This window comes from Streptomyces griseomycini (genome assembly GCF_014203535.1).
Classification (GTDB): Bacteria; Actinomycetota; Actinomycetes; order Streptomycetales; family Streptomycetaceae; genus Streptomyces; species Streptomyces griseomycini.
Map to the genome: position 1 here is coordinate 1 of NZ_JACHJI010000008.1, position 57,671 is coordinate 57,671.

45 protein-coding genes and 1 pseudogene are annotated in these 57,671 nt (G+C 73.4%); 19 read left to right on the forward strand and 27 right to left on the reverse strand.

What is annotated here, in order from left to right; translation table 11 throughout:
- Positions 1-418 precede the first annotated feature (418 nt).
- Positions 419-868 (forward strand): PTS sugar transporter subunit IIA, encoded by a 450-nt coding sequence (locus FHS37_RS22495; protein WP_184824134.1) that lies wholly within the window; start codon positions 419-421, stop codon positions 866-868.
- A 77-nt stretch (positions 869-945) separates the two neighbouring features.
- The gene (gene ptsP, locus FHS37_RS22500) at positions 946-2,616 is read left to right on the forward strand and encodes a phosphoenolpyruvate--protein phosphotransferase (RefSeq protein WP_184824136.1); all 1,671 of its coding nucleotides are present in this window, start codon (positions 946-948) and stop codon (positions 2,614-2,616) included.
- Positions 2,617-2,694: 78 nt separating this feature from the next.
- Here ptsP and FHS37_RS22505 read toward each other — a convergent pair whose 3' ends face one another.
- A complete protein-coding gene (locus FHS37_RS22505) occupies positions 2,695-3,585 on the reverse strand; it encodes a DUF8829 domain-containing protein (RefSeq protein ID WP_184824138.1) in 891 nt (296 codons plus the stop codon).
- 83 nt (positions 3,586-3,668) lie between these two features.
- A complete protein-coding gene (locus FHS37_RS22510; protein ID WP_184824140.1) occupies positions 3,669-5,636 on the reverse strand; it encodes an acetoacetate--CoA ligase in 1,968 nt (655 codons plus the stop codon).
- A 212-nt stretch (positions 5,637-5,848) separates the two neighbouring features.
- Here FHS37_RS22510 and FHS37_RS22515 point away from each other — a divergent pair, with 212 nt between their 5' ends.
- On the forward strand, positions 5,849-8,227 hold the full coding sequence (locus FHS37_RS22515) for a glycoside hydrolase family 31 protein (protein ID WP_184824142.1): 2,379 nt from the start codon (positions 5,849-5,851) through the stop codon (positions 8,225-8,227).
- Here the strand turns inward: FHS37_RS22515 and FHS37_RS22520 are convergent.
- On the reverse strand, positions 8,218-8,754 hold the full coding sequence (locus FHS37_RS22520) for an NUDIX domain-containing protein (RefSeq protein ID WP_184824144.1): 537 nt from the start codon (positions 8,752-8,754) through the stop codon (positions 8,218-8,220). The genes FHS37_RS22515 and FHS37_RS22520 overlap by 10 nt on opposite strands.
- 46 nt (positions 8,755-8,800) lie before the next feature.
- Positions 8,801-9,610, reverse strand: a complete 810-nt coding sequence (locus FHS37_RS22525) for a M15 family metallopeptidase (RefSeq protein ID WP_184824146.1) — start codon at positions 9,608-9,610, stop codon at positions 8,801-8,803.
- A gap of 454 nt (positions 9,611-10,064) precedes the next feature.
- On the opposite strand from FHS37_RS22525, the gene FHS37_RS22530 reads away from it, so the two are divergent.
- Positions 10,065-10,790, forward strand: coding sequence for an MIP/aquaporin family protein (locus FHS37_RS22530; protein ID WP_184824148.1), 726 nt, complete (start codon positions 10,065-10,067; stop codon positions 10,788-10,790).
- Positions 10,791-10,824: 34 nt separating this feature from the next.
- A complete protein-coding gene (gene glpK / locus FHS37_RS22535) occupies positions 10,825-12,336 on the forward strand; it encodes a glycerol kinase GlpK (protein WP_184824150.1) in 1,512 nt (503 codons plus the stop codon).
- Positions 12,337-12,440: 104 nt separating this feature from the next.
- Here glpK and FHS37_RS22540 read toward each other — a convergent pair whose 3' ends face one another.
- The 5 genes from FHS37_RS22540 to FHS37_RS22560 are packed head-to-tail and all read right to left on the reverse strand — an operon-like array spanning position 12,441 to position 20,585.
- Positions 12,441-13,046, reverse strand: a complete 606-nt coding sequence (locus FHS37_RS22540) for a GTP-binding protein (protein WP_184824152.1) — start codon at positions 13,044-13,046, stop codon at positions 12,441-12,443.
- Positions 13,027-16,710 carry a hydantoinase B/oxoprolinase family protein gene (locus tag FHS37_RS22545; protein ID WP_184824154.1) on the reverse strand — a complete coding sequence of 1,228 codons (3,684 nt, stop codon included), beginning with the start codon at positions 16,708-16,710 and terminating at the stop codon, positions 13,027-13,029. Before FHS37_RS22545 ends, FHS37_RS22540 begins: the two co-directional genes overlap by 20 nt.
- A 24-nt stretch (positions 16,711-16,734) precedes the next feature.
- Positions 16,735-17,130, reverse strand: coding sequence for a DUF742 domain-containing protein (locus FHS37_RS22550; RefSeq protein ID WP_184824156.1), 396 nt, complete (start codon positions 17,128-17,130; stop codon positions 16,735-16,737).
- Between the two features lie 9 nt (positions 17,131-17,139).
- Positions 17,140-17,574, reverse strand: a complete 435-nt coding sequence (locus tag FHS37_RS22555) for a roadblock/LC7 domain-containing protein (protein WP_184824158.1) — start codon at positions 17,572-17,574, stop codon at positions 17,140-17,142.
- Complete coding sequence (locus FHS37_RS22560; protein ID WP_184824160.1) at positions 17,571-20,585, reverse strand: nitrate- and nitrite sensing domain-containing protein; 3,015 nt, start codon at positions 20,583-20,585, stop codon at positions 17,571-17,573. Before FHS37_RS22560 ends, FHS37_RS22555 begins: the two co-directional genes overlap by 4 nt.
- 417 nt (positions 20,586-21,002) lie before the next feature.
- Between FHS37_RS22560 and FHS37_RS22565 the strand changes: the two genes are divergently transcribed.
- Positions 21,003-21,470: a hypothetical protein gene (locus FHS37_RS22565; protein ID WP_184824161.1), complete on the forward strand. Its 468-nt coding sequence runs from the start codon at positions 21,003-21,005 to the stop codon at positions 21,468-21,470.
- A gap of 207 nt (positions 21,471-21,677) precedes the next feature.
- The gene (locus FHS37_RS22570) at positions 21,678-22,508 is read left to right on the forward strand and encodes an IclR family transcriptional regulator (RefSeq protein ID WP_184824163.1); all 831 of its coding nucleotides are present in this window, start codon (positions 21,678-21,680) and stop codon (positions 22,506-22,508) included.
- Positions 22,509-22,547: 39 nt separating this feature from the next.
- Here the strand turns inward: FHS37_RS22570 and FHS37_RS38890 are convergent, their stop codons facing one another.
- The 4 genes from FHS37_RS38890 to FHS37_RS22590 form a co-directional block, all read right to left on the reverse strand.
- Complete coding sequence (locus tag FHS37_RS38890; RefSeq protein WP_221500177.1) at positions 22,548-27,179, reverse strand: hypothetical protein; 4,632 nt, start codon at positions 27,177-27,179, stop codon at positions 22,548-22,550.
- Between the two features lie 35 nt (positions 27,180-27,214).
- Positions 27,215-28,096 carry a hypothetical protein gene (locus FHS37_RS22580; RefSeq protein WP_184824164.1) on the reverse strand — a complete coding sequence of 294 codons (882 nt, stop codon included), beginning with the start codon at positions 28,094-28,096 and terminating at the stop codon, positions 27,215-27,217.
- A 133-nt stretch (positions 28,097-28,229) separates the two neighbouring features.
- Positions 28,230-29,756 (reverse strand): hypothetical protein, encoded by a 1,527-nt coding sequence (locus tag FHS37_RS22585; RefSeq protein WP_184824167.1) that lies wholly within the window; start codon positions 29,754-29,756, stop codon positions 28,230-28,232.
- A 105-nt stretch (positions 29,757-29,861) separates the two neighbouring features.
- Positions 29,862-30,566 (reverse strand): GntR family transcriptional regulator, encoded by a 705-nt coding sequence (locus FHS37_RS22590; protein ID WP_184824169.1) that lies wholly within the window; start codon positions 30,564-30,566, stop codon positions 29,862-29,864.
- 127 nt (positions 30,567-30,693) lie between these two features.
- Between FHS37_RS22590 and FHS37_RS22595 the strand changes: the two genes are divergently transcribed.
- From FHS37_RS22595 to FHS37_RS22615, 5 genes are read left to right on the forward strand one after another with little or no spacing between them, the layout of a single operon-like run.
- A complete protein-coding gene (locus tag FHS37_RS22595; RefSeq protein ID WP_184824171.1) occupies positions 30,694-32,013 on the forward strand; it encodes an MFS transporter in 1,320 nt (439 codons plus the stop codon).
- Complete coding sequence (locus FHS37_RS22600; protein WP_184824173.1) at positions 32,010-32,855, forward strand: putative hydro-lyase; 846 nt, start codon at positions 32,010-32,012, stop codon at positions 32,853-32,855. The genes FHS37_RS22595 and FHS37_RS22600 overlap by 4 nt, the downstream gene beginning before the upstream one ends.
- Positions 32,856-32,892: 37 nt before the next feature.
- Complete coding sequence (locus tag FHS37_RS22605; RefSeq protein WP_184824175.1) at positions 32,893-33,651, forward strand: LamB/YcsF family protein; 759 nt, start codon at positions 32,893-32,895, stop codon at positions 33,649-33,651.
- Positions 33,648-34,277, forward strand: coding sequence for a 5-oxoprolinase subunit B family protein (locus FHS37_RS22610; RefSeq protein ID WP_184824176.1), 630 nt, complete (start codon positions 33,648-33,650; stop codon positions 34,275-34,277). The genes FHS37_RS22605 and FHS37_RS22610 overlap by 4 nt, the downstream gene beginning before the upstream one ends.
- The gene (locus tag FHS37_RS22615) at positions 34,274-35,143 is read left to right on the forward strand and encodes a 5-oxoprolinase subunit C family protein (protein WP_184824178.1); all 870 of its coding nucleotides are present in this window, start codon (positions 34,274-34,276) and stop codon (positions 35,141-35,143) included. Before FHS37_RS22610 ends, FHS37_RS22615 begins: the two co-directional genes overlap by 4 nt.
- 43 nt (positions 35,144-35,186) lie before the next feature.
- Here the strand turns inward: FHS37_RS22615 and FHS37_RS22620 are convergent.
- The 5 genes and pseudogenes from FHS37_RS22620 to FHS37_RS22640 all read right to left on the reverse strand — a co-directional run.
- A pseudogene (locus FHS37_RS22620) lies at positions 35,187-35,853 on the reverse strand (GDSL-type esterase/lipase family protein); the annotation flags it as partial.
- Positions 35,850-37,139 (reverse strand): glycosyltransferase, encoded by a 1,290-nt coding sequence (locus tag FHS37_RS22625; RefSeq protein ID WP_184824180.1) that lies wholly within the window; start codon positions 37,137-37,139, stop codon positions 35,850-35,852. The pseudogene FHS37_RS22620 and the gene FHS37_RS22625, both read right to left, overlap by 4 nt.
- On the reverse strand, positions 37,136-38,260 hold the full coding sequence (locus FHS37_RS22630; protein ID WP_184824182.1) for a glycosyltransferase family 4 protein: 1,125 nt from the start codon (positions 38,258-38,260) through the stop codon (positions 37,136-37,138). Before FHS37_RS22630 ends, FHS37_RS22625 begins: the two co-directional genes overlap by 4 nt.
- A 162-nt stretch (positions 38,261-38,422) precedes the next feature.
- The gene (locus FHS37_RS22635) at positions 38,423-39,841 is read right to left on the reverse strand and encodes a HEAT repeat domain-containing protein (RefSeq protein ID WP_184824184.1); all 1,419 of its coding nucleotides are present in this window, start codon (positions 39,839-39,841) and stop codon (positions 38,423-38,425) included.
- A 300-nt stretch (positions 39,842-40,141) separates the two neighbouring features.
- Entirely contained in the window at positions 40,142-40,534 is a 393-nt protein-coding gene (locus FHS37_RS22640; protein ID WP_184824186.1) for an ankyrin repeat domain-containing protein, read from the reverse strand.
- 321 nt (positions 40,535-40,855) lie between these two features.
- Here FHS37_RS22640 and FHS37_RS22645 point away from each other — a divergent pair, with 321 nt between their 5' ends.
- On the forward strand, positions 40,856-41,050 hold the full coding sequence (locus FHS37_RS22645) for a hypothetical protein (protein ID WP_184824188.1): 195 nt from the start codon (positions 40,856-40,858) through the stop codon (positions 41,048-41,050).
- A gap of 49 nt (positions 41,051-41,099) precedes the next feature.
- On the forward strand, positions 41,100-42,896 hold the full coding sequence (locus FHS37_RS22650) for a P-loop NTPase family protein (protein ID WP_184824190.1): 1,797 nt from the start codon (positions 41,100-41,102) through the stop codon (positions 42,894-42,896).
- A gap of 47 nt (positions 42,897-42,943) precedes the next feature.
- Here FHS37_RS22650 and FHS37_RS22655 read toward each other — a convergent pair whose 3' ends face one another.
- Positions 42,944-44,443: an SCO1417 family PLP biosynthesis transcription factor gene (locus FHS37_RS22655; RefSeq protein ID WP_184824192.1), complete on the reverse strand. Its 1,500-nt coding sequence runs from the start codon at positions 44,441-44,443 to the stop codon at positions 42,944-42,946.
- Positions 44,444-44,507: 64 nt separating this feature from the next.
- On the opposite strand from FHS37_RS22655, the gene yczE reads away from it, so the two are divergent.
- The 4 genes from yczE to FHS37_RS22675 all read left to right on the forward strand — a co-directional run bounded on the left by yczE (position 44,508) and on the right by FHS37_RS22675 (position 48,023).
- On the forward strand, positions 44,508-45,209 hold the full coding sequence (yczE, locus tag FHS37_RS22660) for a membrane protein YczE (protein WP_184824194.1): 702 nt from the start codon (positions 44,508-44,510) through the stop codon (positions 45,207-45,209).
- Complete coding sequence (locus FHS37_RS22665; RefSeq protein ID WP_184824196.1) at positions 45,206-45,973, forward strand: glycerophosphodiester phosphodiesterase family protein; 768 nt, start codon at positions 45,206-45,208, stop codon at positions 45,971-45,973. Before yczE ends, FHS37_RS22665 begins: the two co-directional genes overlap by 4 nt.
- Positions 45,974-46,023: 50 nt before the next feature.
- A complete protein-coding gene (locus FHS37_RS22670; protein ID WP_184824198.1) occupies positions 46,024-47,370 on the forward strand; it encodes an MFS transporter in 1,347 nt (448 codons plus the stop codon).
- A 278-nt stretch (positions 47,371-47,648) separates the two neighbouring features.
- A complete protein-coding gene (locus tag FHS37_RS22675) occupies positions 47,649-48,023 on the forward strand; it encodes an RNA polymerase-binding protein RbpA (RefSeq protein WP_099500427.1) in 375 nt (124 codons plus the stop codon).
- Positions 48,024-48,152: 129 nt separating this feature from the next.
- Here the strand turns inward: FHS37_RS22675 and fxsA are convergent, their stop codons facing one another.
- The 4 genes from fxsA to FHS37_RS22695 form a co-directional block, all read right to left on the reverse strand.
- Positions 48,153-48,734 (reverse strand): FxsA family membrane protein, encoded by a 582-nt coding sequence (fxsA, locus tag FHS37_RS22680; protein WP_184824200.1) that lies wholly within the window; start codon positions 48,732-48,734, stop codon positions 48,153-48,155.
- Between the two features lie 71 nt (positions 48,735-48,805).
- A complete protein-coding gene (locus FHS37_RS22685) occupies positions 48,806-49,612 on the reverse strand; it encodes a polyprenol monophosphomannose synthase (RefSeq protein ID WP_184824201.1) in 807 nt (268 codons plus the stop codon).
- A gap of 537 nt (positions 49,613-50,149) precedes the next feature.
- On the reverse strand, positions 50,150-51,754 hold the full coding sequence (locus FHS37_RS22690; protein WP_184824203.1) for an amidohydrolase: 1,605 nt from the start codon (positions 51,752-51,754) through the stop codon (positions 50,150-50,152).
- Between the two features lie 470 nt (positions 51,755-52,224).
- Entirely contained in the window at positions 52,225-52,665 is a 441-nt protein-coding gene (locus FHS37_RS22695) for an Lrp/AsnC family transcriptional regulator (RefSeq protein WP_030867874.1), read from the reverse strand.
- Positions 52,666-52,935: 270 nt separating this feature from the next.
- On the opposite strand from FHS37_RS22695, the gene FHS37_RS22700 reads away from it, so the two are divergent.
- On the forward strand, positions 52,936-53,370 hold the full coding sequence (locus FHS37_RS22700) for a hypothetical protein (protein WP_184824205.1): 435 nt from the start codon (positions 52,936-52,938) through the stop codon (positions 53,368-53,370).
- 389 nt (positions 53,371-53,759) lie between these two features.
- Here the strand turns inward: FHS37_RS22700 and FHS37_RS22705 are convergent, their stop codons facing one another.
- The 4 genes from FHS37_RS22705 to FHS37_RS22720 all read right to left on the reverse strand — a co-directional run bounded on the left by FHS37_RS22705 (position 53,760) and on the right by FHS37_RS22720 (position 57,541).
- Positions 53,760-54,932 (reverse strand): acyl-CoA dehydrogenase family protein, encoded by a 1,173-nt coding sequence (locus FHS37_RS22705; RefSeq protein WP_184824207.1) that lies wholly within the window; start codon positions 54,930-54,932, stop codon positions 53,760-53,762.
- 221 nt (positions 54,933-55,153) lie between these two features.
- Positions 55,154-55,810 (reverse strand): TetR/AcrR family transcriptional regulator, encoded by a 657-nt coding sequence (locus FHS37_RS22710; RefSeq protein WP_184824209.1) that lies wholly within the window; start codon positions 55,808-55,810, stop codon positions 55,154-55,156.
- A 69-nt stretch (positions 55,811-55,879) separates the two neighbouring features.
- Positions 55,880-56,020, reverse strand: coding sequence for an SCO1431 family membrane protein (locus FHS37_RS22715; RefSeq protein WP_184824211.1), 141 nt, complete (start codon positions 56,018-56,020; stop codon positions 55,880-55,882).
- 141 nt (positions 56,021-56,161) lie between these two features.
- The gene (locus FHS37_RS22720; RefSeq protein WP_184824213.1) at positions 56,162-57,541 is read right to left on the reverse strand and encodes a C39 family peptidase; all 1,380 of its coding nucleotides are present in this window, start codon (positions 57,539-57,541) and stop codon (positions 56,162-56,164) included.
- Positions 57,542-57,671 lie beyond the last annotated feature (130 nt).

Sequence of the window (57,671 nt, forward strand, 5' to 3'; positions counted from 1 at the left end):
GTTGACTTTTGGCACGCTGTTGAGTTCTCAAGGAACGGACGCTTCCTTCGTACTCACCCTCTCGGGCTTTCCTCCGGGCGCTTCCCTTCGGTGTTCTCAACTCTACCAGTGTTTTTCCGTCCCCCTGACCACCGTCCTGCAGACATGCAGGAGGAGATCCAAAGTTAGGATCTGAACGAGTTGAGTTGCTGCCGGGGCGGGGGCGCTCACCGCGCCGCTCGGTCCCCCAAGCAGGAGTACGACTCTACACGGGGTCGCGGACCGTACGCAAATCCATTAGGCTAGGTGGTCTAGACCTCTGATCTGGACCTGTCGCCCGGAACCGGTACGTCATATGACATACGCTGCTCAACAGTGCGCCGTCCGGCACGGAACAGTGACGACGCCCCTGTAGATCTCCACCCCTGGGAGGCTTCCCATGACCACCGTGACGTCCCCGCTTGCAGGACGGGCCATCGGACTGGCGTCCGTGCCCGACCCGGTCTTCTCCGGGGCCATGGTCGGCCCGGGTACAGCGATCGACCCCGTACGGGAGCCCTCCGAGGCCGTCTCCCCCGTGGATGGCGTCATCGTCTCTCTGCACCCGCACGCGTTCGTCGTCGTCGACGAGAGCGGGCACGGTGTGCTCACCCACCTCGGTATCGACACCGTGCAGCTCAACGGTGAAGGTTTCGAGCTGCTCGTCAACAAGGGCGACACCGTCACGCGCGGTCAGGGCATCGTGCGCTGGGACCCGGCTGCCGTCGAGGCCGCCGGGAAGTCCCCGGTGTGCCCGGTCGTGGCTCTCGAGGCCACGGCGGACGCTCTTTCCGAGCTTCGTGACGACGGCGATGTGAAGGTCGGCGACAGTCTCTTCCTCTGGAAGTGACACCGGTGCCGTCCTGGACGGCGAGTAGGACGACCAACGCGGCAGCGGGAGCCGCCGCACTATCGGAGACGGGTGAGATGGAGACAATGCTGCGAGGCGTCGGTGTGAGCCACGGTGTGGCGATCGGCGAGGTTCGACACATGGGGACGGCGGTGCTCGAGCCGCCGGCCAAGCAGATCCCGGCGGAGGAGGCGGAGCGCGAACAGGGGCGCGCCCGCAAGGCCGTGGAAGCCGTGGCCGCCGATCTGATGGCACGCGGCAATCTGGCGGGCGGCGAGGCCCAGGCGGTGCTCGAGGCTCAGGCCATGATGGCCCAGGACCCCGAGCTGATGACGGACGTGGAGCGGCGTATCGCCGTCGGCAGCACCGCTGAACGTGCCGTGTACGACGCGTTCGCCGCGTACCGCGAGCTGCTGGCGGGTGCCGGGGAGTATCTGGCGGGCCGTGTGGCCGACCTCGACGACGTGCGGAACCGCATCGTCGCGCGGCTGCTCGGGGTGCCGATGCCGGGTGTGCCGGACAGCGACGAGCCGTACGTTCTCGTGGCCCGGGATCTCGCTCCTGCGGACACGGCGCTGCTGGACCCGACTCTGGTGCTCGGTTTCGTGACCGAGGAGGGCGGGCCCACCAGCCACAGCGCGATCCTGGCGCGTGCGCTGGGTGTTCCTGCCGTGGTCGCCCTGCCGGGTGCCGGCGAACTCGTCGAGGGCACCGTGATAGCGGTCGACGGCAGCACCGGCGAGATCTTCGTGAACCCGAGCGAGGAAAAGAAGTCTCAGCTCGAGGCGGCGGCGGCCGAGCGCAGGGCGGCGCTGGCGGCGTCGACCGGCCCCGGCGCGACCGCCGACGGCCACAAGGTGCCGTTGCTGGCGAACATAGGCGGCCCGGCGGATGTGGCTGCCGCCGTCGAGGCGGGTGCGGAGGGCGTGGGTCTCTTCCGTACGGAGTTCCTCTTCCTGGACGACAACGAGAACGCTCCTTCCGAGGAGAAGCAGGTCACGGCGTACCGTCAGGTGCTCGAGGCGTTCCCCGAGGGCCGTGTGGTGGTGCGTGTGCTGGACGCGGGGGCGGACAAGCCGCTGGACTTCCTCACCCCGGCCGACGAGCCGAACCCGGCGCTGGGCGTGCGTGGTCTGCGCACGCTGCTCGACCACCCCGAGGTGCTCCGCACCCAGCTGACGGCACTGGCGAAGGCCGCGGAGGGACTGCCCGTCCACCTCGAGGTCATGGCCCCGATGGTCGCGGACCGGGCCGATGCCCGGGCTTTCGCGGACGCGTGCCGTGCGGCGGGGTTGCGGGCGAAGTTCGGTGCGATGGTCGAGATCCCTTCGGCCGCGCTGCGGGCGCGCTCGATCCTGCAGGAGGTGGAGTTCCTGTCGCTGGGTACCAACGACCTCGCGCAGTACACCTTCGCCGCCGACCGCCAGGTGGGCGCGGTCTCCCGGCTGCAGGATCCCTGGCAGCCCGCGCTGCTCGACCTGGTGGCGCTGTCCGCGGAAGCGGCGAAGGCCGAGGGAAAGAGCTGCGGTGTCTGCGGTGAGGCCGCGTCGGACCCGTTGCTCGCCTGTGTGCTGACCGGTCTGGGAGTCACCTCTCTCTCCATGGGTGCGGCGTCCATTCCTTATGTGCGGGCGGCGCTGGCGAAGTTCACGCTGGCGCAGTGTGAGCGGGCCGCCGCGGCGGCCCGGGCGGCGGACAGCGCCGAGGAGGCCCGCGACGCCGCGCAGGCGGTGCTCTCGGGCGAGTAGCCGGACAGGGCCGGTAGGTCGCCGGTTCTCCGGAGGGGCGCCCACCCGCGGTGGGGCGCCCCTCTTCGGCTCCGCGGTTCAGTGGGGGTGGGCCGGGCCCGGACCCTCTTCCCCGAGGTCGGGCGGCTCGCAGTAGTCGACGTCGGACTCCGGCGGGATGAGGTCTCCGGTTTCGGCGTCGGTGCAGTAGGCGTCGAAGACCTCTCCGGCGGTGAGGGGTTCGAGGCCGTAGGCGCGCAGGCGCCAGCCGTGGACACGGTCGCGGGTGCCGGGGGCGCTGATCCGCATGACCAGTCCGCCGGGGTTCTCGGTGGCGAGACCGACGGCCAGGACGGTGGTGAACTCGAGGGCTTCGGTCTCGTCCAGGTCCATGCGGCCGGCGATGTCGTCGGCGTGCAGGACCGCGATGAGGGTCTCGGGCGGTCCGGAGACGCTGCACACGAGGTGCCGGTCCCCGGGCGGAGCCGTGTCGAGGATGCGGGCGAGGAGATGGGAGGCGCGGGCGAAGGCGGCGCGGCCCAGGTCCTCGCCGCACGAGGCGCAGGGACCGAGGCGGGCGAGCAGCGCGGCCGCGTACTCCCAGGTCGCTTGGCGAACGGCCTCGTCGACGAGGGCGGGCAGCAGGTCGGCCAGGGGCTGGCCCTCGTAGAGGACCGTGGGTCCGGTGGCCGCGATCTCGGCCGTGAACCGTGTGCGGCTGGTCCGGTTGTCGGGGTCGATCCCCGTCTTCCTGCAGAACTCGGTGTACTCGTCGGGGTCGAAGAGGGCCAGGGTGGTGTGGCTTCCCTGCAGTGCGCGTGTCCTGAGGAGGGCCTCCACGTGTTCGAGGTAGGTGGCGTGGTCGTCGAAGGCGAAGCTCCGGTAGCGCCGCATGGCCCGGAAGTCGTGCTCGTCGGTCAGCAGGCCGATGGTGCCTGCGATTTCGCGGCGCAGTACGCGTCGCAGGGTTCGGTGGTCGGTGTGCCCCATGTGTCCCCCTCCGCACGGTCGATCAATGCTCACTCACAGTAACCGGCGGCACTGACAACGGCGTGCGGAGAGGGCTGTGACGGTCAGGCGCGCTTGCGGGCCAGGTCCTCGTAGAAGGTGAGCAGGTCGAGGTCGTCGATGGATCCCGGGTTGACCGCCTTCTCCAGGGGGGTGCCCTGGAGGAGCCTCTTGACCGGTACCTCGATGCGCTTTCCGGTGAGGGTGTGGGGGATGCCGGGCGCCTCGATGATCTCGTCGGGGACGTGGCGGGGCGACAGTTGCTCGCGGATGGTCTGCTTGATGCGGGCCAGCAGGTCGTCGTCGAGGACGGCTCCCGGTGCCAGGTGCACGAACAGGGGCATCCAGTAGCCGCCGTCGGGCTGTTCGATGCCGATGACGAGGGACTCCTTGATCTCCGGGAGTCGTTCGACGGCCTCGTAGATGTCGGCCGACCCCATGCGGACCCCCTGGCGGTTGAGCGTGGAGTCGGAGCGGCCGTGGATGACGACGGAGCCGCGGGAGGTGATCGTGATCCAGTCGCCGTGCCGCCATACGCCGGGATAGGTGTCGAAGTAGCTGTCGTGGTAGCGGCTGCCGTCGGGGTCGTTCCAGAAGTGGATGGGCATGGACGGCATGGGGTTGGTGACGACGAGTTCGCCGACCTCGTCGATGAGGGGGTTGCCGTTCGGGTCCCAGGACTGCAGGTCGGTGCCCAGGCCGGGTGCCTGCAGCTCGCCCACGTGGACGGGGAGGGTCGGTACGGCTCCGGCGAAGCAGGAGCACACGTCCGTGCCGCCGCTGACGGAGGCGATCCACAGGTCGTCGCGGACCTCGTCGTGCAGCCAGCGGAAGCCGTCGGGGGGCAGGGGGGATCCGGTGGTGGCGACGCACTGCACCGCCGAGAGGTCGAAGTCGCGCGCGGGGTGCACGCCGGCCTTGCGGCAGGCCATGACGTAGGCGGCGGAGGTGCCGTAGAGGGTGGCGCCGGTCCGTTCGGCGATCCGCCACTGGGCGCCCGTGTCCGGGTAGCCGGGGCTGCCGTCGTACAGGACGATCGTCGTTCCGGTCAGCAGGCCGGAGACGAGGAAGTTCCACATCATCCAGCCGGTCGAGGTGTACCAGAAGAAGCGGTCCTCCGGGCCCAGGTCGCAGTGCAGGCCGAGCTGCTTGAGGTGCTCGACGAGGATGCCGCCCTGGGACTGGACGATCGCCTTGGGCAGTCCGGTGGTACCGGAGGAGTAGAGCACCCACAGCGGGTGGTCGAAGGGCACCTGCTCGAAGACCGGTTCCGTGTCCGCGGAGGTGAGGGCCGCCCAGTCCAGTGCGCCCTCGGGGGCGTCGGTGCCGAGCAGGGGGACGTGCACGACGGCGCGCAGGGTGGGCAGTTCGCGGCGCAGTTCGGCGACGACGTCGCGGCGGTCGTGCTCCTTGCCGCCGTAGCGGTAACCGTCGACGGTGAACAGGACGACCGGTTCGACCTGCTGGAAGCGGTCGAGGACGCTGCGGGCGCCGAAATCGGGCGCGCAGGAGGTCCACACGCCGCCCACGGCCGCGGTGGCGAGGAGGGCGACGACGGCCTGCGGGATGTTCGGGAGGTAGCCGCTGACTCGGTCTCCGGGACGCACTCCCAGAGAGCGCAGCTCGGCCGCGAGGGAGCCGACCTGGCGGCGCAGCTCGGTCCAGGTGACGGGGCGCGGGTCATGGATCTCGTCGACGTGCAGGAGGGCCGGTTCGTCCGCGCGGGACGCGGCCGCGCGCAGCGCGTGCTCGGCGTAGTTCAGGGTCGCGCCGGGGAACCACTGGGCGCCCGGCATCGAGCGGTCGCCCAGCACGCGCGCGCAGGGGGTCGAGAAACGGACGTCGAACCACTCCGTGACCGCTTTCCAGAAGGTGTCCAGCTCGTCCACGGACCAGCGGTGCAGCGCCGCGTAGCCCCCTTCGGCGGGGGCGCCGTGGTGCTCGGCGGCCCACGCCTGGAACTGGGTGATCCGTGCCTGGGCGATACGTTCCGGATCCGGCTGCCAGAGCGGCTGGGGGTTCACGGTCGACATGGGGCGGCTCCCGGACTGTGCGCGTCGTGTGCGTCTCCGCGCACGTGCTGGGGTGTGCGCGTGACGCGGCTGACAGGGACGATGCCATGTGATCGACTCCTGCACCAGGGTGTCCCCCACATAGTCCCTGTCGTGAAGATGTGGTCCGATCACGGATGAACGGCAGTTGAACGACACGCACGGGGGGTGCGGTCGGTGGCAGGGTGAGCAGCATGGACGGTCGTGACCTGGTGCGTTCGGTGAAGTCGGTCGGTTCGATGGGGACGGCTCAGGGGTTGCGTACCGTACGGGCAGCGTGGCGCAGGCGGCGGGCCGACGCCACCGGGCTGCCGCCACGGGGGCCGGAGCGGGCACGGGTGCCCGGGACCGTGCGGGAGGTGGAGCCGGGACCCGGTGGCGGCACCGTCCGGTTCGGCCGCTCGGAGCTGCGGATCTTCGTCACGGTGAACGGGGCCGTCTTCTGGGGCTGGGACGGGACGGCTCCCGAGCCGTCCTACGCGCTGGCCGGCCGCTGTCCCGACCCGGATCCGCGGGCGGCGCTGGAGCCGGACAAGGACGGCGGCTGGCGGGTGGTGGCCGAGCGGGTGACCGTCGTCGTCTCACGGCACGGCGCGGTGGAGGTGCTCACCCCCGGGGGTGTGACGCTGCGGCGTGACCTGCCGCCGCGGTGGTGGGAGCCGGTGGGCGGTGGCACGGCGCGCTGGATGCAGCGGTCGGAGGTGTCTGCGGACGCCCGCTTCTTCGGGCTCGGGGGGCGTGCGGCGGGTCCCCGGCTGCGGGACGGCACGTACCGGCTGTGGAACACCGCCCCCGGTCGGCCCTTCGGGCCCGGCGACGATCCGCTGGGCATCACGATGCCGGTGCAGTTGGTGGTGGCCGACGCGGGCACGCATCTGGTCTTCCACGACAACTCGTGGGACGGCACCGTGACACTGCGGGAGGGGGAGGAGGGCGCCGGTTCCGGGCACGACCGGGCCGGGACGAGTGAGCTGCGGATGGACGGCGGCCCGCTGCGCTGCTGGGCGATGGTCGGTACTCCCGCGCGCGTGCTGCTCACCTGGGCGTCCCTCACCGGTGCGCCCGCGCTTCCGCCCGCGTGGGCGCTCGGCCACCACCTCGTGCGAGGGGGGTCCGGCGGCGAGGAGGAGGTGCGGAGGACCGTCACGGGTTACCAGGAGCACGGGCTGCCGGTCGACGCCGTGCACCTCGGCATCGACCGCTTCGACGGCCATCAGGTGTTCACCGTCGACCACGAGCGGTTTCCCGAGCCGACGGTCCTCGCCGACGAGCTGCGGCGCGACGGGATCCGGCTGGTGTCGGCCGTCGGTCCGGCGGTCGGGGCCGTGCCCGGCAGCACCGTGTACGACGAGGGGACGGCGCGGGACGCGTTCGTGCGGGACTCCTCCGGGGAGGTCGTGCGGGGAGTCGCGCGGCTCGGTGACGCGGTCTTTCCGGATTTCACGCACGCGCGCGTGCGTGAGTGGTGGGGCGGGCTGTACGCGGAGAGCCTGGCGCAGGGGTTCGCCGGTTTCTGGCACGACTCGAACGAGCCGACGTCGCTCGCGGCCTTCGGGGAGGCGACGCTCCCGCGCTCGGCCCGTCACGCTCTGGACGGACGGGCCGGTGACCATCGCGAGGCGCACAACGTGTACGCGCTGTGCATGGCCCGGGCCGCGTTCGAGGGAGTGCGGGACCTGGCACCCGGCGAGCGGCCGTTCGTGTTCTCGCGCTCCGGGTGGGCCGGTATGCAGCGTTACGGCGGGACGTGGCCGGGTGACGTGGCGGCGGGGTGGACCGGGTTGCGTGTGTGGCTGGCGCTGGTCCTGGGGCTGGGACTGTGCGGTGTTCCCTGCTCGGGGCCGGACGTCGGCGGCTTCGGCGGGGAGTCGTCGCCCGAGCTGTATCTGCGCCGGCTCCAACTGGGCGCCTACTTGCCGCTGCTTCGCACGCGCACCGGTCTGCGTACGGGGCCCGGGGAGCCGTGCGAGTTCGGCGCCGAGGTCCTGGAGCACGCGCGCGCTGCGCTCGTCGAACGCCGGCGGCTGCTGCCGTACTTCATGACGCTGGCGCACCTGGCCCGGCGCACCGGAGCACCCTACGTGCGGCCGCTGTGGTGGTCGGCTCCCGAGGAGCGCGCACTGCGCGACTGCGAGGACGCCTTCCTGCTGGGTGACTGCCTGCTGGTGGCGCCGGTACTCGATCCGGGCACGGACCGGCGGGCCGTCCGTCTGCCTGGGGGACGCTGGTACGACACGGCGACGGAACGGGCGTACGAGGGGCCGGCCCAGGTGCTGGTCGAGGCGCCCCTGGAGCGGATTCCGGTGTTCGCGCGCGCGGGTGCGGTTCTTCCCGTGCGGGGAGAGGACGGCGGGCCGGAGCTGGAGGTGTGGGCACCCGCACGGGGCCGGACCGGGGGCGGGCTGGTCGTACCGGACGCCGGCGACGGGTGGGAGGAGCCGGAGATCGAGCGTTACACCGTCCGCTGGGCGGGTCCGCGGCTCGTCGTCGAGCGGGAGGGTGAGGACGGCGCCGGCGCGCCGGCCCGTCCGGTGCGTGTCCGCGGGGCCGGGCCGGGCCGGGGTCAGATGTAGCGGCCCTCGAACCAGGCCCGCACGGCCAGGGTGTGCAGGGGGAAGGCGAGTTCCTCCGGGCGGCGCAGGAGGTGCCAGCCCTCCGTCTCGTCGGTGGCGGCGGAGGACGGCAGGCCCTCGGCGGGACGTTCCGGGAGGAGCCCGAACAGCAGCAGGTGCCCGTCGGGCGAGCTCATCGCGTCGGCGAGCCGCACGTCGTGGCTCGCCGCGTCGATGCCGGTCTCCTCCCTGAGCTCGCGGACGACTGCCCGGCGCCAGTCCTCACGGTCGTCGATGTAACCGCCGGGCAGAGCCGTGCCCCCGCGCGCCGGAGGGACGGCTCGGGTGATGACGACCAGGGCGGTGCCGTTCGTGTCGTACACGGGCTGGAGGGCCACCGCGACCGGCAGCGGGTTGCGGTAGGCCACGGTGCCGCAGGCCGGGCAGGTGCGGGGCCAGCCGGAAACGCCCTCTCCGAAGGGTGTGCCGCAGCTCGAACAGTGGGAGCCCGGCACGGAGCCGGGGACAGCGGTCTGGTTATCGGACACGCGCGGACTGTATCCGATCGCGGAGAGGGCGTCCCGGGGAGGTCGCTCAGTGGTGGCCGGTGAGCGACCTGCGGGACACCGGGAAATCGAAGTAGGTGTCCGGGTGGGGTTCGGGCGTGAAGGTGTAGTGCCACCACTCCTCGGCGAGGTTCACGAATCCGAGGCTTTCCAGGGTGTCCTTGAGCAGCAGCCGGTTGGCGCGTTGTTCGCCCTGGACGCGGGGGTCGAGGGTGTGGCTGAGGGTGTCGAAGCAGTCGTAACCGGTGCCCATGTCGACGGAGTTGTCGGGGAACCGCTCGTCCTCGGGGGCGAAGCAGGGTGCCAGGGGCTGTCCGGGGTGGTACGGCCGGGTCGGTCGTGCGGGGAGCTTCACCAGGGTGAGGTCCACCGTCGAGCCGCGGCTGTGTCCGGACTTCTCCGCGATGTAGCCGTCGGCGAACAGCCGGCTCTTGTCGACGTTCGGGTAGAACTCGGCCTTCATCGCCTGGTCGTCGAGGTCCTTGGCCCAGCGCACGAAGTGGTCCACGGCGCGCTGTGGGCGGTAGCAGTCGTACACCTTGAGGGAGTAGCCCTGGCGCAGCAGCTTCCGCTGGGCCGTGTGCAGGGCCCGGGCGGCGGGACGGGTGAGGATGCACAGGGGCTGCCGGTAGCCGTCGATGGGCTCACCCACGAAGTTGTGCGGGGTGAAGTACCGCATCTCCTGGAGGATCGTCGGGTCCACACTGCTCAGCGCCACGAAGTCCTTCGGCGCCTTGGGCTCGGTCTTCGCCCGGGCGGGGGCGGAGGCGGCGGTCGTGGTCAGCAGGGTGGCGACCGCGATGACCAGGCCGCGTACCGCGGTGGAGAGTCGTGTCATGTCTCCTGCATTTATCAGGAGTGGCTCCGCCGGGGAAGCGTCCCGTCCCTCTCCGGCTCCTCACGGCACGGCTCCTGCCACTCCGTCACCCCTTTGTGCCGGGAAGGGCCGTGAGGGGTGTGCGCACGCCTGTGCCGCCACGGAAGACGGTCCTCCGGCCGTATGGCCGACAACCGTTCCGGTCGGCGACCTTGACGCTCCTCGAGTGCCGGTGAACACTTCCGGTGTCAGCCGACATCGCTGCACATCTCGGTGTATTCCGGCACGCCGCCGCTGGGGTCCTCCCGCGACACGGCCCACTCCCCCACCGGCGATTCGGCTGCGACGGCACGCTCGTCACGGATGCCGGGCGGGGCGCGGTGTCTCCCTGCCTCCGGCTGAAGTCGCCGTGGGAAACGCACCCTGCACGTGAGGCCCGGGGCGGACCGTCCCGGACCGGGGCCTAGGAGCCGCCATGAGCAACGGAGACATTTTCGTCGGGGAGATCATCGGCACCGCGATCCTGATCCTGTTCGGCGCCGGTGTGGTCGCGGCCGTGGTGTTGAACTACTCGAAGGCGAAGGACGCCGGCTGGGTGGTCATCGCGTTGGGCTGGGGTTTCGGCGTGATGGCCGGGGCGTACACCGCGGCCCCGCTGTCCGGCGGGCACCTCAACCCGGCGGTCACCCTCGGGATCGCCATCGACACCGGGGAGTGGGACAAGGTCCACATCTACGTCGCCGGGCAGCTGGTCGGCGCGATGCTCGGCGCCCTTCTGTGCTGGCTGGTCTACTACGCGCAGTTCCGGGCCAACGCCGAGGAGGACATCGCCCAGCCGACGCTCGGCATCTTCTCCACGGCCCCGGCGATCCGCAATCCCGTCGCGAACCTCGTCACCGAGGTCATCGCGACCATGGGCCTGGTGCTGCCGATCCTGGCCTTCGGCCTCACGAAGGGGCTCGGCGAATCGGGCACCGCGATCCTCATCGTCTCCTTCCTGGTGGTCGGCATCGGCCTGTCGCTCGGCGGTCCCACGGGATACGCCATCAACCCCGCACGCGACCTGGGGCCGCGCATCGTGCACGCACTGCTGCCGATCCCCAACAAGGGGACCTCCGACTGGAGCTACGCGTGGGTTCCCGTCGTGGGGCCGCTCATCGGCGCGGCGCTGTCCGGGCTCGTCTTCAACGCAGCCTTCTGAACGAACCTCCGCACGAACCGACGAAGGGGACGTCATGACGGACAAGTTCGTCGCCGCGATCGATCAGGGCACCACGTCCAGCCGTTGCATCGTCTTCGACCGGGGCGGCGCGATCGTCGCCGTCGACCAGCGCGAGCACCGCCAGATCTTCCCGAAGCCCGGCTGGGTGGAGCACGACGCCACCGAGATCTGGTCCAAGGTGCAGGCCGTGGTCGCCGGCGCGATCGCCAAGGCCGGCCTGCGCGCCGACCAGCTCAGCGCCCTCGGCATCACCAACCAGCGCGAGACGACGGTCCTGTGGGACCGCGCCACGGGCAAGCCCGTGCACAACGCGATCGTGTGGCAGGACACGCGGACCGCCGCGCTGTGCGACCAGCTGGGCGGCACGGACGGGCAGGACCGTTTCCGCGAGCAGACCGGACTGCCGCTGGCCAGCTACTTCTCCGGTCCCAAGGCGGCCTGGCTGCTGGACAACGTGCCGGGGCTCCGGGCGCGCGCGGAGAACGGCGAGATCGCGTTCGGCACCATCGACTCCTGGCTGATCTGGAACCTCACCGGCGGTACCGACGGGGGCCGGCACGTCACCGACGTGACCAACGCCGGGCGGACGATGCTGATGAACCTGGAGACGCTCCAGTGGGACGCGTCCATCCTGTCCGCGATGAACGTGCCCGAGGCGGTCCTGCCGGAGATCAGGTCCTCCGCCGAGGTGTACGGCACCGCCGTGGGCCAGCTCTCGGGCGTACCGGTGGCCTCGGCGCTGGGCGACCAGCAGGCGGCCGTGTTCGGGCAGGCCTGCTACGGCGTGGGGACGGCGAAGAACACCTACGGCACGGGCAGCTTCCTGCTGCTCAACACCGGCAGTCGGCCGGTGCCGTCGAAGAGCGGGCTGCTGACGACGATGGGCTACAAGATCGGCGACGAGGCGCCCGTCTACTGCCTGGAGGGGTCGATCGCCGTCACGGGCGCGCTGGTGCAGTGGTTCCGCGACCAGCTCGGCATCATCGGCAGCGCGGACGAGATCGAGCCGCTGGCGGCGAGCGTGGACGACAACGGCGGGGCGTACGTCGTGCCCGCGTTCTCCGGGCTGTTCGCGCCGTACTGGCGTTCCGACGCGCGCGGTGTGGTCACGGGGCTCACCCGGTACGTGACGAAGGCTCACCTCGCGCGCGCGGTGCTCGAGGCGACGAGCTGGCAGACGCGCGAGGTCGTGGACGCCATGTACCAGGACTCGGGGGTCCGGATCACCACCCTGAAGGTCGACGGCGGCATGACGAGGAACAACCTGCTCATGCAGCACCAGGCGGACGTGCTCGGTGTTCCGGTGATCCGGCCCAGGGTCTCCGAGACCACCTGCCTGGGCGCCGCCTACGCGGCCGGTCTCGCCACGGGCGTGTGGAACGGCCTCGACGAGCTCAAGTCCCACTGGCAGAAGGACGCCGAGTGGACGCCGGGCATGGAGGCGTCGGTGCGGGACCGTGAGTACCGCAACTGGCGCAAGGCGGTGGAGAAGAGCTTCGGCTGGGCGGAGGACGGCGACGGCTGACCACGCGCGCGTGGAGCGTCGTTCCCCGGCCCGCGGCCCGTACTCCGGTCGGCGGGAGTACGGGCCGCGCCCGGAGCGGCGGGATCCGGGCCGTGCCCGTGGTCTCAGATGGTGACCGTCCGGCGGCGCTGCGCGGCCTGCGTCATGGCGTGCTGGACGACACCGACGAGGACATCCTTGACCGACTCGCGCTCCCGGGCGTCGCACATCAGCAGCGGTACGTGGTCGTCGAGATCGAGCGCCTGGCGGACGTCGTCGACCGGGTACCGGGCGGCGCCCTCGAAGCAGTTGACGCCGACGAGGAACGGTATGGAGCGCCGCTCGAAGTAGTCGATGGCCGCGAAGCAGTCCTCCAGGCGCCGGGTGTCGGCGAGGACGACCGCACCGAGGGCGCCCTCGGAGAGCTCGTCCCACATGAACCAGAACCGCTCCTGACCGGGCGTGCCGAAGAGGTACAGCACCAGGTCCTCGCGCAGCGTGATGCGGCCGAAGTCCATGGCCACGGTGGTGGTGCTCTTGGCCTCCACACCGCTGGTGTCGTCGACCGGGCGCCCCGCCTCGGTGAGCAGTTCCTCGGTGCGCAGCGGCCTGATCTCGCTGACCGCGCCGACGAGCGTGGTCTTGCCCACGCCGAAGCCGCCGGCCACCAGGATCTTGAGCGTGACGGGCTCGACCGGGGGCTTGCCGCGCTCAGAGCGCCCGAAGATCATCGATCTCTTCTCCTGCTCGATGGGGGTCGGGCGGCGGGCCGTATCCTCCGCCGCCGGGGGTTTCGATGACGAGTACGTCGCCGGGGCCGACGTCCGCCGAGTCGCTCCCGGCGAGTCGGGTGACCGAGCCGTCCGCCCGCTCGACCCGGTTGGCGCCCGGTGCGCCGGGCTCACCGCCGGCCATGCCGTACGGGGGGACCCTGCGGTGCTGGGACAGGGTGGAGACGGTCATGGGTTCCAGGAAGCGGATGCGGCGCACGGCTCCGTCCCCGCCGCGCCACCGTCCGGCGCCGCCGCTGCCGCGGCGCACCGCGAACTCCTCGAGGCGGACGGGCAGCCGCCACTCCAGGACCTCGGGGTCGGTGAGGCGCGAGTTGGTCATGTGTGTCTGTACGACGGACGCACCGGGGAAGCCGTCCCCCGCGCCCGAGCCGGAGGCGACGGTCTCGTAGTACTGGTGGCGCGCGTTGCCGAAGGTGACGTTGTTCATCGTGCCGGAACCCTCGGCCTGGACGCCGAGCGCCGCGTAGAGGGCACCGGTGATGGCCTGGGAGGTCTCCACGTTTCCGGCGACGACGGCGGCCGGCGGCTCGGGCGCCAGCATGGAACCGGGCGGCACGATGATCCTCAGCGGGCGCAGACAGCCGTCGTTGAGCGGGATGTCGTCGGCGACCAGCGTGCGGAAGACGTACAGGACGGCCGCGTTGACGACCGAGAAGGGGGCGTTGAAGTTGGTGGGAAGCTGGGCGGACGTGCCGGTGAAGTCGATGGTCGCGCAGCGGCTCGCGCGGTCCACCCGCACCCGCACGCGGATGACGGCGCCCGAGTCGGTCTCGTAGGCGTACTCGCCGTCGTCGAGGGCGTCGATGACGCGGCGCACCGCTTCCTCGGCGTTGTCCTGGACGTGCTTCATGTACGCCTGGACGACGTCGAGGCCGAAGTCCTCGATCATGCGGCCGACCTCGTCGACGCCCTTGCGGTTGGCGGCGATCTGGGCCCGCAGGTCGGCGAGGTTGGTCGCGGGGTTGCGGGACGGATGGGGCGCCCCGGTCAGGAGCCGGAGGGTCTCCTCCTCGCGGAAGCGGCCGTTCTCGGTGAGCAGCCAGTTGTCGAAGAGGACGCCTTCCTCGTCGATGGTGCGGCTCTCGGCCGGCATGGAACCCGGGGCGATGCCGCCGATCTCGGCGTGGTGGCCGCGGGAGGCCACGTAGAAGAGGACCCTGCGGTCACTCTCCGTGTCGTCGCCGGGTCCGGTGTCGAAGACCGGGGTGATCACGGTGACGTCGGGCAGGTGGGTGCCGCCGTGGTACGGGTCGTTGACGGCGTAGGTGTCGCCGGGGCGCATGGCCGCGCCGCGCCGTCGGACGACCTCCTTGACGCCGGTGCCCATCGATCCCAGGTGGACGGGGATGTGCGGGGCGTTGGCCACCAGGTTTCCGTCCGGGTCGAAGAGGGCGCAGGAGAAGTCCAGGCGTTCCTTGATGTTGACGGACTGGGCGGTGGACTCGAGGCGGGCGCCCATCTGCTCGGCGATGGACATGAAGAGGTTGTTGAAGACCTCGAGCAGGACGGGGTCGACTTCCGTGTCGAGATCGGAACTCTGCGTGACCGCGACGCGTTCCATGACCAGATGCCCGTCGTGGGTCGCCGCGGCCCGCCAGCCGTCGTCGACGACGGTGGTCGCGCCGGCCTCGGTGATGATCGCCGGGCCGGTGACGGTTTCGCCGGGGGGAAGGTCCTCGCGGCGGTGGAGGGGTACGTCGCGCCAGGCGCCGCCGGTGTGGAGGCGGACGGTCCGCGGGGCGGCGGTGCTGCTTCCGGAGGGGCGCTCGCGGGGGGCGAGAGCGGAGAGATCGGGGGGTTCGGTGATGCCGGTGGCTTCGACGGAGAGGGATTCGACGACGATCGGCCGGTCGAGCGTGAAGGAGTACGTGGCGCGATGACGTTCTTCGAAGACCCGGCGCATCGTGTCGGGCTCGGTCAGTTCGACGGTGAGGGTGGTGTCGGTTCCGTCGTAGCGGAGCTGGGCGCGGCGGATGACCTCGATCCGCTCCTCGGGGACGTCCTCGGCGAGGAGTTCGGCGCGGGCCGCCGCCTCCAGGTCGTCGGCGGCCCTGCGGACGGCGGGCATCGCGGCGGGCTGCAGGGGCGCCTCGACGGAGCGCTCCCGCATGGCCGTGGTGTCGGCCAGGCCGATGCCGAGTGCGGAGAGGACGCCCGCCATGGGCGGGACGAGGACGGTGCGGATGCCGAGGGAGTCGGCGACCATGCACGCGTGCTGTCCGCCCGCGCCCCCGAAGGTGGTGAGGGCGTAGCGGGTGATGTCGTGGCCCTTTTGCACGGAGATCCGCTTCACCGCGCCCGCGATGTTGGCGACGGCGATCTGCAGGTAACCCTCGGCGACCTGCTCCGGGGTGCGGTCGTCGCCCGTCTGCTCGCGGATGTCCCGGGCGAGGGCGGTGAAGCGGTCGCGGACGAGCGCGGCGTCGAGGGACTGGTCGCCGTCCGGGCCGAACACCGCGGGGAAATGGGCGGGTTGGACACGGCCGAGCATGACGTTGGCATCGGTGACGGCGAGTGGTCCGCCGCGCCGGTAACAGGCGGGACCCGGATCCGCGCCCGCCGAGTCCGGCCCCACCCGGTAGCGGGAGCCGTCGAAGTGGAGGACCGAGCCGCCGCCGGCGGCCACGGTGTGGATGTCCAGCATGGGTGCACGCAGCCGGACGCCGGCGATCTGCGTGGTGAAGACGCGTTCGTACTCGCCCGCGAAGTGCGAGACGTCGGTGGAGGTGCCGCCCATGTCGAAGCCGATGACGCGGTCGAAGCCGGCGAGCTGCGAGAGGCGCGCCATGCCGACGATGCCGCCGGCCGGTCCGGACAGGATCGCGTCCTTGCCGCGGAACTGCCCGGCCTCGGCGAGACCGCCGTTGGACTGCATGAACATCAGCCGCACGCCTTCGAGTTCATCGGCGACGTGCCGTACGTAGCGGCGCAGCACGGGCGAGAGGTAGGCGTCGACGACGGCGGTGTCGCCGCGCGGGACGAGCTTCATCAGCGGGCTGACCTCGCTGGACAGCGAGATCTGCGGGAACCCGATACGGGCGGCGAGTTCCCCGATCGCCTGCTCGTGGTCGGGGTGGAGATGGCTGTGCACGCAGACCACGGCGACGGCCCGGATCCCGGCGTCGTACGCCTGCCGCAGCGGCTCGGTGAGGGCGCCCAGGTCCGGGGGGCGCAGGACGGTGCCGTCGGCGGCGATGCGCTCGTCCACCTCGACGACCCGTTCGTACAGCAGGTCGGGCAGTTCGATGCGGCGGGCGAAGATGCGGGGGCGGTTCTGGTAGGCGATGCGCAGGGCGTCACGGAAGCCGCGGGTGATGACCAGCAGGGTGCGCTCGCCCTTGCGCTCGAGGAGGGCGTTGGTGGCGACCGTGGTGCCCATGCGTACGGCATCGACGGGATCGTCGGATCCGGCCAGCAGCGCGCGGACGCCCGCGACGGCCGCGTCGGCGACGGGTGCCCCCGTGTCCGGGCGAGGCCCGGGGTGCCGGAGGGCCGGGGTGTCCGACAGCAGTTTGTGCGTGAGCAGCCGGCCGTCCGGGCGCCGCGCGACGATGTCGGTGAAGGTGCCGCCCCGGTCGATCCAGAATTGCCAGCCTGCCACGTCAGTACCCCGCTTCCGCGCCGGTCACAGCGCCCGGAGGCCGTTGATCACATCGCGCAGAATACTCTCGTCCGGCAGTTCGGCCGGGGGTACGGGCCGGTTCACATGGACGAATTCGGTGTCGACGAGGTCCCCGACCAGGACCCTGACCACCCCGACCGGCAGGTCGAGTTCGGCGGCGAGTTCGACGACCGTCTGCGGGGCGTCACGGCACAGTTCGACGATCTCCACGTGCTCCGGGGAGAGCGTCGGGTCCGTCTCCGGATCGTCGGCGTGGGGCTCCGTGACGACCACCGCGATCAGATCGAGGCGGTGCTGGGCCGCACTGGTGGTGCGGCCCCGCGTCATGGCGTACGGACGGACGACCGGACCGGCCTCGTCGTCGAACCAGTGGCTTCTACCCTGACCGTCAGCGCTCATGTCATCCCACTACCCGCCCGAGGGCAGATCGGTGCGCGGAGCGGCACCCAGATGCGCACCGACCCGCTTCACGAGGAGCGTCATCTCGTAGGCGACCTGTCCGACGTCCGAGTCGGCGTCCGCGAGGACGGCGAGGCAACTGCCGTCACCGGCGGCCGTGACGAACAGGAACGCCTCGTCGAGCTCGACGACGGTCTGACGGACGTCGCCCGCCTCGAAGTGGCGGCCCACTCCCTTGGCGAGGCTGTGGAACCCGGAGGCGACAGCGGCCAGGTGTTCGCTGTCCTCACGGGTCAGGTCCTTCGAGGCTCCCGTGGGCAGGCCGTCGCCGGAGAGCACGATGACCTTGCGGATGCTCGCGACACGGTCCACCAGGTCGTCGAGCAGCCAGTTCAGCTCGCCCTTGTCGGTCGCGGTGTGGCCGGTGGCCTTCGGTGCGGTCATCGACCGTCCCCCTTAGTCGTTCGTCGTGGTGCTGTGCCGCTGTCGGCGTCGTCGCCCGCGGCGTTCTCCTCGCGGCCGCGCTGCCAGCCTCGCTGGAGCGAAGCCATGCGGCTGCGTACTTCCTCGGCGTCCCGTTCGACGGGCCGGGTCCTGTCCTCGTTCCGCCGTTCGGCACTGTGTTTCAGCTGCGGAGCAAGGCTGGCCTGCCGTTTGCGCCGGGGCAGTGCCCCGGCGCCGGGGTCCGGTGCCGCGTCGCCGGATCCGGTCCGCGCCGTCGTGCCCTCGGCCGGCGTGGGGTCCTCCGGGCCGCTTGGTGCGATCGCGGGGCGGCGCGTGCGCCGGGGAAGGAGCGCAGGGGGCTCCGGCAGGTCGGCACGCGCTCGGCCGGAGGGCTCCGGGGTCTCGCTCCGTTCTCCGGCTCGGGCGTCGGTCCCGGGGCGGGCGGGGTTCGCGCCCCGCCTGCGGGCGGGGAGCGCCGGCGGTGTCTCCGCCTCCGGCGGCTCCTGCTCGCGTCCCGAGGAGAGCCGGCCGGCGCGGCGGGCGGGGAGCGGGGACGTGGGCTCCGGGCCCGTGCGGCCGGTGCTCCGGCGTCCCGCCGGGTCCTCACCGCGCTCACGGGCCGGAAGCGGTGGCGTCTCCGGGTTCGGGCGGTCCGACGAGGCGGCCGTGTCCTCGTCCGTCCGTTCCCGGCGGGTGCGACGGTCCCCGACCGGGCGTCCGTGGGAGCTGACCAGTTTGGGTGTCCCCCGGCGGGGCAGCGGGACCGGGGCGCTCGTCCGGTCGTCGGCGTCCCGGTCGCGTCCCTCACGGGTGCCGGGGGCCTGCTGATGCGGCTCGTGGCGCCGACCGGGCCGCTCGTCCTTGGCGTGGGTGAGGGAACGGCGGGGGCGGAAGAGGCCGCCGTGCCCGCTGTCCTCGTCGCCCAGCGCGCCGGGGAAGTCGTCGAGGGCGTCCAGGTCGACCGGGGCTTCCAGTTCCACCGGTCCGTCCAGCAGCGAGGCGGGCAGCCCGGGCAGCTGCGCGGGTGTCCGGGAGAGCGCGGCCTGGCGGCTCTCCTCCGGTTTCTTGTCCTTGGCCCGCTGGGGGCGGTCGAGGCGGAAGCCGACGCCGTTGGTGTCCGGCACGTCGTCCGTCAGCAGCGCGTCGGGGATGAGGACGATCGCCGTGGTGCCGCCGTACGGGGAGGGCTGGAGGGAGACCCGGATGTTCTGACGCTGGGCGAGGCGGCTCACCACGAAGAGTCCGAGCCGGTCGGTGTCGGTGAGTTCGAACTCGGGAGTCTCGGCGAGCCGGAGGTTGGCGTCCAGGAGCGCGTCGGCGGCCATGCCGAGACCGCGGTCGTGGATCTCCAGGGTGAAGCCGTTGGCCACGCGCTCGCCCAGGACCTGGACGGCGGTGTGCGGCGGCGAGAACACCGTGGCGTTCTCCAGCAGTTCGGCCACGAGGTGGGTGAGGTCGGCGACGGCCGGCCCGGTGACGGCGGTCCGCGGCAGGCGGCGGACCTCGATGCGTTCGTAGTCCTCGACCTCGGCGACGGCGGCGCGGACGACGTCCATGAGCTGGACGGGCTTGCGCCACTGCCGGGAGGGCGCGGCGCCGGAGAGGATGACGAGGCCCTCCGCGTGCCGGCGCATGCGGGTGGTCAGATGGTCCAGGCGGAACAGGTCGGCGAGTTCCTCGGTGTCCTCGGTCCTGCGCTCCATGCTGTCCAGCAGGGTGAGCTGCTTGTGGAGCAGGACCTGGCTGCGGCGGGCGAGGTTGACGAACACCTCGGAGACGCCGGCGCGCAGTTCGGCCTGTTTGACGGCGGCCTCCACGGCGGCGCGCTGGAGGGTGTTGAGGGCCTGGCCGACCTCGCCCATCTCGTTCTTGTCGTACTCCAGCCGCGGGACTTCGGTCTCGACGTCGACCTGCTCGCCGGCCGAGAGGCGGCGCATCACACTGGGCAGCCGGACGCCGGACGCCTCGTGCGCCTCGAGACGCAGCTGTCGCAGGTCCCGGATGAGGCCGCGGCCGATGCGTACGGAGAGGAAGAGGGAGAGCAGCAGGGCGACCAGTCCGAGGGTGCCGGCGATGACGGCCTGGGTGATGATGCCCATGGCCACGGGACGGACACGGTCCTGATAACGGTCGGTGGCCTGGTCGTTGAGAGTGCCGAGCTCGGCGAGCACGTGGCCGGCGGCGGTGTCCCAGCTCTTCGCGGTGATCCCGCGGGGCGGTCCGGTGCCGGAGGAGACGGCCGCCTCCTCCCCCACGCGCAACGGAGCGGACGCGGCGTTCTTCCAGAAGGTCTCGTAGCGGTCGCGCTCGGATGCGGGCAGCTGCGGCAGGCTGGCGTCGTACATCAGCGTGCGCTGGGCCACGAGGTCGGAGACCTCCCGCACTTCGGCGCGGGACAGTTCGCCGACGATCAGGGCGGATCCGAGCAGGGCGTCCTCCCGGGCGAGCAGTTCGCGGGCACGGGCCAGGTTGACGAGGGCTCGGTACTGCTTGTCCAGCTCGACGTCATCGACCACGTGCAGGTTGGCCAGCAGGACGTAGCACGGGTCGACCAGACGGTTGTAGAGATCGAGGGCCTGGGAGCGGTTGACGGTGCCGTCCTCGACGCTGCGGCGCAGGGACTCGATGCCGTCGAAGGAGTCCAGCACCGCGTTCAGCTCGCCGGAGTCCCCGTGCATGGCCTCGCGCACATCGGGGTTCGCCGCGTTCTCGCGGACCCGGTCGACGGCCTTGTCGGTGGCGGTGCGGCTGCGCCGGAGGGCGGCGAGTCCGTCGGAGGCGCGAGGGTCCGCGAGGTGGACGAGGGTCTGCCGACGCTCCTGCTGGAGGACGCGGACGGTGTCCTCGAGGGGGTAGCCGACCTCCTCCATCACCGACGACACGTCGAACAGGTGGCTCGCTTCGCGACCGGTGAGCACCGTGGTGAAGGCCCAGATCGCCGTCAGGGACACCAGCGGCACGAGAAGCAGCGCCACGATCTTCCGGCGGATGGACTTCCCGCGAAAGCGCATGGCCTCCCCCAGCTCACCCCCGACCGGCCGGGGGCACACATGTGCGTCAACAAACGGCGCGAGCCTACTACCGAGCCGCGGCCAACTCGAAGAGCCGTCCGGAGGCCGAAGTTCCGTACCGGCGGCGGAACATGAGGAGTTGTCCGGTCATTGCGGGAGATTGCCGCCTGCGATCGGAAGGGTGTTCCGCGGGCCGGCCCTCGGATCCCCTGAGACGGTTGGCCGAATTCTTTCCCCACCCGGGAATCTTCGTGACGTTCCGTTCGTCCTTCTCTGTGGGAGATGGGGGCGGAATCGGCCACAGGAGCCGTGTCCCGCATCTGGGCGGCGTAGAACAGCGCAAGCCGGGCAGTCACTGGGGAACCGGGTCTTCGGACACGAGCGAGCGGTCTGCCGGCGGTGGGGAGTGACACGTTGATGGGCACGGCGGAGCGGCGCGAGGCGCACGAAGCCGCGAGGGGCACCGGCACGTCCGGTGCCCGTGAGCAGGCGTACCACCGACCTCTGTGGGTCGAGGAGCCGGCGCGGCGGCGCCGGTTGCCGGATCCGGTGCGGACGGCGGCCGTACGGGCGGTGCTCGTCATCGCAGTGACGCTGATTCAGGCCATGGTGGCCTTCCTGTGCACGCTGGCCGGATCCTGGTTGGCGTTCCCCATGGTCATCAGCAGCGTCGTCAGCACGATCCTGGCCACGTGGGCGGCCCTGGACGTGTGGGTGACCCGTCAGGTCTGGCACCAGCGCCACGGCGTGGTGTCCGCTCCCAGCAGCACCGCACGGGCCCTGCGACGCGAGCGGCGCCGCGCCCGGCGGCAGGAGCGGTCCGCCGAGCGGGCGCAGTCGCGCATACGCCGAGGGGGCGGAGCCGGGCAGTTGTCGCACTCCTGACATCGGCGCCCGCGCTCGTTCCGACCCTCCGGTGCCGGAGAGCGCGGGCGTACGGCACCTCCCCCGGCACCCGACCATGCGGTGGCATGATGTTGCGCATGGCGCACATGTGACTGTCATGTGCGACGGAATCCGAGCGGGCGGCCGTCGCATCAGGGTCCTCCGGATGCGGTCCGCACCGGGACGACAGGTGGTGGGAGCCGAGCCATGACCGGCGCGCGCAAGCAGTCCGGACGCCGCGCGGAGCACGCGGCGGACCCGGCGAGGCGGAACGGGAAGAACGCGGCGAGCGCCGTCCAGTCGGTGGACCGTGCCGTGAGCGTGCTGGAGATGCTCGCCCGGCTCGGCGAGGCGGGCGTCACCGAGATCGCCGACGCGTTGGAGGTGCACAGGTCCACCGCCTTCCGGCTGCTCGGCGTCCTGGAGAACCGCGGTCTGGTGGCCCAGGCCAAGGACCGCGGCAAGTACTACCTGGGTGCCGGCGTGCTGCGTCTCGCCGGGGCGGCGGCCGTGCGGCTGGACATCTCGCAGGAAGGCGTCCCGGTGTGCCGGGAACTGGCCGACGAGCTGGGCGAGACGGTGAACATCGCGGTCCTGGACGACGCCGCCGCCGTCAACATCATGCAGGCCCGCGGCACGGCATCCGTCACGGCGCAGAACTGGCTCGGCAGGCGCACCCCGCTGCATGCCACCTCCAGCGGCAAGGTGTTCCTGGCGCACAGGCCACCCGCCTTGCGCGAAGACGTTCTCGCCGGCCCGCTGCACCGGTTCACGGAGCGCACGATCACCGAGGCGTCCGTTCTGCGCGGTGAGCTGGAGGCGGTCGTCCCCGAGGGGTACGCCGCAACCCTCGAGGAGCTGGAGTTGGGGCTCGCGGCCGTCGCCGCGCCGGTCCGCTCGTACGACGGCGAGGTGATCGCGGCGATCAGCGTCTCGGGGCCGGTGTACCGGCTGACCCCGGACCGCCTGCCGGAGCTGGGCAGGCGGACGGCGGCAGCGGCGGCCGAGCTGTCCCGGCGCATGGGCTACGGCTTCTGAGCCACGTGTCCGAACCGTGCGGGAGAGGGGGACGCGTGGTCACCCGCTCGTCGGCGCGGGCCGCTTGAACATCCGGGTCGCGGTGATCTCACTGTGCGCCTCCACGGTCGGATCCTGCTGCGGCAGACCGGGCCTGAGGTGTTCCTCCACGCTGATGTACTTCAGGCCGGCCCGGAGGTCGGCGTCGTTGCGCAGCCGGATGACGAGCGGGAACTCCGCGAGCGCCGTCGTGTCGAACAGGCCGGTGGTGTACAGGAGCTGCACACCGAGCGCGTCGGCGACCGCCCGCTGGAGCTCCAGCAGGTAGGTGGCGTTGGCGCGGCCGATGGGGTTGTCGAGGAACAGGGTGCCCGCGTGCCGGTGCCTGTCCCGGCCCCGGTCGTTGGAGCGCAGGGCCGCCATCGTGCAGTACAGGGCGATGGCCGCGGTGAGCAGCTGGCCACCGGAGAACACGTCGCCCATCTGCCCCACGGGGACGCGTTCGGCGCGCAGCACCGCGTCGGGCTTGAGGATCTCGACGGCGACGCCCTTCGGCTGGAGGGCGGCGGCGACGCCGCGCAGCAGCAGGGACATGCCGTCGCGCCGCAGGTCGGAGTTCTTCCTGACGGCCGACCGGGTCGCCTCGTCGATGACCTCCCCGAGCCGCTCGGTGAGCGTGGCCTGGTCCGGCTCCTCGAAACGGATGCGCAGGAACTCCTGCCCGGACCACTCGCCGAGCCCCTCGGGCAGCCGGGAGAGCCGCTGGGCGGAGCGCAGGGTGGCGAGGGCCGACTCCACGAGCCCCCTGAGCCGGTCCACGATCGAGTCCCGGTTCCGTTCCAGCTGCTCCAACTCGTCGGTGAGGACGCGCAGTCGAGGCGCGAAGGCGTCCGCCCACTTCTGGGCGTGCTCGGGCAGCGCGGAGGCGGGCAGCTCGCGGATCTGCTGCCGCGCGGGGGTGCGGACCTGCTCGTAGCGCGTGGAGTTGGCGTGCCGGACGAGGATGTCGCTCGCCTCGCGCACGGCGGACTCGGCGGCGGACAGGTCGGCGGCACAGCCGCGCAGCGAGCGGCGGGCCTCGGCGGCGGACCGCCGGGCCTCCTCCAGGCTGCCCGGGTAGGGCTCGGGCTGCTCCTGCTCCTCCTCGGGAGCGTGCTCACGCAGCAGGTCGCGGAGCATGGCGGCGACCTCGTCGAAGCCTCCGGCCGCGTCCTCGGCCGCGCGGTGCGCCTCGAGCAGCTCGGCGTGGGCCTCCCGGGCCTGGCTCAACGCCTCGCTGCGGGAGGCGAGTTCGGCCGTGGCGGTGCGCAGGAGGGCCTGTGCGTGCTCGGCGTCGCGCGGCACCAGCTCCTCGGGCAGCTCCGTGTGTGCCTCGCCGTTCTCGGGCGCGAGTCGCTCGGCCTCGCCGCGCAACCGCCCGAGCTGCTCGCTCGCGCTGGACATGCGCGTCTCCAGGAGCTGCACCAGCTCCTCGGCACGGGCGGCCGCGGCCTGCCGACTGGGCCCGTCGGAACCGTCGGGCGACTGGAGCAGTTGCTCGGCACGGGTACGGACCTTGTTGCTGAGCCGGTCCAGTTCTGCGCGGGCCGCGCTCTCGTCGCTCTCCGCGCGGGCCTGTTCGGCGCGCAGGTCGGCGCCGACGCCGACCTTCTCGTACACCTGGGACGCGGCCCGGTACGCCTCGCGCAGGGCGGGCAGGGACGTCTGCGGCGCCTCGGTGCCGTCCTCGGGCACGTCGTCGGGTGCGCCCGCGATCTCTGAGCGCTCGGCGCGCAGCGCACGCGCGGTGCGCCGGGCGTCGTCGGCGGCACGCTGGGCGCCGCGCCGGTCCTCGTCGGCGGCCCGCGCGCGTTCCAGGCAGGCCTGGGCGCGGGCCTCCGCCTCGGTCGCGTCGTCGGCCAGTTCGCGCAGTTTGGCCTGCCATCCGGCCCGTTCGCGCAGCCGGAACGCGAGCCCGGCGAGGGCGTCGGCGGCACGCCGGGCCCTCTGCGCGGCCTCCTGCCGCTCGTCACGGACCCTGGCGGCCTCGCCGGCGGCCTCCTCGGCCTCCGCGCGTACGGTGCGCGCCTCGGCCAGCTCGGCCTCGGACTCCTCGGCGAACACCCGCGCGTCGTGCGCCGCCCGCGCCAGTTCGGTGAGCCGGCCGGCCGGGCAGCCGGTGCGCCAGGAGGCGAGCCGGGCCGCCAGTTCCCGGTCCTTGCCGAGCCGGGCGGCGAGCGCCCGGATCTCCTCGTCCCGCGCGGTCGCCCGGGCACGCAGCGCCTGGCGTTCCTCGTCTGCGGCGTGCTCGTCGTGCATGGCCGGGTTCGGCGGGACGAGGAAGACGTCCCCGGTGTCCGTGCCCGGCGCCGGGGTCGGGGCGAGCAGGGCGGCGGCCGTGCCGACCGCGACGGCCGACCGGGGCAGCAGGGCGGCGTCGCTCAGCGCCTCGCGGGCGCGGACGTGGGAGTCGGGGTCGGTGATGATGACGCCGTCGACCAGCTCGGGGCGGGCGGCCAGCACACGCGCGTGGTCGGCGGGGTCGACGGCCTGGGCGAGGTAGCGCCAGCCGGGCAGGGCCGGGATGCCGTGCTCGCCGAGGAACTCGACGGTCGCCAGCACGTCCGGGCCGGGCGGCAGCAGCCCGCCGTCGCCGAGGGCACCGAGGATGCGGGCGTCGTCGGCGGCGGCGGTGCGCAGCTCGAACAACTGCCGCTCGGCGGAGGAGACCGCGTCGTCCAGCAGTTCGCGCAGGTCGTCGGCGAAGCGGTCGAGTTCCTCGGCGGTGAGGGCACCGTCGGCCGGGGTGTCGTCCGGTCCGGCGTCCGTGTCGTGCCGGGGCCGCGGGACGGACGGTCGTGGAGCGGTGCCGGTCAGGCTCAGCAGCTCCGCCAGCCGTTCCTCGGAGGCGAGGGCCTCGGCGGTGCGGCGCTCGCCCTCGTGCGCGCGCTCGGCCGCCGCGGCCGCGTCCGCCGCGCGGGCCGCGGTGAGCTCCGCGCGGCTCTCGGCGGCGGCTGCCTCGCGCGCGTGCTCGCCGGCCCGGCGGGACGCCTCGCGGGCGGAGTCCCAGGCGGCGACCGCCGTCTTCTCGGCGTCGCTGGCCGCGAGGGCGGCCCGGGCGGGATCGGCGTCGGGGGCGCTGTCGTCGAGCCAGCCGGCCCGGACCGCCTCGGCGGTCTCCTGCTCGACCTCGGTGAGGCGCTGCCGCAGGTGCCCGATCTCGCTGCGGGCCCGCTGCGCCTCGGTGGCGGCGGCGGTGGAGTCGCGGTAGGCGGAGTCGCTGACCTCCTGGAGGGCGGCGGACCGCTCCTCCTCCTCGTTGGCGAGGTTCTCGGCGTTCCGCGCGGCGGCGTGCAGGGCACGGACGAGGTCGACGGCGGCCTTGGCGCGCGCGGCCAGCGCGGGCGCCGCGTCCCGCTCGGCCTCCTGGATCGCGGCGGACACGCGCGCGACGCGGTCGGCGGCGGCGCGGTGGCGCAGCACCGCCTCGGCGGCCTGCCAGGCCGCGTACAGCGTGCGGGCGTCGGCGAGCTCGCGCTTCTGGGCGGCGGCGGACCTCTCCGCGGCGGCGAGCGCCAGGGAGGCGTGGCGGTAGGCGAGTTCGGCGGAGATCAGGGCACTGCGCTCGCGGGCCGCCTCGGCATGGGTGACGGCGTACGCGGCGGCGGTGACCCGCCCGGCCAGGTCGGCCGCGCGGACGCGTTCCCGGGTGCCCCGCGCGGAGAGCCGGTGGGCCAGGGTGCGGGTCCGGCGCTCGGCGGCGGCGTGGATCTCCCGCGCGCGGGTGCGGGCGTCGGCGGCCTCGACGATCCGGCCGAGGAGGTCGACCGACCCGGCGGTGAAGTCCCGTTCGGCGATCAGCTCCGCGCGCCGGCCCAGCTTGTTGCCGAAGCCGCCGACCAGGTCGGCGAGCCCGTCGGTGTCCCGGGTGTCGGTGACGGCGCGCAGCAGCAGGTCGGTGAAGTCGGAGTCCTTCTTGACGGCGAAGAGGCCGGCGGCCTCGCCCTCGTCGGCGTTCATCTCCCGCTGGTAGCGGAAGAGCTCGGGGTCGAGTCCCAGCTCGCCGAGGTGCTCGGTCCAGCGCTCGTGGATCTCCTCCCAGTGCACCTCCAGGTGCGGGTACGTCTTGCCCGCCTCGGTGAGGGCGTCCCGGAAGCCCTTCATGGTGCGGCGCCGCCCCCGCGCGCCCGACTGGCCCTCGACGGGCGGCCGTACGGCCGTGGCCTCGGCGACGGGCAGGTTGTCGAGGCTGAGGCCGGGGCCGGGCCGGAAGGAGTACCAGGCCTCGGCGAACTTCCGCGGGTCGTTGGAGACCTGGCGGCCCCGCCACTCGCTGACCTTGCCGACGACGACGCACTCGCCGGTCTGTACGTGCTGCCACTCCAGCGCCACGTGGCCGCAGTCGTCGGCGAGCAGGAACTTGCGCAGGACGCCGGAGCTGGCGCCGCCGAGGGTGTTGCGGTGGCCCGGGAGCATCACGGAGAAGATCAGCTTCAGCAGGACGGACTTGCCGCCGCCGTTCTCCAGGAAGAGCACACCGGCGGGCGCGGGCCGGCGCGGCGGGCCGACGGGCTCCTCCTCGAAGAACTCCGCCTGCGTCGGCGCGGGGTCGGGCACGGCCTCGCCCACACCGCGCAGGTCAAGCACGGTGTCGGCGTAGCGCGCACCGGCGGGCCCGATGGAGTAGAGGCGGACCCGGGACAGCTCGTACATGGCGGACTCTCGTAGGACTTCGTGAAACGGGGAGTTCAGGAGGAGTGGAACGGCAGGCCGGCGTCGGCGACGAGCTCCAGGTCGTCGGCGTCCTCGGGGGGCAGCAGGGTGGGCGTGCCGTCGGTGACCGGGACGACGCCCAGTTCCAGCAGTTCGGCCATGGCGGCGCTGCCCGCCATGTCGCGCACCTGGAGCTGGTAGCGGGCCGTGGTGCGGTACGTGCCGCCGTTGTCGTCGCCGGTGCGCTGCAGGAAGCCGGAGTCGGTGAGGAAGGTGACGGCCTTGGCGACGATGCCGGTGGTGGAGCCCGCGAGCCGGCGCGCGTCCTTGGTGGCTCCGGTCGCGCTGCGTCTGGCCCAGACCCGCCAGGCGGCCTCCAGCCCCGGGGCGTCGCTGGCCGGGTCGGTGTTCTCGCCCTGTTCGGCGGCCCGCTCCTCCAGCCGGTGACAGGCCTGGCGGACGAAGGCGTCGACGCCGTTGACCGTGACCCGTCCGATGTAGCCGTCGTCGGCGAGGTCCTCCGGGCGGGGGAAGGCCATGGCGGCGACGGCGAGGTGGGCGAGCCCGTGCAGGAAGCGGTCGCTGCCGTCGGCGGAGGTGCGGCGCGCGTAGTCGCCCATGCGGACGGCGAAGACGGAGTCCTCGGCGGCGGTCACGGCCATGCCGGCGCGCGGGGACACCTCCAGCACGATCAGTCCGAGGCCGGTGGCCACGGCGTCGGCGAGCCGCGCGAACGGCGGGTCCTCGCGGTAGCGGCGCAGCAGGTCCGCGTACTCCTGGTCGCGGGCCGGCTGGAGCTTGGGCTGGAGGCCGAAGGCGACGAGCCGCGCCGCGTCGGCGGCGTCGGCGGGCGTGACGGCGGCACCGACCGGTGCGGCACCGGTCTCCGGCTCACTCCACTCGACGTGCTCGGTCACGGTTTCGGCTCCTCGCTCTGGAAGACAACGGTGCGGCCGGCTCCTTCGGGGGTGCGGGAGCGTGTCGACCGCGGCTCCGCGGCGTGGGTCCGGCCGGCCTCCGCGGACCCGCGGTCGCCCTTCGGCGGGACCATCACGCCGCCTCCGTCCGGTCCGCCGCCATCCCCGCCGCGTCCAGCAGGGCGGTGCCGACGACGAGGTCGGCGCCGCCGAACTCGGGGTCGTCGAGCTCGGTGCCGTCGTCCACGGCGAACAGCAGCTTCCGCTCGCCCTGGCGGTAGGCGGTGCCGACCGGCGGGCTGGCGGCGTGGATCGCCAGCAGGGCGACCAGATACGGCAGCTCGGGGTCCTGGCGGCGTGCGTCGGCGAGCAGTCCGGACAGTCGGCGCGGCGCGTCGGCGGGCAGGTCCAGCAGCTCCGTGGCCGCCGCCAGCTGCTCCTCGCTGAAGCGGCTGTCGTCGGGGGTGGCGATGAGGTCGGGCTCCGGCATCTCGGCGCCGAGGTGCTCCCGCTCCACGGGCGGCGTCAGCAGGATCCCGACGAGGTCGGCGACCCGGACGGACACCGGGGTGCGCAGTCCGGTGCCGCGGGCGAAGAAGGCGTCGGTGACCCGGGCCGCCTGCTCCACGGGCAGCGGCAGCAGGGGCGCCAGGAGGTGGCCGTAGAGGTCCGTGCCCGAGGTGGCCGCGGGGGTGGCGAAGGCCTGCCGGTCCTGTTCGGCGCGGAACAGCGGGCCGGCCTCCAGCAGCCGGGACTGCAGCTGCGTGTGCCGCCTGATGCAGTCCTTGACGATGTCCACCAGTTCGGCGGCCCGCCGCTTGTGCTCGGGGTCCTCGGACTCGTCGCGGGCCTTGCGGATGTTGGTGAGGATCGCGTTCTCGTGGCGGTACCGGTCCGCCACGTGGTCCAGCGCCTCGGTGATCATGTCGGGTACGGCGCGCAGCCAGTCCACCGCGCGCACGTTGCGCCGGGTGGCCTCCAGCGCCCGGCGCAGGGTCTCGGAGTACTGCACGGTCCGGTAGCGGGCCTGTTCCGCGGCGAGCTGGGCGTCGGCGAGCCGGCCGCGGCTGATCAGCACCTCCAGCTTGACCTCGGCGGCGATCTGCGCGCTGGTGACGTCGGTGTCCAGGGCGCCGACCAGGACGTTGACGGCCTCGTCGGTGGTCCGCAGGTACACCGTGCCGCCGGGGCCGGGGACCTCCTCGATCAGCTTGAAGTCGTAGTCGCGGCGCACATAGGTGCCGTCCTCCCCGAACACGCCGTACACCGCCCGGAAGCCGCGGTCGACGCTGCCGACGTTGATCAGGTTCTCCAGGACCCAGCGGGCCACCCGCTCGTGTTCGGCGGCGGGGCGGCGCGGGGCCTGGGCGGCGATGCGCGGGACGAGCCGGGCGACGATCTGGTCGTGGTCCGCGCCCGTGTCGAAGTCCATGTTCAGCGTGACGAGGTCGATGGCGGCCAGGGCGATCTCCGCCATGCCGTACACCGAGTACTCACCGGCCAGGTTGGCCTTGCGCGCGTCCAGGTCGTGCAGGGGCGCGGTGCAGGCGAGCGCGCGCAGCCGCCGCGCCAGCCCCTCGTCGGCGGCCGGGCCCGGTGCGGGCCGCGGCCCCGCGCTGAGCTGGGGCGGAGCACTGTCCGTCGATGCAGGCGATGTCACGGTGCACAGACTAGGTCCTCGGTCTGACAACGGCCCAAACGGGGCGGACGCACCCCGGCGTCACGGCCGTCGCGCCCGCGTTCCGCCGCCGCTCGTCGCCGTGGCTCAGCCGCCCTGTCCGTCCTCCCCCACCCGGCGCCGGTACACCTCCACCACCCGCTCCAGCGAGACGTCGAGGTAGGCCGCGAGCAGCTGCTCGGCCTCCTCCCGTTCGCCGGCCTGCAGCGCCTGGAGAATCGCGACGTTCCGCGCGATGTACGGTTCGTGCAGCTTGCGGGGTTCGTCCACCACGTGGAAGGCGAGCCGCAGTTCGGCGAAGACGCTGCGCATCAGTTCGTCGGTGCGCTCGCTGGCGGCGAGGGCCACCAGTTCCCGGTGGAAGTGGATGTTGGCCGTACCCACGGCTTTCCAGTCACCTTCGCGCGCCGCCCGGCGCCCCTCCTCCACCACCTCGGCGAGTGCGTCCAGTCCGTACGGAGGCTCGCCGAGGCCGCGCACGACGGCGCACTCGACGAGCCGGCGGGTGCGGTAGATGTCCTCGACGTCCTCGACGGTCAGCACCCGGACGAACACTCCCCGGTTCAGCTCGTGGACGAGCAGCCGCTCGTGCGTGAGCAGCCGGAACGCCTCGCGCAGCGTGTTGCGGGAGACCCCCAGCGCCCCGCCGATGCCGTCCTCCGACAGCCGCGTCCCGGGCGGGAAGTACCCCTCGGCGATCCGGCTCCTGAGGATGTCCGCGACCCGCTCGGCGGTGCTGGTGCGGCCCAACAGGGCGCGGTCGTCGGCCAGTCCCCTCAGCTGCTCTGCCATGCCCGGAATTCAATCGCACGCGGGAGGACGGGACAACACGGGTATTGAAGGATCGTTCAACGATCCTCTACCTTCTCCGCACGGCTCACTTCCTCAGCACCCTCCGTCCTCCCACTGCGAGGTGCCCATGAGCACGACTCCCCCACCGCAGGCCCTGACCGACCCACCACGCCCCGCGGCGGCCGGACGTTCCGACGACGACGGGGCGTTCGGCTGGCTGCGCGCGCTGGGACCGCGCGGCCGACGCGCCTTCGGCGGCGCGTTCGGCGGCTACGCCCTGGACTCGTACGACTACTTCACGCTGCCGCTGACCATGGTCGCGCTGTCCGCGTACTTCGGTCTGAACAGCGGCCAGACCGGTCTGCTCACGACCGTCACCCTGGTGGTCTCCGCGGTCGGCGGCGCCCTCGCCGGCGTACTGGCGGACCGCGTCGGCCGGGTGAAGGCGCTGCTGCTGACCGTGATCACGTACGCGGTGTTCACCGTGGCCTGCGGTTTCGCGCCCGACTACGAGACGCTGCTGGTGTTCCGGGCCCTCCAGGGCCTCGGCTTCGGCGGCGAGTGGGCGGTCGGCGCCATCCTGGTCGCCGAGTACGCGAGCGCCAGGCACCGCGGCCGCACCCTCGGGGCGGTCCAGAGCTCCTGGGCCGTGGGCTGGGCGCTGGCCGTGATCGTGTACACGATGATCTTCTCGCTCGTCGGCGACGATCTGGCCTGGCGCGTGATGTTCTGGACCGGCGCGCTGCCGGCGCTGCTCGTCGTGTGGGTGCGGCGCAGCGTGCGGGACGCTCCCGAGGCGGCCGCCGCGCGGGAGAGGAGCGCCCACAAGGGCTCGTTCGCGGCGATCTTCCGGCCGGGGCGGGCGGGAGCGCCGGGGCTGCTGCGCACCACGCTCTTCGCCGTGCTGCTCTCCACCGGCGTCCAGGGCGGTTACTACACCCTGGCCACCTGGGTGCCGACCTATCTGAAGACGGAGCGCGGCCTGTCGGTCGTCGGCACCGGCGGCTACCTGACGTTCCTGATCTCGGGCGCCTTCATCGGCTACCTGACCGGCGGCCACCTCACCGACCGGCTGGGCCGCCGGCGCAACATCTGGCTCTTCGCCCTGCTGTCGGCGGTCTGCATCGTGGCGTACACGAACATCCCGAGCGGCGCCGACACCCTGGTGCTCGTGCTCGGTTTCCCGCTGGGGTTCTGCATGTCGGCGATCTTCAGCGGCTTCGGCTCCTACCTGAGCGAGCTGTACCCGACGGCGGTGCGCGGCACGGGACAGGGCTTCACGTACAACACCGGGCGTGCCGTGGGCGCCGTCTTCCCCACGACCGTCGGCTTCCTCGCCGACGGCTGGGGCGTGGGCGGGGCGCTGGTCTTCGGTGCGGTCGGCTACGGCCTGGCGGCGCTGGCGCTGCTGGGACTGCCGGAGACGCGCGGGAAGGAGCTGGAGTGAACCACACCGACGACCGTCCGCCGACCACCGTGGGCGACCGCCCCGTGGCCCTCGCCGACGGACAGGCGCACGCGTGGACCCCTCGGACGGCACGGATCCGCTTCCGGGAGGGACTGGCCGGCCCCACGGCCGGCGTGGCCGCGGGCCACACCCAGGCCAATCTGATCTCGGTGCCCGCCGACTGGGCGTACGACATGCTGCTGTTCTGCCAGCGCAATCCCAAGCCCTGCCCGGTCCTCGACGTCACCGACGCCGGATCCGTCACCACCGTCCTCGCCGAGGACGCGGACCTGCGCACCGATCTGCCGCGCTACCGGGTCTGGGAGAACGGCGAGCTGGTGGACGAGCCGACGGACGTGCGGGCGCACTGGCGCGGTGACCTGGTGTCGTTCCTGATCGGCTGCAGCTTCACCTTCGAGTGGGCGCTGACGGCGGCGGGCGTTCCGGTCCGGCACGTCGAGCAGGGGCGCAACGTTCCCATGTACGTGACGAGTTGGCAGTGCCGTCCGGCGGGGCGGCTGCGCGGGCCGCTGGTGGTGTCCATGCGGCCGGTGCCGCCCGCGCACCTCTCGGCGGCGATCCGGGAGAGCAGTCTGCTGCCGGCGGTGCACGGCGGTCCCGTGCACTGCGGCGATCCCGCGGCGCTGGGCATCGACGACCTGGGCCGCCCCGACTTCGGCGATCCGGTGGACCTCGAGCCGGACGACATCCCGGTGTTCTGGGCCTGCGGCGTGACACCGCAGGCCGCGGTCACGGCCTCGCGCCCGCCGTTCGCCATCACGCACGCACCGGGGCAGATGTTCCTCAGCGACGCCCGCGACGAGCAGTTCCGCGTGGTCTGACGGTCCGCGCGGCCCGAGAAGGAGAAACGAAGGATCCATGACCTCCATCGATCTGAACGCCGACCTCGGCGAGGGCTTCGGCCGCTGGCGGCTCACCGACGACGAACGGCTGCTGTCCGTCGTCACCAGCGCCAACGTGGCCTGCGGCTTCCACGCCGGGGACGCGGCCACCATGCGCCGGGTGTGCGGGCTCGCGGCCGAGCGCGGGGTACGGATCGGGGCCCAGGTCTCCTACCGGGACCTGGCGGGGTTCGGGCGGCGCGCGATGGACGTGCCGCCCGCCGAGCTGGCGGCCGAGGTGGCCTACCAGATCGGCGCCCTGGAGGTGTTCGCCCGCGCGGCGGGCGCCCGCGTGGCGTACGTCAAACCGCACGGGGCGCTGTACAACCGGGTCGTCCGCGACGAGGAGCAGGCCGGCGCGGTCGTCGACGGGGTGCTCCTCGCGGACGCCACGCTGCCCGTGCTCGGCCTGCCCGGATCGCGGCTGCTGGAGCTGGCCGGGAAGGCGGGCCTGCCGGTCGTCACGGAGGCGTTCGCCGACCGCGCGTACACCGACGAGGGCACCCTGGTGCCGCGCCGTCAGGAGGGCGCCGTGGTCACCGATCCCGCGTCCGTCGTGGCGCGCTCGGTGGACCTGGCCCGCTCCGGCGAGGTCACGGCTCTCTCGGGACGACGGATCGGGGTGCGGGCGCGTTCCCTGTGCCTGCACGGCGACACGCCCGGCGCGGTGGAGCTGGCGCGGCGGGTCCGGGACGGCCTGGAGGCGTCCGGGGTCCGGGTGGAGGCCTTCGCATGAGGGTGCTGCCCGTCGGCGAGGACGCCCTGCTCGTCGAGGTCTCCTCGGGCGCCGAGGCCCAGGCGCTCCACGCGGAGTTGCTGCGGCGCCGCGCGGAGGGCTCGCTGCCGGTCGGCGAGATCGTGCCGGCGGCGCGTACGGTCCTGCTCGACGGCCTGTCCGACCCCGCCCGGCTGGCCGCCGAGCTCACCGCCCGTGCGCTGCCGCCCGTGCCCCCGAGCGCGCCGGAGACGGTCGAGATCCCGGTGCGCTACGACGGTCCCGACCTCGCCGACGTCGCCGCGCACTGGGGCGTTCCCGCGCGGGAGGTGGCGCGTGTCCACGCGGGCACCGAGTTCCGCGTCGCCTTCTGCGGCTTCGCGCCCGGCTTCGGCTACCTGACGGGGCTGCCGCCGCGCTACGACGTGCCCCGCAGGCCGACCCCGCGCACGGCCGTGCCGGCCGGCTCGGTGGCGCTGGCGGGGCCCTACACGGGCGTGTACCCGCGGTCCTCGCCGGGCGGCTGGCAGCTGATCGGCACGACCGACCTCGTGCTGTGGGACCACGCGCGCGTGCCGGCGGCGCTGCTCTCCCCCGGCACGCGCGTGCGGTTCGTGCCCGTGGCCGTGACGGGGCCGGCGGCATGACGGACCGTGCGCTCGCCGTCGTCCGGGCGGGAGCCCTGACCACCGTGCAGGACCGGGGCCGCCCCGGGCACGCCCACCTGGGCGTGCCCCGCTCCGGGGCGCTGGACGGACCCGCGGCGGCGCTCGCCAACCGGCTGGCCGGCAACCCGGCGGACGCCGCCGTCCTGGAGACGACCCTCAACGGCTGTGCGCTGCGCCCGCGTTCGGCGGTCGTCGTCGCGGTCACCGGTGCCCCCTGCCCCGTCGCGGTGGACGGCCGGCCGGTCGCCTGGGGGGCGCCGGTGCGCGTGCGTGCCGGGTCGGTCCTGGACGTCGGGGCGGCGACGTCGGGCGTGCGCGCCTACGTCGCCGTCTCCGGTGGGATCGCCGTCGATCCGGTGCTCGGCAGCCGCTCCACCGACCTGCTCTCGGGCCTCGGCCCGGCCCCCCTCACGGACGGCGCCGTCCTCCCCCTCGGGATTCCTCGGGGAGACCACGCGCGCGTGGACGTCGCCCCGCAGCCGGCGCCCCCGGACGAACTCGTCCTGCGCGTGACACCGGGCCCGCGCGACGACTGGTTCACCCCGGAGGCGGTCCGGGTCCTCACGTCCCGCACGTACCACGTCTCCCCCGCGAGCAACCGCATCGGGCTGCGCACGACCGGGCCGGCCCTGGAGCGGGCCCGGCCGGACGAACTCCCCAGCGAGGGCATGGTGCTGGGGGCGGTCCAGGTGCCGCCCGACGGCAGGCCGGTGGTGTTCCTGGCCGACCACCCGACCACCGGGGGCTATCCCGTGATCGCGGTCGTCCGCCCCAGCGATCTCCCGGCCGCCGCCCAGGCGGCACCCGGCACCCCGGTCCGCTTCGTCGCCGTGCGCCGCCGCTGAACACTCAGGCGGCGTCCGGCCGTTGCTCCCCGGGGACAGCGCGGCCGGCGCCGGCCGTGGCCGGCCACCACCGGCTCGCCGTCGGGGTGGGCGCCGGGGACTCCGGCGCGGGCGACGGCGCGGCGGGCGGTCGCGATCCCGCGTGCCGCCGGCAGCGCGTGGAACCGCAGGGCCGGCTGACGGTGCCCCGGCTCACCGGGGTGCAGCCGGTCCGCGCTCCACATCGCGCGGTCGGTGGTCCGGCCGCCCTCGCACGCGTGCAGGTGCACCGCGCCGTACCGGTCGGACAGCGCGTGGCCCACGCTGTTCACCGCCCGCTGCCGCCGGGCCGGCTCCCCCGGCAGTCCCAGCACCGTGCCGGGGTCGGGCGGGCACGCGGTGAGCAGCCCGGCGCCCCGCCCCGTGCAGGCCGCGTACACCTGGTCGAACCGTGCGGCCACGGCGCGGATGCCGAAGGTGCGGCGCAGGGTGTCGTCGACCCCGACGACGGCGGACACGAGGGCGGGCCGCAGCGCCGGCGCGGCGGGCGGCCGCCCCTCGATCACGTCACGCGTCTGCGCGCCGCTCACCGCGAGGTCGGTGAACCGCGCGGGCTCCGGGCCCAGCGGCTCGGCGAGCAGCGCGGCCCGGCCCCGCCGCGCGCCGCCGGCGCGGTCCCCGACGCCCTCGGCCGGCGAGTCCCCGAGGGCCGCGCACCCCAGTGCTCTCACGAGATCCCCCCGGGTACGGCGGGCCGCGCGCCGGGCCGTACCGGAGCCGCAACCTCCTGCCCGCCCGGTGCCGCTGGCCGCACCGGGTCCGTCTCTCGCCGCACCGTGCCCGGCGCGTCATGGGCCGCGAGGAACGCCGCCACGGAGGCGTCCCACCCGAAGCGCTCCGCACGCGCGCGGGCCGCCTCGCGCCGGTCCGGCCCCGGCCGTTCCAGGAGCAGCTCGACGGCTTCCGCGAAGGCCTCGCCCCGGTCCTCCGCGACCGCGCCGGACTCGCCGATCACCTCCGGCAGGGCCGACGACGCACTCGCCACGACGGGCGTACCGCAGGCCATCGCCTCCAGTGCGGCGAGTCCGAAGGTCTCGGCGGGCCCCGGTGCCAGGCACACGTCGGCACAGGCCTGGAGCGCGCCGAGGAGCGCCCGGTCGCGGACGTGTCCCAGGAAGGTCACCGGCAGTCCGCGCTCCCGCGCGCGTCGTGCGAGCCGTACCCGCAGCGGCCCGTCACCGGCCACCACCAGCACCGCCCGCCGCCCGCGCCGCCGCAGTGCCTCCAGCGCGTCCAGCGCCGTGCCCGGCCGTTTCTCCGGGGACAGCCGGGAGCACATCACCAGCAGCGTCTCCCCCGCGCGCGCGTGGCGGGCCCGCAGTCCCGGGTCGTGCAGCGCGGGATGCCGCTCCCTCAGGTCGACGCCCAGCGGGGCGCGGACGACGTTGCGGGCCCCGATGCGCACGAACTCCCGCTCGGCGAACTCGGTGGTGCACACCACGCGCGCGTACGTGTGGGCCGTGCGGATGTTGAGGGCGTCGGCGGTGCGCCGGGCGGTGCCGTCCGGCAGTCCCCAGGTGCGCAGCACTCCGTCGACGGTCTCGTGGGAGACCATGACCGCCGGGATCCGGGCCCGCCGGGCCCACCTGCCGGTCCAGCGCAGGGTCGTGCGGTCGGACACCTCGAGGCGGTCGGGGGCCAGTTCCCGGAGCAGGCCGGCGATCCGCGCCTCGCCGACGAGGACGCGGTAACCGCCGGTGCCGGGCAGCAGCGGGCCCGGCAGCGTGATCACCCTCCCCTGCTCGGTCTCGCGGTCGCTCTCCCGCTCACCGGGGACGACGAGCACGGGCCGGTGCCCCGCCGCGCGGTAGCCCTTGCCGAGTTCCCGCAGCGCGGTGCGCAGCCCGCCGGAGGCGGGTGCGACGAAGTTCGCGAGCCGCACGATCCGCAGCGGCCCGTCGGTCCGCACCGGGCCGCCCGCCCGGGACGGACGACCGCTCGCCGGCCTCCCGTTCATGCCGCCACCGCCGTCCTGCGCCCGGCGCGCACATCCGCGTAGTGTCCGATCAGCCGGTCCCCGACGGCGGCCCAGGTGCGTCCCTCGACCGTCGCGCGCCCCGCCGCTCCGTACGCGGCCCGCAGCCCGGGGTCGGCGGCCAGGGTGCGCACCGCGTCGCGTACGGCGGTGGCGTCGCGCGGCGGTACGAGCAGTCCGGTGCGCCCGTGCGCGACCAGGTCCAGCGGGCCGCCCGCCGCGGGCGCCACCACGGGTACGCCGCTCGCCATCGCCTCCTGCACGGTCTGGCAGAAGGTCTCGAACGGCCCGGTGTGCACGAAGACGTCCAGGGAGGCGAAGAGCCGGGCGAGCTCGCCGCCGGTGCGGCGCCCCAGGAAGACCGCGCCGGGCAGCGCCTGCTCCAGTCCCGGTCGGCTGGGCCCGTCGCCGACGACCACGACCCGCACCCCGGGCAGGGTGCACGCCCCGGCCAGCAGCTCCACCTGCTTCTCGGGGGCGAGCCGGCCGACGTAGCCGACGACGAGTTCGCCGTTCGGGGCGAGCGCGCGGCGCAGCGCCGCGTCGCGCAGGCCGGGCCGGAAGCGGGCGGTGTCCACACCGCGCGGCCACAGCTTGACCCTGGGTACGCCGTGCGCCTCCAGGTCGCGCAGGGCGGCGCCGGACGGAGCCAGGGTGAGGTCGGCGGCCGTGTGCACGGAGCGGAGGCGCCGCCAGGCCGCCGCCTCGCCCGCGCCCATGTACGTGCGGGCGTATCCGGCGAGGTCGGTCTGGTAGACGGCGACGGCGGGCAGGCCGAGGCGGGCGGCGGCCGCCATGCCGCGCACCCCGAGGACGAAGGGACCGGCCAGGTGGACGACGTCGGCCCGGTGCTCGGCGATCGTGGCGGCGAGACGACGGCTGGGGAGGGCGACGCGGACCTGGGGGTAGCCGGGGAGCGGAAGGGAGGGGACACGGACGACGGGACACGGCGCCCGGTCGTCGGGCGCGTCGCCGGCGGGGGCGGGGGCGACGACGACGGGGGTGTGACCGCGGTCGACGAGGTGCAGGGCGGTCTGGAACGCGCAGTGGGCCACGCCGTTCACATCGGGGGGAAAGGATTCGGTCACGATGACGACACGCATACCGGTGTTGTCGCCGCGCCGGACGTGGCCACGTCAACGTGGATCTTTCCGCGCGGGGAACGCGCCATGAGCGTTGCACCGCGCCCCGGACGGGTCAGACGGCATCCACGCGCACCTGGCCCGCGGGTCGCCCCCCGTTCACACCGCGCGCGCCCGAACGCGTCACACGGCGGTCTCCTCGGGGCCGATCCGGCTGCGCACGGCGGTCTGCACCTCGGCCTCCTCCGCCGGGTCGGCGGCGAGCCGGCGCAGGCGCTCGACGACCCGGGTGTCCCCGGTCTCGGCGTGCCGGGCGGCGATCTCGCGGGTGGACTCCTCGCAGTCCCACAGGCACTCGACGGCGAAGCCGGTGCCGAAGGAGGGATCGGTGGCGGCGAGGGCGCGTGCGGCCCGGCCCCGCAGATGGGACGAGGCGGTCTCGCGGTAGATGTGGCGGAGGACGGGGGCGGCGCAGGCGATGCCGAGGCGACCGGCGCCGTCGACGAGGGTCCACAAGGTGGGTGCGTCGGGGCCCTCGCCCCGCACCGCCTCACGGAGCGCCGCGAGGACCAGGTCACGGTCCTGGACCCCGCCCCGGCAGGCGAGGACCCGGCCGGCGGCGGCGCCCAGCGGGTCGGGCCGGTGGGCCCAGCCGCGTGCCCGGTCGACGGCGGCGAGGCTGCGCATGCGTTCGAAGGCGTCGACGGCGGCCTCCACGACGGCCGGCGAGCCGGTGGCCACGGCGCCCTCGATCAGGTCGAGGGCGTCGGGATCGTTGCTGTCGGCGAGGTACCGCAGGGCGGTGCACCGGGCTCCCTCGGTGCCGTCCTGGGCGGCCCGGACGATTTCGGGCCGGTCCTCGGGTCCCGCCACGGCGGTGAGGCAGCGGGCGGCCGGGACATGGAGCGCGGCACCGCGTTCGACGCCCTGCTGGGCCCACTCGAACACGGCTCGCACGCTCCAGCCGGGGCGGGGCCCGGTGGGGCGCATCTGCCGCTGCCAGCGGTCGAAACAGCCGGCCTCCTGTGCGGCACGCACGCGCGTGGCGATGGAGGCGCGCGGATCGTCGGCCCACAGTCGCCAGGGCCTCGGCTCGAAGGCGTCGCGGACGGTGGCGGCCAGTTCCGCTTCGCCCTCGGCGTCGGTGGCGAACCGCGCCAGCACCGGGACGGCGAGGGCACGCAGGCCCGCGTCGTCGTCCCTGAGGGCGAGTTCGTCCAGGGCCCAGGCCCAGTTGGTGCCGTGGGCGGCGTACCTGCGCAACAGCTCGAGCGCGTCCCGCCTGCCGTAGGAGGCGAGGTGCCCGAGGACCGCGAGGGCGAGTCCGGTGCGTGACTCGTCGGTGTCGAGGACGTCCTCGGGGTCGAAGAGATGAGCCTCGATCGCGTCCAGCTCGCCGTGCAGATCGAGGTAGAGGCGGGCGTAGTAGAGGGAGCGGTTCTCCAGCTGCCAGTCGTGGCGCGGATCGCGCAGCACGCAGTGGTTCAGCGCCGCGAGCGCTTCGGCGCGCGGGGCGGTGAGCGCGTGCAGCGTGCCGTCGCCACGACCCCGCTGGAGCAGGCCGAGCAGCGTGCCGCTGGGCGCTATGACCGGATCGAACATGGGAAACAGCCTCACATCAAGCGTCGACGCAACCGGGGACGTGCATTACCTGGCCGCGTGACAACACGTCGGGGCGCCCGCCGTTTCCTGCTTGCTGCAGACCATCTCTCCCTGCCTCTCGTCTGTGGCCCGTGCGGACCGCATCACGGCCCGCGCGGTGCGGCAACACCTGCCCAGCCATCGCGTCCGTGAATCACGTCGTCATGATGACCCGGCGGTCACATCTCCCGCGACCGAAATTTCGGCGTCCCTGTACCGCCTCCCCCGTTTTCCGTGTCTTCGCTGGTCAGAGCGTGTCGCTCAGTGCTCGCCGAACAGGTCGAGCAGCTCCGTCCGACCGAACATCCGGGCCGTGTCGACGGCCGAGGGGGTGCCGGCGGACGGGTCGGCGCCGCCCTTCAGAAGGGCCTCGATCACCTCGGTCTCCCCCTTGAAGACCGCCCCTGCGAGGGGGGTCTGGCCCCGGTCGTTGACGCGGTCGGCGTCGGCGCCGCGCTCCAGCAGCGCGCGCACCGTCCGGGCGTGGCCGTGATAGGCGGCGAGCATCACGAGCGAGTCGCCCCGGTCGTTGGTCAGATCGGCCGGCACCCCCGCGTCGACGTAGGCCACGAGCTCCTCGGTCCGGCCGCGCCGGGCCAGATCGAAGATCTTGGTCGCCAGCTCCACGACCTCGGGGTCGGGGACTTCAGCCATCGCCGGACCACCTCTCACTGTGCAGCACTTCGTGCATCGGGGACGGGGCGTACGTCTGCGAGCGGTGCAGAGCCGTACGGGTGAATCGCCAGGGTACTGGCTCGCGCGGCACATGACCCGATGTGCCCGAGGTAAAGATCACGACAGACCCGTCCGGGCGCAAGGGCACCGGTCCGCGGGTCGGGCGAACAGCCGGAGAGCGCTCCCCCGACCGGGGGAAAACAGCGAGAATCCACCCAGTTGCACCTTTTATCGTATAGATACATTCTGTGATCCTGGAAGTACTCATGGTGACTGTCCCCGCGAACCAGGAGAACTCACATGATCGTCTCGGTCTCATGCGTGGTCCTGCTCGGCATCGTCGTCTTCGTCCTCTTCCGCAAGGACGGGCTGAAGGCGTCGCACGCCCTGGTGGCGATGCTGTTCGGCTTCTACCTGGCCAGTACGGCCATCGCACCCAGCATCAAGGCGGGCGGCGAGAGCCTGGCCAGCCTCCTGGGCGGATTCAGGTTCTGATCCGCCTCACCACGCCCCGCCCGCCCGTACGCACCTTCTGGAGGCAGCAGTGGCCCGGCGCCCCCTTCCCCGCGTTCTGAGCAAGGGCAGCGCACAGCTCGCCCGGAGCCGGGAGCTGGCCAGGACGGCGGCCGACAGCGCCACGGACGTCCTCCACCCGCTGATCACGATCGCGCGCGGTCTGCGCCGGCTGGCCTCGGCCGGGCGGCGCAGATGGGTTGCCACGCCCAAGGACAAGCGCGGCGCGCTGCTCTTCCTGGTGGCGTCGGTCGTGCTGGTCGTGACGCTCGCGCCGTACGGCCCGCTGCTCGCCGTCACCGCCCTGATGGCCACGGCGGCCTGGCAGGGACGGGACCGCGCCCCGTCGGCGCCCGACGGGCCCGACGAGGCCCAGGTCCAGCGCCTGAAGTCGTTGTACGAGGCCCTGGTGCCGTACTTCTCGACCGCCGAGGACCCGGAACCGCTCTACGCCCACGGCGGCGACTGGGAGGACGCCTTCCCCGAGTACGACTTCGACGGCACCGGCCGCGTCACGCACCTGGTGATCAACTACCCCGCCTACTTCACCGACGGCGAGCCGGAGTCCCGGGCCCGGATCGAGCACCTGCTCAGCGCCAAGTCGGGGCGCGGCCGCGAGTACCACTTCGCGTGGGACGAGGAGGGCAACCAGCTCACGGTCCGCGTCCTCGCGCCCCTGCCCACCGACATCGCCGCCCAGCCCTTCGTCACGTCCCCCGGCGAGACGGTCCTCGGGTTCACCGACCCCACCCGGGTGCGGCGGACGCTGCCGCTCACCCACGGCGAGGAGCGGCGTGACGTGCCGCCCGTCGTCTGGCGCACCGGTATCCGCTCCACCGAGCCCCACCTGCTCGCGCTCGGCCAGCCGGGCAGCGGCACCTCGACCCTGCTGCGCTCCATCGCCCTGCAGGCCCTCCACCACGGTGACGTGGTGATCGTCGACGGCGGCGGCACCGGTGAGTACGCCTGCCTGACCGGCCGGGACGGCGTGCTCGCCGTCGAGTGCGGGCTGACGGGGGCGCTGGCGAGTCTGGAGTGGGCCGCGCAGGAGACGGAGCGCCGGCTGAGCGCCGCGAACCGCGCCCACCAGGCGGGCGATCCGCCGCCCGAGGACACCAGGCGGCCCCTGTGGATCCTGCTGGACCGGCCGACCGCGTTCACGCACCTGGCCGCCGCGGAGGGCCGCGAGGACCCTCAGTCCCTGCTCCACGTCCCGCTGCGGCACGGTCGCCCGGCGAACGTCACCGTGGTCGTCGCGGAGCAGCTCGACAGCCTGGAGACCCTCAGCGCACCGGTGCGGCAGCACACACGCGCGCGCGTCGTCCTCGGCCCCGCGACGACGGAGCAGCTGGAGACCGTCCTGGGCGCGCCTCCGCACACCACCCCCGTCGACCAGGTCCCCGCGGGCCGCGGCTACGCCCGTCTGGGCGCGGGGCCGGTCCACCGCCTCCAGGTGCCGGCCACGCCGGACCCGTACGACGACGCCACCAGCGACGCCCACCGGCAGGCCGTACTGGACCTGTTGCCCCCGCGTACGACTCCGGCGGAGGACGCGGCCCCGTCACGGCCGGTCCCGGAGCGGCCGGACACGGAAGCGCTCCCGGTGGGGTCCGTGCTCCTGGACGAGCTGCCCGTGGATTCCGTGCCCCTGGAGAAGGTGCCGGTGGAGAAGGTGCCGGTGGAGAAGGCGTTGCCCGGGAGGGCGCTCCCCGACGAGCCGTCCCCCGCGGAGGCCGACTCCGAGAAGGTGCCCGCCGGGGCCGCCGCTCCGGAGGACACGACCGCGGCGGAGGTTCCCAGGGAGGCGGCGGTCGCGGAATCCTCCTAGCACGTCCCGCCCCGCGCGGCGCCGCCCCGCCGTGACCGTCCCGTCCGCTACGCCACGAACGTGCGCGGCGCCTCCGCTCCCGAGGTGCCGCCCGTCTCCACCACCCGTGCCGCCGCGGCCAGCCGCACCGCCGCCTCCTCCGCCACCGCGCCGCCCACGGTGAAGGGCAGCCGTACGTACCCCTCGAACGCCCCGTCGACCCCGAAGCGCGGTCCGGACGGCACCCGCACCCCGACCCGCTCCCCCGCCTCGGCCAGCCGTGAGCCCGAGAGCCCGCCGGTGCGCACCCACAGCGTGAGCCCGCCCCCCGGCACCTCGAACTCCCAGTCGGGCAGCTCCCGGCGCACCGCCGCGACCAGTGCGTCCCGGTTCTCCCGGGCCTGGTGGCGGCGCGCCCGGACGGCCTGCTCCCAGCCGCCCGTGCCGAACAACCAGTTCACCGCCAGTTGCTCCAGCACGGGTGTGCCCAGGTCGGCGTACGCGCGCGCCGCGACCAGGCTGCGGATCACGTCGGGGGCGGCGCGCACCCAGCCGATGCGCATCCCGGCCCAGAAGGCCTTGCTCGCCGAGCCGACCGTGATCACCGTGGACCCGGCCGGGTCGAAGGCGCACACCGGGCGCGGCATCTCCACGTCGGGGTCGAGCCACAGTTCGGTCATCGTCTCGTCGGCGACCAGCACCGTCCCCGCCGAGCGCGCCGCGTCCACCAGCAGGCGCCGCTGGTCCTCGTCGGCGAGCGCACCGGTCGGGTTGTGGAAGTCCGCGACGACGTACGCGATCCGGGGCGCCGCCTCCCGCAGCACCTGCCGCCAGCGGTCCAGGTCCCAGCCCGCGAGGCCCTCGGCCATGGCCACGGGGACGAGGCGGGCGCCGGCCTCCCGCATCAGCTGGAGGATGTTGGCGTAGGACGGCGACTCGACGGCGATGCGTTCGCCGCGCCCGCCGAAGAGGTGGCAGATGGCGTCGATGGCGCCCATCGCCCCGGTCGTCACCATGATCTGCTCGGGCATGGTCGGGATGCCCCGCGCGGTGTAGCGGTCGGCGATCATCGAGCGCAGCGCGGGCAGCCCGGCGGGATAGTCGCCGTGGGTGTGGGCGTACGGCGGCAGCTCCTCCAGGGCGCCCTGCACCGCGCGCGTGAGCCACGGTTCGGGCGCGGGCAGCGCGGCACAGCCGAGGTCGATCATCGAGCCGAGGGTCTCGGGCGGCAGCGGTTCGAGGCCCCGCGCGGGCACCGGGTTGCCGGCCGGGACGGCGGTCCAGCTGCCCGCGCCGCGCCGTGACTCCAGGAATCCCTCGGTGCGCAACGCCTCGTAGGCGGCGGCGACGGTGGTGCGGCTGACGGACAGGGCGAGGGCGAGTTCCCGTTCGGCGGGCAGCCGCGCGGCGACCGGGACGCGCCCTTCGAGCACGAGCAGCCGGATGCCGTCGGCGAGCGCGCGGTAGGCGGGCGGGCGACGGGTTCCGGGGCCCGCCGGGCGGTCCTGCTGGGAGTTGAGCAGGCGGGAGAGCTGCGCGGCTCCCACCGCCGAGGTCCATTGCGCCATAGAAATCAGTCCACCTTCCCCGGATTGGCCATGGATGGCGTCTCCGTCCATGCCACAGGGTGTCATGCATCGGTCCACTTCCACCACAGGGGGGCACTCCTTGTCCAGCCGATCGCCCCGGCGGGGGCATCTCGTACGCCGGCTCTTCCAGCTGTACGCCGGACTGGCGCTGTACGGCGCGAGTTCGGCGCTGCTTGTCAGGTCGGGGCTCGGTCTCGAGCCGTGGAACGTGCTGCACCAGGGGCTGTCCGAGCGGACGGGACTGTCGATGGGCCTGGTGCTGACCGTCGTCGGAGCGGCGGTGCTGCTGCTGTGGATCCCGCTGCGGCAGCGGCCCGGCCTGGGCACGGTCTCCAACGTCCTGGTGATCGGCGTGACGATGGACGCGACCCTGGCCGTGGTGCCGGACGCGCACGCCGTGGCCACCCGCGTCGCCCTGATGGCGGCGGGCGTCGTGCTGAACGGCGCGGCGACCGGACTGTACATCGCGGCGCGCTTCGGTCCGGGCCCGCGCGACGGGCTGATGACGGGGCTGCACCGGCGCACGGGGGTGTCGATCCGCGTGGTCCGCACGGCCATCGAGATCACGGTGGTGGTCACGGGCTTCGTCCTCGGCGGCACCGTCGGCGTCGGCACCCTGCTGTACGCGGTGGCGATCGGCCCGCTCGCCCAGCTGTTCCTGCGCGTCTTCGCCGTCCCCCCGGCATCCGGCGGCAGCCCGGTCGTTGCCACGGGTCAACCGCGGCGCGCGATACTGCGTCCGTGACCCCGCGGATACGCCACCCCTACCTCGACCACCCCGGCCCGATCGCCTTCGCCCACCGGGGCGGGGCGGCGGACGGCCTGGAGAACACCGTGCGCCAGTTCCGGTGCGCCGTCGAGGCGGGTTACCGGTACATCGAGACCGACGTGCACGCCACGCGCGACGGACGGCTCGTCGCCTTCCACGACGCGACCCTGGACCGGGTGACGGACGGCGCGGGCCGGATCGCCGACCTGCCGTGGCGGGACGTGCGGCACGCGCGCGTGGCGGGTGAGGAACCGGTTCCCCTGTTCGAGGAGCTCCTGGAGACCTTCCCCGAGGTGCGCTGGAACGTCGACGTGAAGGCCGAGCCGGCGCTCCTGCCCTTCCTGGAGCTGGTCGAGCGCACGGACGCCTGGGACCGGATCTGCCTCGGCTCGTTCTCCGAGGCCCGCCTGGTGCGCGCCCGGCGACTGGCCGGTCCGCGGCTGGCCACGTCGTACGGGACGCGGGGCGTGCTGAACCTGCGGCTGCGGTCCTGGGGGCTGCCGGCCGCGGTGCGCCGGTCGGCCGTGGCCGCCCAGGTTCCCGAGATGCAGTCGGGCATCCAGGTGGTGGACCACCGCTTCGTGCGCGCGGCCCACGCGCGCGGGCTGCAGGTGCACGTGTGGACGGTCAACGAGGCCGAGCGGATGCACCGGCTCCTGGACCTCGGGGTGGATGGCATCATGACCGATCACATCGGCACACTGCGCAAGGTCATGGAGGACCGCGGCGTCTGGGTCTGAGCCCCGGCCCCCGACGCCTCCGCGCGTTCACGGGGAAGCGAGGGGCACGGGTGGGCACCGACACCGTGCGGTCACCGGCGGCGGAAGAGGCCGCCGAACGGCGGCGCGAGCAGCGCGGCTGGTACTTCTACGACTGGGCGTGCTCCGTGTACTCCACGAGCGTGCTCACCGTGTTCCTCGGCCCCTATCTGACGTCGGTGGCCGAGGCGGCCGCGGACGCGGACGGGTTCGTCCACCCGCTGGGCGTACCGGTGCGCGCGGGGTCCTTCTTCGCGTACGCCGTTTCCCTGTCGGTGGTCCTGGCCGTGCTGGTGATGCCGCTGGTGGGCGCCGCCGCCGACCGCACCGGCCGCAAGAAGCCGCTCCTCGCGGCCGCCGCCTACACGGGCGCCGCGGCGACGACGGGCATGTTCTTCCTCGGCGGTGAGCGCTATCTGCTCGGCGGGGCGCTGCTGGTCGTGGCGAACGCGGCGCAGTCCGTGGCGATGATGCTCTACAACGCGTACCTGCCGCAGATCGCCCCGCCCGAGGAGCGCGACGCGGTCTCCTCCCGCGGCTGGGCCTTCGGGTACGCGGCCGGGGCCCTGGTCCTCGTCGCGAATCTCGTCCTCTACACCGGCCACGACGCCTTCGGGGTCTCCGAGGGCACGGCGGTCCGCATCTGCCTGGCGTCGGCCGGTCTGTGGTGGGGCGCCTTCGCGCTGGTGCCGCTGCGCCGGCTGCGCGACCGCCGTGCCCCCGTGCGGGAGGCGGCCCTGCCGGGCTTCCGGCAGCTCGCGGCGACCGTCCGCGACATGCGCCGCCACCCGCTGACGCTCGCCTTCCTGCTGGCGTACCTGGTCTACAACGACGGCATCCAGACGGTGATCTCCCAGGCCTCGGTCTACGGCTCGAAGGAGCTGGGGCTCGGGCAGTCGACGCTCATCGTCGCCGTGCTGCTGGTCCAGGTGCTGGCGGTGGCCGGTGCGCTGGCGCTGGGCCGGCTGGCCCGGCGGCACGGGGCGAAGCGCACGATCCTCGGCTCGCTGGTCGCCTGGACCCTGACGCTGGCCGCCGGGTACTTCCTGCCCGCGGGGGCCCCGGTGTGGTTCTTCGTGCTGGCCGCGGGGATCGGACTGGTCCTCGGCGGCAGCCAGGCGCTGTCCCGGTCGCTGTTCTCCCACCTCGTACCGCCCGGCAAGGAGGCCGAGTACTTCTCGGCGTACGAGATGAGCGACCGCGGGATGAGCTGGCTCGGGCCGCTGCTGTTCGGGCTCACCTACCAGCTGACGGGCAGCTACCGGGACGCGATCATCTCGCTGGTGGGCTTCTTCGTGCTCGGGTTCGCGCTGCTCGCGCGGGTCCCGGTGCGGCGTGCGATCGCCGACGCGGGCAACCCGGTCCCCGAAAGGATTTAGCACTGGACGCGAAAGGGCGGTAGTGTACGCGTTTGGCCTACCAGGCGTACCGTTACTGCGCGTCAAAGAGACCGAAACGCGGTGTCACATCTCCCAACAGACGTGACAAACCGGGCGTCGGTGGGTACTGCACTGGTTGACAAGGCTGCGGCTACGACGGCGACGCATGACCCGGAACGGGACTCGGAACGGGAATCTTTACCGCCGACCGGACGTTGACCGGATGACGACGACAGCGACACCTGTCCTGTGGGCGACCAGCCCGGGAGGCACGATTCATGAGTGAGCGAGCTCTTCGCGGCACGCGCCTCGTGGTGACCAGCTACGAGACGGACCGCGGCATCGACCTGGCCCCGCGCCAGGCCGTGGAGTACGCATGCGAGAAGGGGCACCGCTTCGAGATGCCCTTCTCGGTCGAGGCGGAGATCCCGCCGGAGTGGGAGTGCAAGGTCTGCGGTGCCCAGGCACTCCTGGTGGACGGCGAGGGTCCGGAGGAGAAGAAGGCCAAGCCCGCGCGTACGCACTGGGACATGCTGATGGAGCGGCGCACCCGAGAGGAGCTCGAAGAGGTCCTCGAGGAGCGTCTCGCCGTTCTGCGCTCCGGTGCGATGAACATCGCGGTTCACCCCCGGGACAGCCGAAAGTCGGCCTGATCCCGGCGGAGCTCGGGCGGAAGCACGACGCACAGCGCACAGGACCGCGGGGACCGTACCCATGGGTACGGTCCCCGCGGTCCTGTGCGTCTGCTCCGCCCGCTCTGTCCGCTCGCCGCTCGGGCACTCTCAGCGCGCGAGCGGCGGGCGGGGCCCCTGCGGGGTGTCCCCCGGCGCGCCGCCCGGCTCGTCCCGGATGACCTCGCCCCGGACGATCCTGCCGTCGGGCCGGTGGATGCGGGCCTGCTGGAAGGCGTCGCCCAGGGAGCCCTGGGCGGCCTCGCGGAGCTTGCGTTCGAAGGTGCGCTCGGCGTAGCGGCTCACGGCCTTCTGGACCGGCGGCACCAGCAGGACCAGTCCCAGCACGTCGGAGACGAGCCCCGGGATGATCAGCAGCAGACCGCCCATCATCATCAGGCCGTTGCCCTCGCTGTTCGGCCGGGACGCGGCGGTCACCCCGCCCTGCTGCTGCTGCAGCGTCTCGCTGAGGTTCTGGAAGGCCCGCCGCCCGGCCCGCTTGATGACGACCGAGCCGAGGACCAGTCCGGCCACCAGGAGCAGGAGGACCACCAGCCCGTTCGACGCCCCGGCGACCACCGTGAGCAGCCAGATCTCCAGAACGAGCCACGCGGCGACACCCAGCGGCAGGAACGTGCGCAGCCGGGAGCGCCGGGGCCGGGTGGGATACGGGGTCTGAGCTCCAGTCGTCATGCCCCCAGTGTGCCTGGGCCCGGCTCAGCGCGGGATAAGGGGACGATCAGGGCAAGGGGAGGTGCAGGCGACTACGGCTTGGGCTGCTGCTCGTCGCCGCGCCCCAGGACCTTGCCGACCCGCTCCCCCACGCCCCACGCCGTGACCCGCCACAGCGCCTCGACGAGGATGTCGCGGCTCATCTTGGAGTCGCCGAGTTCACGCTCGACGAAGGTGATGGGCACCTCGACGACGTGGTAGCCGGCCCTGACCGCGCGGCGGGCGAGGTCGACCTGGAAGCAGTAGCCCTGGGAGGCCACGTCGTCGAGGCCGAGACCCTCCAGGGTCTCGCGGCGGAAGGCACGGAACCCGCCGGTGATGTCGCGCAGCGGCAGGTCGAGCGCCATGCGCGAGTAGAGGCTGCCCCCGCGCGAGATGAACTCACGGGACTTCGGCCAGTTCACCACCCGGCCGCCCGGCACCCAACGGGAACCGAGCACCAGGTCGGCGCCCTTGAGGGCGGTCAGCAGGCGGGGCAGTTCCTCGGGCTGGTGGGAGCCGTCGGCGTCCATCTCGACCAGTACGCCGTAGCCGTGCTCCATGCCCCAGCGGAAGCCCGCGAGATAGGCGGCGCCGAGGCCCTCCTTGCCCTTGCGGTGCAGCACCTGGACCTGCTCGTCCTCGGCGGCCAGTTCGTCGGCCAGCTTGCCGGTGCCGTCGGGGCTGTTGTCGTCGGCCACGAGCACGTGCGCCTCGGGAACGGCCTTGCGCACCCGGCCGACGATCGCCTTGATGTTCTCCGCCTCGTTGTAGGTCGGGATGATCACCAAAGCCGTGCCGAGCGGGCCGAAGCTCCTCCCCGGGGCTCCTGCCGTGGGGGTCCCGTCGCCGTCGTTCACTGCTGCCCCTTCATGTCCTGTCCGCAGGATCCCACCATAGTGGTCACGGCCTGTGCCGACGTGACAGGACGTTCGTATGGTGGTGTCGTTTGCCGAAGATCGGGCAGGAACGGGCCTCCGGTGTGCGGAACGGGGCGGCGGATGGGGGCCCGGCGCCCTTCGGGCCGGCCCCGGACCCGCCGGCTGCGGATCGGCTGAGGCCGTTGTCTACTGAGCGCCCGGGCCCCACCCGGGTCACACCTCCCCGGCCGGCCGGAACGTTCCCCCGGCGCAGCGCCGGCGCTGGGCCTGGCTCCCAGTGACGGTGCCCCGGTGCGGCACACCGTCCCTGACCCAGCGGCGCTGACGCGCGCGGCCGGAAGTTCCCCGGTCGGGCGTCCGGTGGTGGACCCGGCCGAACCTACCGGCTTCCTGCGGCCGTCTGTCAACAGTCGCTTGACCTGCGCAATGTGGTTCGAACGCCTGGTCAGCGGGGTGGACGCGCAGGTGGCACGGCGGAGGTCCGGAGCACGCCCGCGACCGCGCCACCCGCGTGGATCACTCGCCCGGCCGCACGAAGACCGTACGGCCGCCGACCACGGTGCGCAGGCAGACGGGCAGGTCGCGCCCCGGAGTGAGGTCGGGCAGGCCGGGGGTTCCGGAACGGGGGTCGGTGGACCAGCGCGCCACCCGGTCGTCGGGCGCCTGGACGACGAGTTCCCCGGTGCGCCAGACGGCGTAGTCGGCGGGCGCACCGGGCACCAGGACGCCCGCGTCGTCGCGTCCGACGGCCCGCCAGCCGCCGCGCGTGTGCGCGGTGAACGCGGCGCGCACGGAGACGCGGTGCTCCGGCGTGCGGTGGAAGGCTGCGGCGCGGACCGTGCCCCAGGGGTCGAGCGGGGTGACCGGGCTGTCGGAGCCGAAGGCGAGCGGGACACCGGCGCGCAGCAGCGCGGCGAACGGGTTCAGGGAGCGGGCCCGCTCCGGGCCCAGGCGCCGGGCGTACATCCCGTCCACGCCGCCCCACAGGGCGTCGAAGGCGGGCTGGACGGAGGCGGTCAGGCCGAGTTCGGCGAAGGCGGCGACGGTCTCGGGGGTGAGCATCTCGGCGTGCTCCACGCGATGGCGGGCGGCCCGGACACGGGCGAGGCCGAGCTTCTCGGCGGCGGCGCGCATCCCGTCGACGACGGCGCTCACCGCGGCGTCGCCGATGGCGTGGAAGCCGGCCTGGAGACCGGCCTCGGTGCAGTCCACGACATGGGCGGCGACGGCGGCGGCGTCCAGGTGGGCGGTGCCGGTGTGGTCGGCGTCGGCGTACGGCTCGTGCAGGCAGGCGGTGTGCGAGCCGAGGGCGCCGTCGGCGAACAGGTCCCCCGCGGCGCCGACCGCGCCCAGTTCCCGGGCCTTGGCCACGTCCCGTTCGGCCCAGTAGCCGACGACGCGCGGACCGGTCTCCTCGGCGGCGAGCCGCAGCAGGCCGGTGAAGTCGTCCTCGGAGGAGATCTCCGGGCCGCCGCACTCGTGGACCGTGCCGATGCCGAGCGAGGCGGCACGGTCGAGGGCGGCGCGCTGGGCCTCGGTGCGCTGGGCCGGTGTGACGGCGGCCAGCGCGGCGGCGCGGACGGCGTGGTGGGCGTCCCCGGTCAGCGGGCGGTCCTCACGGGTGGCCTCGCCCGGGACGAGGTCGAGCAGCGCGGTGGTCACGACCGCGGAGTGGACGTCGATCCGGCTCAGGTAGAGGGGACGGCCGCCGGTGGCCTCGTCGAGTTCGGCGCGGGTCGGGGGCCGGCCGCCGGGCCAGCGGGCGGCGTCCCAGCCGTGGCCGAGCAGCACCCGGTCGTCCGGACGGGCGGCGGCGAACTCCCGTACGCGGGCCAGCGCGGCCTCGAGCGAGGAGGCGGCGGACAGGTCGAGGCCGGTGAGGGCGAGGCCCGTGGCCGTGGTGTGGACGTGGGCGTCCGTGAACGCCGGGGTGACCAGCGCCCCGTCGAGGTCGATCACCTCGTCGACGCCGTCCGCGAAGGCGTCGGCGGCGCCCTCGGAGCCGACCCAGGCCACCTGGCCGCGCTCGACGACCATGGCGGTCGCGAAGGGATCGGCGGGGCTGTGGACCTCTCCGCGGCGGAGCAGGACGGTGTGCGGTGGGGCGGTGCGTTCACTCATGCCCACAGTTTCGCGCGCCGGGCGGACCGAGCCGCACGCAGGTCCGGCTCACCGCGGCCGACGGGACGGCAGGCGGCGTCCGTCGTGCGCCACCCCGCGCGGGCCGCCGTCGCGCGCGGTTCCGTCCGGTCCGGGCCGGCCGTCGGACCCCGCCCGGCCCGGGACCGCCGCCGGATCCGCGGCACCCGGACCGGCCGGTACCCGGGGCCGCCACCCCCGGGAACCGGTACACGCACCCGGCTCGCGCGGGTCCGGCCGGGCGAGTCCGGCGGGGAGGTCCTCGGCCCCCGGTGGCCGGTACGGGGTCCGCGGCGTCGGACGGCGATCGCCGCACAGGTCCGCGCACGCGTCCCGGCCCTCACACGTCCGTGCGGCCCGGCCCGGCCGGCGCGGCAGGGCCCGCCCGCGACCGCACGGCCACCGCGCCGGTCCGCCGCTCACGGACCCGCCGCGGCACCACCGCGTCCGTCTCAGATACGCGGCGGCCGGGCTTCGTACGGCGTGGACAGGACGACCGTCGTCCGGGTCGAGACGCCCGCCAGCGAGCGCACGCGCGCGAGGAGTTCCTCCAGTTCGTGCGGTGTGGACACGCGCACCTTGAGGATGTAGTTCTCGTCGCCCGCGACACTGTGGCAGGCCTCGATCTCGGGAACTCCGGCGAGACGGTCCGCGATGTCGTCGGGGGCGCTGGGATCGAAGGGTTTGACCGAGATGAACGCGGTCATGGGCAGGCCGACGGCCTCCGGATCGACGACCGCGGCGTAACCGCGGATGACACCGCGCTGTTCCAGCCGGCGCACCCGCTGGTGCACGGCCGACGTGGACAGGCCCGTGGCCTTGCCCAGGTCTGTGTAGCTCATCCGCCCGTCCTTGACGAGCAGCTGCACGATCTGTCGGTCCAGCTCCTCCATGGCGCTAGAACCTACAGTGCCCTTGATCTCCGCGGATACCTGAGCGGCCCGGGCCACACCCGGTTCGTGATGTGGCGGCGGCCCGCCGGGGGCGATCAGAGGGGACAAAGCCGCCGCACGGGGCACCTGCGAGCGGCATGTGACGAACGCCACAGCCTCCGCCCGGTCTCCGTGATGTTCTCGTGATTACCCCGCGGGACCGATGGGAAGTGCTTGCTGTGGTCGAGGCCGCAGCGCCTTTCACGGCCCAGCCCGAGGGGGAGAAAGCCCATGCAGAGTCTCAAGCGCCTTGGTCGTACCACGTCCAAGCGGCAGCAGCCGGTCGTCGAGCCCGAGCCGGAGTACGTCGAACCCGACGTCCTCGACGACGAACTCGACGCGTACGACACCTTCGAGATGTACCGGGTCGTCTGCCCGGACTGCGCACAGCCCATCGCCCTGCTGGCGGACGAGGAGGTCCTGCCGGAGCACGCGCTGTGCGCTTCGCCGTGGAACCCGTTCGGACTCACGGTCTGCGCCGGCACCGGTCGCCGTGCCTCCGAGGCGCGGCCCGCGGACGAGTCCTTCGCGCCCCAGGAGCAGGACACCGCCCTGCTGTTGACGCTCCCCCAGGGACTCGACTGGCGCACCCAGCCCTTCTCGCACGTCGGCGGCCCGGGCTCGCGCCCGATCAGGGTGCCGTCGATGCGGCGCCACGCCGCCTGAGCGCACGCGGTGGGCGGGCGGGCGGCGGATTCCGCCGCCCGTCCGCCGGCGGCAGGACCCGCCGGGGGCTTCCGGCCCGCGGTCACCGTCGTCGTCCGCCGTACGGGGCGGCCGCGAACGCACGTCCTGTTCCGGCGGCCGGTGACCCGCCCGGTCGCTCCCGCGTTGGCCGGGCATGACGGCCCCCACGCACTCGACGACCGGGCGTCAGCGCCGCGTCTTCGTGCCACCGCCCACGGAGGCGGTCAAGCCCGCCCCGCCCCAGGTGCCGGATCCGCCCATCTACCGCGATCTGATGCGGACCTGGGCGAACCGGGGCCGCACCCTGCCCGGGCGGCACGACCCGGAGTGGACACGGCTCGCGGCGCCCTGGCGGGGACTGGGACAGTTCAGCGCGTCTCCGGCCCCGCGAGATGGCGGGCGATGACCATGCGCTGGATCTGGTTCGTCCCCTCGACGATCTGCAGGACCTTGGCCTCGCGCATGTAGCGCTCGGCCGGGAAGTCCGCGGTGTAGCCGTAGCCGCCGAGGATCTGGACGGCGTCGGTGGTGACCCGCATCGCCGTGTCGGTGCAGTGCAGCTTGGCCATGGCCGCCTGCTTGGCGAACGGCAGCCCCGCGTCGCGCAGCCGGGCCGCCGCGAGGTACAGCGCCCGTCCCGCCTCGATCTGCGTGGCCATGTCGGCGAGCATGAAGCGCAGCCCCTGGAAGTCGGCGATCGGCCTGCCGAACTGCCGCCGCTCGGCCGCGTACCCGAGCGCCTCGTCGAGTGCCGCCTGGGCCAGGCCGACCGCGCAGGCCGCGATGCCGAGCCGGCCGCCGTCCAGCGCCGACAGGGCGATCGCGAAGCCCTGGCCCTCCTCCCCGATGCGCCGGCTGTCGCGGACCCGTACGCCGTCGAGGTGGACCTGGGCGGTGGGCGAGCCCTTCATGCCCATCTTCTTCTCCGGCGCGGCGGCGCTCAGCCCCTCCGCGTCGCCGGGCACCAGGAAGGCGGTGATCCCGCGCGGGCCCTCCTCACCGGTGCGGGCCATGACGGTGTAGAAGTCGGCGATGCCGCCGTGCGTGATCCACGCCTTGGTGCCGGTGATCACCCAGTCGTCGCCGTCGCGCACCGCCTTGGTGCGCAGGGAGGCCGCGTCCGAGCCGGAGGCGGGTTCGGAGAGGCAGTAGGCGCCGAGCAGACCGCCGCCGAGCATCGCGGGCAGATGCTCGGACTGCTGCTCCTTGGTGCCGTAGGCGGCGAGCGCGTAGGAGGCCAGGGTGTGCACGCTGACGCCGAGGCCGACCGTCAGGCGGGCCGCGGCGAGCTCTTCGAGCACCTGGAGGTAGACCTCGTACGGCTGGTCGCCGCCGCCGTACTCGGCGCCGTAGGGCAGGCCGAGCAGGCCGGAGTCGGAGAGCAGGGTGAAGAGCTCGCGCGGGAAGCGTCCGGCGTCCTCCTCCTCGGCCGCCCGGGGGGCGACCTCGCGCTGCGCGATGTCGCGGACGAGCGAGATCAGGTCCCGGGCCTCGTCCGTGGGCAGTTGTCGGTCCACCGGCTGCGGGGCGCGGTCGGGCATGGCGACGCTCTCCTCCCTGTTCGGGCACATCGGCGGACGTGCGCCTTGGGTGGGGGCGGCTCCGCCGGGGATCGTTCTGATGCCTGGCCGATGCTCGCACTCCCGGGTCTCGGAAGCTGCTGACCAGCGGCTGTGCGCTGTGAGTATGCCCGATCAGCGGCATCGAGTCACCAGTTAACGACCGCTTACTTCAAGAAACCGCCCCTCCGCGTCGGGGCGTCTCAGCTGTCGCGGCGGGCGGGCTCCGGGGCCGGATGGGCGGGGTCCAGTTCCTCGATGGCGCGCAGGGCTCCGCCGAGCGTCTTCACCAGCAGCTCGCACACGGCCTCTCGGGGCAGTCCGGGACGGCCGATCCAGTCGAGCACGGCGCCCTCCAGGCCGCACACCCAGGACAGCAGGCCCGCCCGTGCCAGCGGCGCGATGTCGGTGCGGCCGTAGGCGCCCTCGGCGATGGTCGCGACGATCGCCTCGCGCACCCCGTCCCGGATCGCCTGCACCTCGGCGTCGAAGCCGACGCCGCCGCTGACGATGGTGCGGTAGGCGGCCTGATGGTCCTCGGCGTACCGCAGGTAGCCGTCGACGGTGCGGTGCACCCGCTCCACGGGCGGCAGTCCGACCCCGCTCGCCGCGGAGGCGACCAGGTCGGCCACCGAGTCCTGGATGATCGCCAGGTAGTAGCCCCGCTTGGAGTGGAAGTAGTAGTAGATCAGTCCCTTGGCGACCCGCGCCTGGCGCGCGATGTCGTCCATGGAGAGCGCGTCGTAGGACGTGTCGGCGAACAACCTCCGCCCGATGGCGATGAGTTCGGCGCGGCGCGCCAGCGAGCGCTCGGCGCCGCGCGCCCCGGGGCGCGCGGCAGGCTGTTGACTGATATTCAATTTCGACCCTGGTCTGCTGCGGGGGGGGGCGGGACATCCGCAGTATGGCAGGTCGTCGCGTGGGTCAGGTCACAGCAGCCCGAGCTGGGTCACGAGCATCGCGACGACCACGACGAGGGTCCATCCCATGGCGTGCTCGAGGATCTTCGGACCGTCCTCCCGGGGGCCGCCGGTACGGGCACGGGTGACGGTGGCTGCGTTCGCGGTCATGGCTTCTCGCTGGTCTCGACGGTGCGGTGGACTCCCCCTGCAACCCTGTCCACCTTGCCACCGTCAGCGGCTTTTGTGGCCGAGACCTTGCTCACACGGCCGGCGGGCCCCGTCCTCGCGGGGCCCGCCGGCCGTGTCGGCTCAGCGCACTCCCACCGCCGCGAGCGCCTTGCGCTGGCGCGGGGTCGGGCGCGCCGGGAAGTACAGGTAGCAGACCCCTCCGGTGCCGGAGACGACCTTGCCCGAGGCGTTGTACCGCTTGGTCCTGAGCCAGATGTTCTCCCACTCGCGCCGCTCGTAGACCCGGCGTACGGCCTCGTTGTCGTCCGAGGCGGGATCGTTGGCGATCACGTCGCCGTCGGCGGTGAAGCCGATCACGGTCATCAGGTGCCCGGAGGTGCCGTACCCCGCCCCGGTCAGCTCCTCCTCGCGGAAGGACTGGGACGTGATGGCCGGGATGCCCGCCGCGATCAGCGTCTCCAGGTCGGTGAGGGAGCCGAGGCGCGTCACCACGCCCTGCAGCCCCTTGAAGGTGGCCGCGTAGGCGGCGTTGAACGGCCAGTTGCCGCACCCCGCGTACTGGTAGTCGTACGTGAACCGGGCCGCGTGGCACACCTGCGGGTCGGCGTACGACGGGTCCACCCAGGCCAGTTGCTCCGCCGTGAGCCGGCCGCCCCAGTACTCGATGATCATCTGCGAGGAGGTCGGGCTGCACCAGGCCTCGCCGCCGTTGTCGTACTCGGGGTACTGGCCCTTGTGGATCTCCTGCGAGTAGCGCGGGACGATCAGCTCCTTGGCCAGGCGGGGCTCGGAGGCGGGGACGGTGAACCGGTCGGGGACGTCGGAGCCCATCGCGCCGAGCCGCCACACGGTCGGGGTGAGCCTCGTGCCGGGGCGGCGGTACAGGGTCAGCCGCAGCCGGTAGGAGACGACGCGCAGGCCGGAGGCCGGGTCGTCGACGGCGAGGGTGTCGGTCCAGACGCTGCTCTTCCCGTCACCCTGGTCGTCCACCGAGGTGCGCCGGATGTCCTGGTCACCGGCCGCCCAGCGGCCCATGACGTACCAGGGGGTGTCCGTGCCGTCGGAGTACGTGCCCTTCAGTTCGACCTGGAGCCAGGTGCCGTCGGGGGTGTGCGCGTTCCAGGAGGCGATCGCCTCCGTCGCCGGGACGGTGAGCCGGTGGACGGGCGAGGTCCACGTCGCGTACTCCCAGGCGGCCGTGGTGCCGGTGTGCGGGTCGGTGTAGTCCGTGGTGCCGGCGGGTTTCGCGATCACGAGACCGGGGCGGGCGCCGGCGACGGCGCGGGTCCCGTCGGCACTGCCCGTGCGCCAGTCGCTGTACGAGGTCCAGGCCCGGTTGTCCACGGGGCGGGCGGCGGCCCGGCCCGTGGTACCGGTGGTGCCGCCCGTCGCGGTGCCGGTCGCGGTGGCGGCGGACGCCGGGGCCACGGATCCGGCGACGGCGGTGACGACCGCGGCGGCCAGGAGGGTTCTGCGGGACGGCAGTTCGGCTCTGCTCATGGGTGGAGGTCCCCCAGGTGTCGGAGTCGGGCGGGTCCCGTGCACGGCCGGCCGGACGGCGTACGTCCGCCGGGCGGAGCGGGTGTGCGCCAACTATGGACGCAGCGGGGCGGATCCTGCCAGCACCCCG

Coding starts and splice junctions, on each gene's coding strand:
- FHS37_RS22495 (WP_184824134.1), top strand. CDS start 419: ATGACCACCGTGACGTCCCCGCTTGCAGGACGGGCCATCGGACTGGCG.
- ptsP (WP_184824136.1), top strand. CDS start 946: ATGGAGACAATGCTGCGAGGCGTCGGTGTGAGCCACGGTGTGGCGATC.
- FHS37_RS22505 (WP_184824138.1), bottom strand. CDS start 3,585: ATGGGGCACACCGACCACCGAACCCTGCGACGCGTACTGCGCCGCGAA.
- FHS37_RS22510 (WP_184824140.1), bottom strand. CDS start 5,636: ATGTCGACCGTGAACCCCCAGCCGCTCTGGCAGCCGGATCCGGAACGT.
- FHS37_RS22515 (WP_184824142.1), top strand. CDS start 5,849: ATGGACGGTCGTGACCTGGTGCGTTCGGTGAAGTCGGTCGGTTCGATG.
- FHS37_RS22525 (WP_184824146.1), bottom strand. CDS start 9,610: ATGACACGACTCTCCACCGCGGTACGCGGCCTGGTCATCGCGGTCGCC.
- FHS37_RS22530 (WP_184824148.1), top strand. CDS start 10,065: ATGAGCAACGGAGACATTTTCGTCGGGGAGATCATCGGCACCGCGATC.
- glpK (WP_184824150.1), top strand. CDS start 10,825: ATGACGGACAAGTTCGTCGCCGCGATCGATCAGGGCACCACGTCCAGC.
- FHS37_RS22540 (WP_184824152.1), bottom strand. CDS start 13,046: ATGATCTTCGGGCGCTCTGAGCGCGGCAAGCCCCCGGTCGAGCCCGTC.
- FHS37_RS22550 (WP_184824156.1), bottom strand. CDS start 17,130: ATGAGCGCTGACGGTCAGGGTAGAAGCCACTGGTTCGACGACGAGGCC.
- FHS37_RS22555 (WP_184824158.1), bottom strand. CDS start 17,574: ATGACCGCACCGAAGGCCACCGGCCACACCGCGACCGACAAGGGCGAG.
- FHS37_RS22560 (WP_184824160.1), bottom strand. CDS start 20,585: ATGCGCTTTCGCGGGAAGTCCATCCGCCGGAAGATCGTGGCGCTGCTT.
- FHS37_RS22565 (WP_184824161.1), top strand. CDS start 21,003: ATGGGCACGGCGGAGCGGCGCGAGGCGCACGAAGCCGCGAGGGGCACC.
- FHS37_RS22570 (WP_184824163.1), top strand. CDS start 21,678: ATGACCGGCGCGCGCAAGCAGTCCGGACGCCGCGCGGAGCACGCGGCG.
- FHS37_RS38890 (WP_221500177.1), bottom strand. CDS start 27,179: ATGTACGAGCTGTCCCGGGTCCGCCTCTACTCCATCGGGCCCGCCGGT.
- FHS37_RS22590 (WP_184824169.1), bottom strand. CDS start 30,566: ATGGCAGAGCAGCTGAGGGGACTGGCCGACGACCGCGCCCTGTTGGGC.
- FHS37_RS22595 (WP_184824171.1), top strand. CDS start 30,694: ATGAGCACGACTCCCCCACCGCAGGCCCTGACCGACCCACCACGCCCC.
- FHS37_RS22605 (WP_184824175.1), top strand. CDS start 32,893: ATGACCTCCATCGATCTGAACGCCGACCTCGGCGAGGGCTTCGGCCGC.
- FHS37_RS22610 (WP_184824176.1), top strand. CDS start 33,648: ATGAGGGTGCTGCCCGTCGGCGAGGACGCCCTGCTCGTCGAGGTCTCC.
- FHS37_RS22615 (WP_184824178.1), top strand. CDS start 34,274: ATGACGGACCGTGCGCTCGCCGTCGTCCGGGCGGGAGCCCTGACCACC.
- FHS37_RS22625 (WP_184824180.1), bottom strand. CDS start 37,139: ATGAACGGGAGGCCGGCGAGCGGTCGTCCGTCCCGGGCGGGCGGCCCG.
- FHS37_RS22630 (WP_184824182.1), bottom strand. CDS start 38,260: ATGCGTGTCGTCATCGTGACCGAATCCTTTCCCCCCGATGTGAACGGC.
- FHS37_RS22635 (WP_184824184.1), bottom strand. CDS start 39,841: ATGTTCGATCCGGTCATAGCGCCCAGCGGCACGCTGCTCGGCCTGCTC.
- FHS37_RS22640 (WP_184824186.1), bottom strand. CDS start 40,534: ATGGCTGAAGTCCCCGACCCCGAGGTCGTGGAGCTGGCGACCAAGATC.
- FHS37_RS22645 (WP_184824188.1), top strand. CDS start 40,856: ATGATCGTCTCGGTCTCATGCGTGGTCCTGCTCGGCATCGTCGTCTTC.
- FHS37_RS22655 (WP_184824192.1), bottom strand. CDS start 44,443: ATGGCGCAATGGACCTCGGCGGTGGGAGCCGCGCAGCTCTCCCGCCTG.
- yczE (WP_184824194.1), top strand. CDS start 44,508: ATGCATCGGTCCACTTCCACCACAGGGGGGCACTCCTTGTCCAGCCGA.
- FHS37_RS22675 (WP_099500427.1), top strand. CDS start 47,649: ATGAGTGAGCGAGCTCTTCGCGGCACGCGCCTCGTGGTGACCAGCTAC.
- fxsA (WP_184824200.1), bottom strand. CDS start 48,734: ATGACGACTGGAGCTCAGACCCCGTATCCCACCCGGCCCCGGCGCTCC.
- FHS37_RS22690 (WP_184824203.1), bottom strand. CDS start 51,754: ATGAGTGAACGCACCGCCCCACCGCACACCGTCCTGCTCCGCCGCGGA.
- FHS37_RS22695 (WP_030867874.1), bottom strand. CDS start 52,665: ATGGAGGAGCTGGACCGACAGATCGTGCAGCTGCTCGTCAAGGACGGG.
- FHS37_RS22700 (WP_184824205.1), top strand. CDS start 52,936: ATGCAGAGTCTCAAGCGCCTTGGTCGTACCACGTCCAAGCGGCAGCAG.
- FHS37_RS22705 (WP_184824207.1), bottom strand. CDS start 54,932: ATGCCCGACCGCGCCCCGCAGCCGGTGGACCGACAACTGCCCACGGAC.
- FHS37_RS22715 (WP_184824211.1), bottom strand. CDS start 56,020: ATGACCGCGAACGCAGCCACCGTCACCCGTGCCCGTACCGGCGGCCCC.
- FHS37_RS22720 (WP_184824213.1), bottom strand. CDS start 57,541: ATGAGCAGAGCCGAACTGCCGTCCCGCAGAACCCTCCTGGCCGCCGCG.